Raw genomic sequence first — 57,671 nt, 5'->3', positions numbered from 1 at the left:
CGACCGGCTCGCCCTCACCCCCGAGCGGATCGCCGCGATCGCCTCCGACGTGCGGGACGTGGTGGCCCTGCCCGACCCGGTCGGCGAGGTGGTCCGCGGCTCCACGCTCCCCAACGGCCTGGAGCTGCGCCAGGTGCGGGTGCCGCTCGGGGTGGTCGGGATCATCTACGAGGCCCGGCCCAACGTCACCGTGGACGCCGCCGCCCTGTGCCTGAAGTCCGGCAACGCGGTGCTGCTGCGCGGCTCCTCCTCCGCCTACTCCTCCAACACCGCCCTGGTCGCCGTGGTGCGCGACGCGGTGGTCTCCGCCGGCCTGCCGGCCGACGCCGTCCAGCTCGTGCCCGGCGAGAGCCGCGACAGCGTCAAGGAGCTGATGCGCGCCCGCGGCCTGGTCGACGTGCTGATCCCGCGCGGCGGCGCCTCCCTGATCAGGACGGTGGTCGAGGAGTCCACCGTCCCGGTCATCGAGACCGGCACCGGAAACTGCCACGTCTACGTGGACGAGCGCGCCGACCTCGACATGGCCGTGGAGATCCTGGTCAACTCCAAGGCGCAGCGGCCCAGCGTCTGCAACGCCGCCGAGACCGTGCTGGTGCACGAGGGCATCGCCGCCGCGTTCCTGCCGCGCGCCCTGGCCGCCCTGGAGAAGGCCGGGGTGACGGTGCACGGCGACGAGGCGTGGGTCGAGGCCGGCGAGGCCGAGGGGGTGAAGGTGGTCCCCGCCACCGAGGAGGACTGGGAGACCGAGTACCTCTCGTACGACATCGCCGCGGCCGTCGTGCCCTCCCTGGACGCCGCCGTGGACCACATCCGCCGCTGGACCTCCGGCCACACCGAGGCCATCGTCACCGCCGACACCGCCGCGGCCCGCCGCTTCACCTCCCTGGTGGACTCCACCGCGGTCATGGTCAACGCCTCCACCCGCTTCACCGACGGCGGCCAGTTCGGCTTCGGCGCGGAGATCGGCATCTCCACGCAGAAGCTCCACGCCCGCGGTCCCATGGGCCTGCCGGAACTGACCTCGACGAAGTACGTGGTCACCGGCGACGGCCACGTGCGCGGCTGACCGGAACCGGCCCCACCGGTAACAGACGAATCGCCGTCGCCCTGCCCAAACCGCCCCGACCGGTCTACGCTGGTGCCGTGCCGGACGATGTGGGGGGCAGGCCGTCCCAGAACGGCGAGGAGCCCGACGACCGCGACCGCACGGAGGCGGACGACGCGTTCGCCTCCGTGGTCTTCGACGAGGAGTTCGTCCGCGCCGCCCTGATCCACGAGCCCAGCGCCGCCGAGCGCATACCCGCCGCCCAGTCCCCCTCCGAGACCGAGGCGGCTCTCGCGCGCGACGACCTGTACGGCCACGGGCGGTGGCAGGACCCGGAGGGCGCCGACCACCACGGCGACCCCGACGAGGACGACGACCTGTACGGCAGGTACCGGTACGGCCGGGTGGAGCACGCGGACCGCCTCGAGTACATCGAGTACGTCGAGGACGCGGAGTACCCGGAGGACGCCGGATACCTCGGCTACAACGAGGACACGGACACCCCGGGCGACCCGCGCGCCCCCGTCCTCCGCCCCTACCGCGGCCACGTGCGCTGGCAGCGGCCGGTCGCCTGGGTGCTCGCCGTGCTGATGGGCGTCGGGATCGTGGCGCTCGCCTTCGCCGCCGTCTACCGCGGCGCCGTGGGCCACCGGCAGCAGCCGCCCGGGCCCCCGCCCGCGACCACGGGCGTGGACGTCACGGTGGTCGGGCGGTCCTCCGGGGCGCTCCCGCCGCCGTCCGGCCGGCCCGCGGCGTCCTCCGCCCGTCTCGCCGCGCCGGGGACGCCGTCCGCCGAGGCCCGCTGAGCCCTCCGGCGGACCCCCGGTAGGCCGCTCGGAGGACTCCTCCCCGACTTTCGGAACTTCCGGACCATCGGGGCGTTTAGGGCGCCTTTCGCCGACCTACCCTGGCCATATGGCCCGGCCTGGAGACCTGCCGCCCGAGGGCGTCCCGGGCGGTGGCGACGACGAGTACCGATCGATCGTCTTCGACGAGTCGTTCGTCAGGGCTGCCCGCCTCCAGGAGTTCTCCGCCCGGGAGAGGCTGGCGGACCACGAGCACCCGGTGCGCCCCCTGCCTCACCGGCCGCTGCGCGGGATGCCGTGGCAGGGCGTCGCCCTGCTGCTCCTGCTGGTGCTCGCGTTCGGCGCCGCGGTCTACATGGGCCTGAGCGCTCCCTCCCCGTCCCCGAAGCCGCCGAGCCGGGAACCGCTGAGCAGTACGGTGGTCCCGCTCGCGCCGGAGGGGAAGGTGCCCGGCGGAGAGCCCGGGCGGCTGTTCGAGCGGAGCCCGGCCGCGGACTTCTACGTCGGCGCCGCCGGCGTGACCCTGCCTCCCGTGCGCAGCACCCCCCACTTCGCCGAGCCCCAGGTACTGGCCGCGGTGAGCACCGCCAAGGAATACCTCGTCGAGAGCTCCCTCAACCCGGAGGTGCTCGGCGGCGGCACCGTGCGTCCGGTCCGCATACTGCTCGACCCGGCCCAGCACCCGCAGTTCGACCGCAGTCTGGAGCGGCCCGCCGCCGACGGCCGGCACGCGGCGACCGGCTGGCTGGTGCGCTTCGACCCGGACGTCGCGGACCTGACCGGCGACGGGGTGCGGGTGCGCGGCACGATGGAGGTCCGGGAGGCCGACACCGACGTCCTGGAGATCCGCACCGACCACGTCTTCGTCTACGCCGTCCGCCCCGCCGGGAGCGACGCCGCCGCGTCGCTGTTCACGGTGCGGCGCGAGCTGGTGCTGACCTTCGACCGCGGCGACCTGCGCGACCAGCAGCTCACCGTGGAGCGGGCCACCGTACGGGCCGGCCCGATGTCCTGCGACGCCCGGTCCCACGACGCGCTGCGGCCCCTGACGGCCGGGCAGTCGGCCGACGGCCGTCCGGCCGCCACCGAGCTCTACGACCGGTACGGCGGGAGCGCCCCGCTGTGCGGGACGCTCTCCGCCGGATCCCAGCCGAAGCCGTGAGTCAGTTCCCGGCCGGGCCCGCCGCGGTGTCCGCGCCGCCGTCGGACCGGCCGCCCGGGCGCCCGGCGAAGCGGTCGCGCAGCTTCCCGCCCAGGTCGCCCGCGCCGTCCGTGAGGTCCCGGATGAGGCCCATGAGCGGGTCCTTGCTGGTGCGCACGCTCTCGGAGTAGTGGCTCGCGGACTGCCGGAACGACTCGTAGACCGAGGTCTCCTTGTCGTCCTCGCGCCGGTCGTAGTGCCCGTCCATGATCCGCTGGTAGTCGCGGCCCGACGCCCACTTGCGCAGCTCCGCGGCGCGCACGGTGGTGAAGGGGTGGCTGCGCGGCAGCACGTTGAGGATCTTCAGGACGGAGTCGCGCAGGTCGCCGCTCGCCTCGTACTCGTCCGCCTGCTTCAGGAACGCGTCCACGTTCATCTCGTGCAGGTGGTTGCCGCCCGCGATCTTCATCAGGCCGCGCATCGAGGCCCGGAGGTCCTGGCCCACCAGCAGCCCGGCCCGGTCCGCCGACAGCTCCGACTTGCGGAACCACTCGCGCAGCGCCGTCACGATCGCCATGACCGCCACGTTGCCCAGCGGGATCCACGCCACCTTGACCGCCAGGCTTGTCAGGAACAGCAGGACGGTGCGGTAGACCGCGTGCCCGGACAGGGCGTGACCGACCTCGTGGCCGATCACCGCCCGCATCTCCTCCTCGTCCAGCAGCTCGATCAGCCCGGTCGTCACCACGATGATCGGCTCGTCCAGGCCGATGCACATGGCGTTGGGCTTCGGGTCCTGCGTGACGTACATCGGCGGGACCTTCTCCAGGTCCAGGATGTAGCAGGCGTCCCGCAGCATGGCGTACAGGTGGGCGAACTGCTCGTCGTCCACCCGCACCGAGTCGGACAGGAACAGCAGGCGCATGCTGCGTTCCGGCAGCAGCCCGCTCAAGGCCTTGAAGACCGTGTCGAATCCGCTCAGCTTGCGCAGCGCCACCAGCGCCGAACGGTCCGCGGGGTGCTCGTACGCCCGCGAGGAGATCCCCGGGAAACGCCGTCTGTTGCGGCCGGGAAGGTGTTCTGTGCTGTGGTTGGCCTCGGTCATCGTCTGCCCCCTGCGGGTCTCGTGTGGGCCCGTCCCCCGTGTCGCCACCACCCTAGGCGGTGGGGGCCGCGAGTCACAGCCTCCCACCCCGCTTACGATGTGCCTCAAGTTTTCCGCTCCTACCCGGATAGGTCTGCCGACGATGACCCTGCCCGAGACCGTGCACACCCTCGCCCTTCTCGCCTCCTCCGGTGCGCAGGAAGGCGAGCACGGCACGTCCCCCAACCCGTACGTCACCGGCATCGGGGCCTTCCTGGCGCTGATGGCGCTGCTGTGGATCACGACCCGCTTCAACCGGGACCGCTGAGACCCGGCGGCGGATCCGGCATCGGACGGTTAAGGTCGGCACGCATGGGAGAGCACACAGTGCCCGGCGCCGGTAAGCGCAGACTGGGCGTGATGGGCGGGACGTTCGACCCGATCCACCACGGGCACCTGGTCGCGGCGAGCGAGGTGGCGGCCCGGTTCGACCTCGACGAGGTGATCTTCGTGCCGACCGGGCAGCCGTGGCAGAAGAGTCACCAGCGGGTCTCGCCGGCCGAGGACCGCTACCTGATGACGGTCATCGCCACCGCCTCCAACCCGCAGTTCTCGGTCAGCCGCATCGACATCGACCGCGGCGGCCGGACGTACACCATCGACACGCTGCGGGACCTGCGGGCACTGCACCCCGACGCCGATCTGTTCTTCATCACCGGCGCGGACGCGCTCGCCCAGATATTCACCTGGCGCGACGCCGGCGAGCTGTTCTCGCTCGCCCATTTCATCGGGGTCACCCGCCCGGGACACGTCCTGGCCGATCCGGGCCTGCCGGACGGCGGGGTGTCCCTGATCGAGGTTCCGGCGCTGGCGATCTCCTCCACGGACTGCCGGGCGCGCGTGGCCCAGGGCGATCCCGTCTGGTACCTGGTGCCGGACGGGGTGGTGCGTTACATCAACAAACGCCGGCTGTACCGGAACGGGTAGGCACAGAGGGGCTGGAGGGGCGGCAGTCGTGAACGACCGACAGGACCCGTACGGGTCGGGAGAACCGCCGCAGGCGAGCGGCCACACCTACGGTTACGACGAGTACGGTCGTCCGGTCCACTCCCCGGGGACGGGCGGTGTCCCGATCCCGCCGCAGCAGGGCCGCGACGCCCCGTACGCGGACCCGGGGGCGGGACAGCAGCCCGCGTACGGCGCGTACGCCTCCGGCGGCCACGCCCAGGACGCCTACGCCCCGGGCTCCTACGTCCAGGACCCCTACGCACAGGGCGCGTACGCCCCCGGCGCCTACACCCCCGCCGCTCCCGCCTCGGATCCCTACGCGCCGGGCTCCTACGCCCAGGACGCCTACGCCACGGACGCCTACGCCCCGGGCTCCGGTCACGGCGGATACGACGGCCAGGACCCGTACGCCCCCTCCTGGGACGCCTCCGCGACCGGCACGCAGCAGCCCGTGCGGGACGTCTGGATCCCGCAGCAGCCCCAGACGCCCTGGTACGAGGAGGGCGGGCACGAGGAGGGCGCCGCGCAAGGCGGCCGGGCCCCCCAGGACGGGCCGGGCCCGCAGGACCCCGCCGGACCGGCCCCCGCGGAGGAGCCGGGCGGCACGGACGGAAGGGGCCCGGACGGCACCGGCGACGCCGGCGGCGCCGACGGTGCCTACCGGACCGAGGAGTTCGCCTTCATCGAGGAGGAGAACGAGCAGTCCGAGGACGTCATCGACTGGCTGAAGTTCTCCGAGAGCCGCACCGAGCGGCGCGAGGAGGCCAAGCGCCGGGGCCGCAACCGCGCGATCGCCCTGGCCGTCGCGGCGGCCGTGGTCCTGGTGGGCGGCCTCGGCTGGCTGTGGTTCGCGGGCGTGCTGCCCGGGACGTCCGGCTCGGAGGGCACGGGCCAGGCGGCGGGAGGCGGCCAGAAGCGCACGGTGATAGTCGTCCACCTGCGCGAGGTCGACGGCGGCGAGACCTCCACGGTGCTGCTGGTCAACAACGAGACGGCGGGCAAGGGCACCACTCTGCTGCTGCCCAACTCCCTCGCGGTCTCCTCCGGCGGAACCGGTGCGGCGACCACGCTCGGCAAGGCGTTCCAGGCCGAGGGGGCCGCCGCCACGCGCGACGCGCTGGGCCTGCTGCTCGGCACCGAGATCAGGGGCACCTGGCGGCTGGACACCCCGTACCTGGAGAACTGGGTCGAGCTGGTCGGCGGCATCACCGTCGACGCCGACGCCACGGTGCCCGGCGCGGAGAAGGACGACGAGCCGCTGGTCGAGAAGGGCGCCGACCGCGACATGGACGGGCGGGCCGCCGTGGCCTACGCCACGTACCGGGCCGCCGGCGAGCCGCAGACGAAGCAGCTCGCCCGCTTCGGACAGGTGGTGCGGGCCACGCTCGCCAAGATGTCCGGCGACCCGCGCGCCGCCACCGAGACGGTCAGGTCGCTGGCCCAGATCCCCGACCCCTCCCTGACGGAGGCGCAGCTCGGCGCCAGCCTCGCCCCGCTCGCCGAGTACGCCAGGAAGGGCGACTACAGCACCGAGCTGCTGCCGGTGGAGGCGGACGGCACGCTGAGCGGCGAGGCCGGCGAGGAGCTGGTGAAGAACGTGCTCGGCGGCACGGTGAAGAACACCGACCCGGACGCCGCCCCGCGCGTGAGCCTGGAGGACGCCACCGGCGACGAGGCGGCCGCGACCACCGCCCGGGTGGCGCTGGTGAACGGCGGCTACACCGTCGTCGGCGCCGGCAGGGCCGACGCGCCGCAGGCCGCCAGCCGGGTGGTCTACACGGACGCGGAGGACAGGGGCAAGGCCGTGGAGGTCGCCAGGACGCTCGGCCTGCCGGAGAAGGCGGTCGCCAAGGGCAAGGGCGCGGCGAACGCCGACGTCACGGTGGTGCTCGGCGGGGACTACGAGGCCGGGGGTGCGGGAGGCTGACGGGAAGGCCGGAGGAAGGCGTGGAGCCGGTCCGCGGCGGGTCGTGAGACCCTGGAGGGGTTGTTGACCACCTGTGACCATCGACGGAAAGCATTGCCTGTGACCGCCACGGACCGCTCCATCGAGCTGATCAGCGCAGCCGCCCAGGCGGCTGCCGACAAGCTCGCCCACGACGTCGTCGCGTACGACGTCAGCGATGTGCTCTCCATCACCGACGCCTTCCTGCTGGCCTCCGCGCCCAACGACCGCCAGGTCAAGTCGATCGTCGACGAGATCGAGGAGCGCCTGCTCAAGGAGAAGGGCGTCAAGCCCGTGCGCCGCGAGGGCGAGCGCGAGGGCCGCTGGGTCCTGCTCGACTTCGTCGACATCGTGGTGCACGTCCAGCACAGCGAGGAGCGGGTCTTCTACGCGCTGGAGAGGCTGTGGAAGGACTGCCCGCAGATCGACCTGCCGGAGGACGCCAAGGCCACCCGGGGCAAGGGCGAGGCCGCCGGGCGCGAGGGCGGTGAGCCGAGCTGAACGGGCGTACGGCGGGCCGCGGCCGCCGGATCGTGCTGTGGCGGCACGGCCAGACCGCGTGGAACCTCGAACGCCGCTTCCAGGGCACCACGGACATCGAGCTGACCGAGGCGGGCGTCGCCCAGGCGCGGCGCGCGGCCCGGCAGCTCGCGGCGCTGGGCCCGGACGCGATCGTCGCCTCCGACCTGAAGAGGGCCGTCGACACGGCCGCCGAGCTGGCGGCGGTCACGGGCCTGGAGGTCACCTATGACGAGGGCCTGCGGGAGACCTACGCGGGCGTCTGGCAGGGGCTGACGCACGAGGAGATCGTCGAGCGCTACGGCGAGGAGTACGCCGCGTGGAAGCGCGGCGAGCCTGTGCGCCGCGGCGGCGGAGAGCTGGAGACGGAGGTCGCCGACCGAGCGGCTCCGGTCGTCGAGCGCAACGCCGAGAAGCTGCCCGACGGCGGGATCCTGGTCGTCGTCAGCCACGGCGGAACCATCCGCACCACCATCGGCCGCCTTCTCGGCCTGGAGCCGGGTTCCTGGGAGGCCCTGGGCGGGCTGAGCAACTGCTGCTGGTCCGTCCTGGGCGAGGGCGCCCGCGGCTGGCGGCTGCTGGAGCACAACGCCGGGACGCTCCCCGAACCGGTCCTCGGCGACGACGTCTGACCGCCGACCGGCCGGGGTCCGGAGGCGGATTTCGCATTCGGGCAGGTCACCGGTTAAGCTTCTTCCCGTTCACGGCACCGCGGTGAGAACGGCGGAGCCGCGAGCGCTGGGGCTATAGCTCAGTTGGTAGAGCGCTTGCATGGCATGCAAGAGGTCAGGAGTTCGATTCTCCTTAGCTCCACAGGACCACAGCGGCGGTCCCGCCTCCTCCGGGAGGCGGGACCGCCGCTTTTCGTCCCCCCTCCCGCGCACGGGAGGGGGGAGGGGCCCCGTCCTCCCGGGGCACTTCTGCCGGGGCCGGCCCCGGACATGGCAGAATCGGGGCGCAGGACGAGGCGGCAGCCCCACCGGAGGACCGGTGGGGGGTTCCGGGGAGAGGACGCCGCGATGCCGGGGGTTCCGCGACTCCACGGTCTCCGGCCCCCGGTGCGGCGCCGCCGGAGTGTTCGAGGGAGCCGGGGCGGCGAAGGGGTTCCCTGTACGCGTACGCCCACGGCCACGGCTGGAGTTGACTGACGGACATGGGTGCACACAGCAGGAAGTGCGACTGGTGCGGCAGCGGTACTCCGATCGTCCGCGACATGGAGCCGGTCAACGAGGCTTACCAGTACTGGTGCGTCGAGTGCGCGCGGGCTCTGATCATCAAGGGCGACCCGATCGAGACCTACCGGGAACTGGAGGGCGAGCCGATCTACGGCCGGCTGCTCGACGAGCACTGCACCCTCAAACGCTTCTACTCCTTCGTGGCGGCCTGAGCGCGCACCGGGGGGACCGGTGACCGCCGCCGGGGCACGGCGGCGGTTGCGGTGGTTCCCGGCGCGGCCGGCGGGCGCGGTACGGGCCGGCGCAGGGCCCGCACGGACAGCACCGCGGTGAGCAGCAGGACGGCCGTCCCCGCCACCGGGTAGACGGCGGACAGGACCATCTCGGCGCCGCTCTGCCGCAGTTCGAACCGCCCCGACGGGCCGTGCGGCACCCACCACAGCGCGTACGAGCAGAACAGCAGTGCCGTCAGCGCCGTGCCCGTCCACCACAGGGCGCTCGCCCGGCGCAGCGCCTCCGAGCCGAGCAGCAGCACCGCCGGCACGCACCACACCCAGTGGTGCGACCAGGAGACGGGGCTGACGAGCAGGGCCGTCGAGGCGCAGGCGACGACGGCCCAGGCCTGCGCGGAGGGCAGCCGGCGGGGGCCGGCGAGATCGGCGGCCACGGCCGTGGCGAGCCCCGCCAGGGCCACCGCGGCGGCCAGCAGCAGCCAGCCGGAACCGGGGTCGCCGGTGTGCAGCAGCCGGGCCAGGACGCCCCGCAGCGACTGGTTGGCGGTGTCCTCCACCCTGCCCACCCGTTCCGGTGAGAAGACCGCCTCGGTCCAGAAGCGCCAGGAGTCGCGCGGCAGCACCGCTGCCGCCAGCAGAACCGTTCCGGCGAAGGTTCCGGCGGCCACGGCGGCCTGGCGCAGCCAGGGGTTCCAGATGCCGTCGGACCGGCCGGTCCCGCGCAGCCGCCGCCACGCCCGGACCAGGCCGCACAGCGCCAGGAACACCGCGAACAGTGCGGGGGTCAGCTTGATCCCGGCGGCGATCCCGATGCCGGCCCCGGCCCAGCGGTGGCCGGGGCGCCGGGACAGGTCCCACAGGACCAGCACGGCGAGCAGCAGGTTGATCTGCCCGTACCGCAGGGTCGTCCACACCGGCTCGCACCAGACGGCGGCCGCCGCCAGGCCCAGGGCGGCGGCCGGGCGCGGAATCCGCAGCGGCCGTCCGACGAGCCGCAGCGACAGGTGGACCAGGGCGACCAGCAGGGCGAGGTTGACCCCGGTGGCCAGGACGCGCATCTCGGGAACGCCGACCAGGGTGAGCGGAACGAACAGCAGCGCGGCGAACGGCGGGTAGGTCATCGGCAGTTCGGCGTGGGTGGCGCGCATCGCGTACAGGTCGCCGCCGGTGCGGGCCGTCCAGCCCTCGGCCCGGTAGACCATCAGGTCGATCATGGAGACGTCGGCCGCGCGCTGCGCCACCAGGAAGACCGCGAAGGACAGCGCGCACAGCAGGGCGGCGGTCCGCACGGGCCGCCCCGGCCGGGACGCGCCCGCCGCGGGGATTCGGCGGTCGGCGGTCGGCTGCGGCGTGCTCACGGGCGGCTCCGGTATCCGGTGGGGTTCCTGGCGGAACGGCGTTGCGGGACGAACGCGGAGACGACAGTACCCGCACCGCCGTGACCCACCCGTTATGGGATTTGGCAAAGGGCGGTGGAGTCCGTGTAGAGTAGGCGACGCCGCCGCGGGGAACCGCGAGCGGACCAGACAAGGGGCTATAGCTCAGTTGGTAGAGCGCTTGCATGGCATGCAAGAGGTCAGGAGTTCAATTCTCCTTAGCTCCACGGTGAGGAAGCGGGTCGCTCGCAAGGGCGGCCCGCTTCTCGCGTTGTGCGGGCCGTCCGAGCCGTGGACGGGGACGGGCGCCGACGGGGTCCTGCGGTACCCTGATCCCATGCGTGCCGTACGCCTTCTGCTTAGCGGGCCGCGCTGAACCACCGCCGATCCCCGGTCCGGTTCCGGTGGAGTCGGAATCAGCGCGGCGTCCCCTCCTGTGCGAGGGGTCTTTTGTTTTGCGGGCCACTGTGTTCCGGAACCCTTCCGCAGTGTTCCCGCGGCCTTCCCGCAGGCAGACGACGACCGATGGAGCTTAGAGGACGATGAGCGAGACCACCGCCGCCGCGGAGACCGCGGCCCCCCATCGCTACACGGCCGCGCTGGCCGCCGAGATCGAGGCGCGCTGGCAGGACTTCTGGGACGAGCACGGCACGTACGAGGCCCCCAACCCCAAGGGGGACCTGGCCGGGGATCCCGGGGCGGTCGCCCGGCCCGAGCGTTTCATCATGGACATGTTCCCGTACCCCTCGGGCGCGGGCCTGCACGTCGGACACCCGCTGGGCTACATCGCCACCGACGTCACCGCGCGCTACCTGCGGATGACCGGCCACAACGTCCTGCACACCCTGGGCTTCGACGCCTTCGGCCTGCCCGCCGAACAGTACGCCGTGCAGACCGGCACCCACCCGCGGGTGTCGACCGAGGCCAACATCGAGAACATGAAGGCCCAGCTGCGGCGGCTGGGCCTGGGGCACGACCGGCGCCGCTCCTTCGCCACGATCGACCCGGACTACTACCGCTGGACCCAGTGGATCTTCCTGCAGATCTTCAACTCCTGGTACGACGAGGAGGCGCGCAGGGCCCGGCCGATCGCCGAACTGGTCGAGCAGTTCGAGAACGGCACGCGCCCCACCCCCGACGGGCGGCCCTGGAGCGAGCTGAGCGAGGTCGAGCGGGCCGAGGTGCTGGGCGGGTACCGCCTGGCGTACGCCTCGGACGCGCCGGTCAACTGGTGCCCCGGCCTGGGCACCGTCCTGGCCAACGAGGAGGTCACCGCCGAGGGCCGCTCCGAGCGGGGCAACTACCCGGTCTTCAAGGCCAAGCTGCGCCAGTGGAACATGCGCATCACCGCCTACGCCGAGCGGCTGCTGGAGGACCTGGACGCGCTGGACTGGCCCGAGGCCATCAAACTGCAGCAGCGCAACTGGATCGGCCGCAGCGAGGGCGCCCGCATCGACTTCCCCGTCGACGGGGCGGACGGCGAGCGGATCACCGTCTTCACCACCCGGCAGGACACCCTGTTCGGCGCCACCTACATGGTGCTGGCGCCCGAGCACGACCTGGTGGACCGGATCGTCCCCGGAGCCTGGCCCGAGGGCACCCGCGAGGCGTGGACCGGCGGTCACCCCACCCCGGCCGAGGCGGTCTCGGCGTACCGCAAGCAGGCCGCCGCCAAGTCCGACGTCGAGCGGCAGGCCGAGGCCAAGGAGAAGACCGGCGTCTTCACCGGCGCCTACGCCGTCAACCCGGCCAGCGGCGAGCGGATCCCGGTGTTCATCGCCGACTACGTGCTGATGGGCTACGGCACCGGCGCGATCATGGCCGTTCCCGCGCACGACACCCGCGACTTCGCCTTCGCCCGCGCCTTCGACCTGCCGATGCGCTGCGTGGTCGAGCCGACGGACGGCCGCGGCACCGATCCGGCGGCCTGGGACGACGCCTTCGCCTCGTACGAGGCGCGCATCATCGACTCCGCCGGCGAGGGCGTCACGCTGGACGGCCTGGGCGTCACCGAGGCCAAGGCCCGGATGACCGAGTGGCTGACCGAGCGCGGTATCGGCGAGGGCACCGTCAACTACCGGCTGCGTGACTGGCTGTTCAGCCGGCAGCGCTACTGGGGCGAGCCCTTCCCGATCGTCTACGACGAGGACGGCGTCGCCCACGCGCTGCCCGAGTCGATGCTGCCGCTGGAGCTGCCCGAGGTCGAGGACTACTCCCCGCGCACCTTCGACCCCGACGACGCCGACACCCAGCCCGAGACCCCGCTGTCCCGGAACGAGGAGTGGGTCAACGTCACCCTGGACCTGGGCGACGGACGCGGGCCGCGCAGGTTCCGCCGCGAGACCAACACCATGCCCAACTGGGCGGGTTCGTGCTGGTACGAGCTGCGCTACCTGGATCCGCACAACGACGAGAAGCTGGTCGACCCCGAGATCGAGCGGTACTGGATGGGCCCGCGGGAGGGGAAGCCGACCGGCGGCGTCGACCTGTACGTCGGCGGCGCCGAACACGCCGTGCTGCACCTGCTGTACGCCCGCTTCTGGTCCAAGGTGCTGTACGACCTGGGCCACATCTCCTCGGCCGAGCCGTTCCACAAGCTGTTCAACCAGGGGATGATCCAGGCGTACGTCTACCGCGACTCCCGCGGCATCGCCGTCCCCGCCGCCGAGGTCGAGGAGCGCGACGGGGAGTACTGGTACAACGGCGAGAAGGTCAGCCGGGCGCTGGGCAAGATGGGCAAGTCCCTGAAGAACGCCGTCACCCCGGACGAGATCTGCGCCGAGTACGGCGCGGACACGCTGCGGCTGTACGAGATGGCGATGGGCCCGCTGGACGTCTCGCGGCCGTGGGACACCCGCGCGGTCGTCGGCCAGTACCGGCTGCTGCAGCGGCTGTGGCGCAACGTCGTCGACGAGACGACGGGCGAGGTCGCGGTCGTCGACGCCGAGCCGGACGAGGAGACGCTGCGCGCGGTCCACAAGGCGGTCGACGGTGTGCGCAACGACATGGAGAACCTGCGCTTCAACACCGCCATCGCCAAGATCACCGAGCTGAACAACCACCTGACCAAGGTGCGCGAGGTGCCGCGCTGGGCCGCCGAGCGGCTGGTGCTGCTGATCGCGCCCCTGGCCCCGCACGTCGCCGAGGAGCTGTGGCACCGGCTGGGCCACGACACCAGCGTCGTCCACGAGGACTTCCCCGTCGCCGACCCGCGGTACGTGGCGGACGAGACCGTCACCTGCGTCGTGCAGGTCAGGGGCAAGGTCAAGGCCCGCCTGGAGGTCGCGCCGGACATCTCCGAGGCGGACCTGGAGGCCAGGGCGCTGGCCGAGCCGGCGGTCGTGAACGCGCTGGGCGGCGCGGACGTCCGCAAGGTCATCGTCCGGGCGCCGAAGCTGGTGAACGTCGTCCCGGCCTGATCCGGTCCGGTTCGCTCCGGCGGGGGCGGGAGGCCGCGCGGCCTCCCGCCCCCGCGCGTTCCCGCGCACCATCGCGCGGCACCGGGACGCGTCCGCTCCCCGCGGCGCCCGGAGTGTCCGAACTCCCCGGTCTCCACGCGGCCGTCGGCGTCGGGGCGGTCGTGGCCGCCGGCGGAGGGACCGGCACGGAGGCCGCCGGGGGAGAGGGGATGCCGGGTACGGCTGACGGGGGGCCTCCCCTCCTGCAGTCCCCCGCCGCTCCCGGCGTTCCCCTCGCGGAGTCCGGACGCCCCTGCGGGCGGGACGCGGGGCGAGTCCGGGCCCGTGCGGAACCCCGGACCGGCCCCCGCGCGTTTACCCTGGGAACACGACGGCACCGGCGAACGAGGGAGCGACTGTGGAGTTCGTCATCGGCCTGCTGGCCCTGCTCTTCGTGCTCTTCACGGTTCTCGGTGCGATCGCCGTGGTGAAGACCACACGGGCGGTCAAGCGGGGTGTGGAGCGGGCCGGGGGCCAGGTGCGCCGGACGGTGGAGGATACCGCGCTGCGCGCCCGCGGGGCCCAGCCCGGTCCCGTGGGAGAACTGGCCCGGGTACGGCTGGAACTGCGCGCGTCCCTCGACGGCACCCGCCGCGCGCTGGAGGCCGGAGTCCGGCACGACCCCTCGCTGAGCGAGGCCGCCGCCCTGTTCGACCGGCTCCAGGAGCACGCCCGTCAACTCGACGGGGAACTGAGCCTGCTGATGGAACGCGAACCGGACCGGGCCCGGATCGCCACCCGGCTGCCCGAGGCGCGGGAGCGGGCCGAGCGCATCAAGGCCTCCGCGGACTCGCTCCGGTTCGCCGCACAGGACCGCGCCCGGCGCCACAGCGAGGACGAGCTGGCGGCGCTGAGCGAGCAGATCGAGCTGGAGGCGGGCGCGCTGCGGCACTGGATCACCCCCGGCGCGGAATCCTCCGGCGCGGAGCTTCCCGGCGGCCCCGACGCGTCCGGCGCTCCCGGCATCGAGGGCCGGACGGGGACGGCCGCGCGGCAGGGGAAGGAGTCCGCCCCCGGCCCGGAGGCGGACTTCGGCACCGATCTCCGCAAGGGCCGTCCGCAGAGCGCGTCGTGAACCGCACCGGCGGGTTCGCGTCGCTTGCGCCGCGAAGGGCGGGGTAATCTCCGCCCCATGTCCCGGCATGTCGCGATCGTCACTGATTCCACGGCCTACCTGCCGCAGGCGGCACTGGAGCGGCACCGCATCACCGCGGTGCCGCTGACCGTGGTGCTGGGCGACCGCGCGCTGGAGGAGGGGACCGAGATCTCCGCCCGTTCCCTGGCCGAGGCGCTCCGGAAACGGCGGTCCGTGACCACCTCCCGTCCGGCTCCGGAGGTGTTCGCCGACGCCTACCGCGCCATCGCGAAGACGGGGGTGGAGGGCATCGTCTCCCTCCACCTGTCGGCGGAGTTCTCCGGCACCTACGACGCGGCCGTGCTCGCCGCCCGGGAGGCGCCTGTTCCGGTACGGGTGGTGGACACCGGCATGGTGGCGATGGCGCTGGGCTTCTGCGCCCTGGCGGCGGCGGAGACCGCCGAGGCGGGCGGCACGCCGGACGAGACGGTCGCCGCGGCCAGGAAGCGCGCCGAGGGGACGTCCGCGTACTTCTACGTGGACACCCTGGAGTACCTGCGGCGCGGAGGGCGCATCGGCGCGGCCCAGGCCCTGCTGGGCTCGGCGCTGGCGGTCAAGCCGCTGCTGGAGCTGGCGGACGGCCGCATCGGCATGCTGGAGAAGGTCCGCACCGCATCCCGGGCCATCGCCCGTCTGGAGGAGGTCGCGGTGGAGCGGGCGGGCAGTGCCGCCGTGGACATCGCCGTGCACCACCTGGCGGCGCCGGACCGCGCCGAACAGCTCGCCGAGCGGCTGCGCGCCCGTGTGCCGGCGCTGGGCGAGCTGCATGTGAGCGAGGTGGGCGCGGTCATCGGCGCGCACACCGGGCCGGGACTGCTGGGCGTGGTGGTGTCACTCAGGCAGGTGACGGAGTTGTCCACAACCGGCGGGTAGTCCACGGAAAACTTCCATGATCACCGGGGAGGCGCGGCCCGGCCTACCGTCGACCGGCATGGACACCCGATCGCTCCCCACCGCGCACTTCCCGTCGCTCCCCCGGCCGCACGCGCGGCCGTCCCTCCGGCCACGGCGCTCGCGGCCGCTTGCGGACCGCCGGCCGGCGGCCGGTCCGGGACGGCACCGTCAACCGGGCGGTCCGGGCCGCCGGGCACGGCGGCGGGCAGCCGCCGCGGCGCCACTGCGCGAACGTGCGAGCACGCTGCTCACAACCGGACCGGAACCGCGCGGGCCGGCCGCCGCCGTCTCCGCCGGTCCGCCCGCCGTCTCGCCTGCCGTCTCCGCCGGTCCGCCGCCGCTGTCGCGGGAGGAGGCCGTGGCCGCCGCTCGTGAGGCGGTCCGCCTGGCACGGGCCCACCGGTCGGCGGAGAAGAAGGATCCCCTCCCGCGCGGAGCCGCCCGCGACGGCGGGGACGGTCCGGCCACACGCGGCCGGACGCCGCACGAGCCGGTGCGGTCGCGGGCGGGAGAGCGGACCGGCCCGGACGCCGGGCGCGTGCCGTCGGCGCCCGACCCGGAACCCTCCCGGCGCGCACGGCTGTCGGAGGCCGTACGGGACCGGCTGCCGCTGTGGGCGCGCACGCGGTGCGGCGTGGAACCGCGCGCACTGACCGCGCTCGTCCTGGTGCTGGCCGTCGCCCTGGGCTTCGCCGTGCACCACTTCTGGACCGGACGCCCGCAGACCGTCCAGGCGCCCCCGGTGGAGTCGGCGTCCGGCCCGCGTCCGGCCGTCTCCCCGCCCCCGCGGTCCCCCGAACCCTTCGCGCCCTCCGCGCCGGCGCCCGGAGGGCGGCAACTGCTGGTGGACGTGTCGGGCAAGGTCCGCAACCCGGGGGTGCACAGGCTGCCCGCGGGGGCCCGTGTCGCCGACGCCCTGCGGGCCGCCGGCGGCGTCCGGCCGGGCACGGACCTCAGGGGACTCAACCGCGCCCGGCCGGTGGCCGACGGCGAGCAGATCGTCGTGGGGGAACCGGCCGCGGCGGCCGCCGCCCCAGCCCCTCCGGCGGGAGGCGGGCCGCCGGCGGGAGGCGCCCTCCCGGCGGGCGTGCCGGTCAGCCTCAACTCCGCCACGGTCGACCAGCTCGACGCCCTCCCCGGCATCGGCCCCGTCACGGCCCAGCGCATCGTCGACTACCGCACCGAGCACGGCGGCTTCACCTCCGTCGAGCAGCTCCGGGAGGTCAGCGGCATCGGCGAGCCCACTGGCACACTGTAACCCGTAGGGAGGAAACGGGACAGTGACACCAAAAGCCGCAATCTTGCTCGTGCGCATCTCCGATGATGACGAAGGCGACCAGAAGGGCGTCCGCCGCCAAGAGGCCGATGGCCGGGCGCTGGCCGACCGGCTCGGCTGGACCATCGCCGAGGTCATCACCGAGAACGACACCTCAGCCTTCAAGCGCCGGAAGGTGAAACTGCCGGACGGCACGACGGCCCTGCGCACCGTCCGCCCCGGCTTCCGCGCCGCGCTGGACAAGCTCGCGTCCGGCGCTCGCGACGGACTGCTCGCCTACGACCTGGACCGAACCGCCCGCGACCCGCGCGATCTGGAGGACCTGATCGACGTGGTCGAGGCACGGACGCCGCGCATCCCCGTCGAGTCCGTCACCGGCTCCCTGCGCCTTGCGAACGACGCCGACGTGACCATGGCCCGGGTCATGGTCGCGGTGGCCAACAAGGCCTCCCGGGACACCTCCCGCAGGGTGGCACGCAAGCACCAGGAGCTGGCCGCCGAAGGCAAGCCCGGCGGGGGAGGCTTCCGGGGATACGGCTACACCCGCGACGGCCTGGAGATCGTTCCGGCGGAGGCCGCCGTCGTCGCCCAGGTCGCCGACTGGATCGTGGACGAGGACCGCAGCCTGAACTGGATCGCGGCCGAGCTGAACCGGCGGGGCGTTCCCACCGTCACCGGGGTCCCCTGGAACAGCCGGGCGGTGCGGTCCATCGTCACCAAGCCGCGTGTGGCCTCCCTGCGCACCCACCAGGGCGAGGTCGTCGGCCCGGCCGTCTGGCCGCCCATCCTCGCCCACGAGCGGTGGGAGGCCGTCTGCACGCGTCTCGCCCAGCGGGCACGGCATGCGGACCGGAGCCTGAAGCGCTGGCTGACCGGCGTGCTGCGCTGCGGCCGTCCCGAGTGCGGACGGCCGTTGCTCGGCTGGCAGGGCATCAACGGACCGCGCTACTGGTGCGCCACGCCGCGCGGCGGCTGCGGGAGGATCGCGATCACGGCCAGGCTGGCCGAGGCCGAGGTCGAGCGGCAGGTGCTCGACCTGCTGACCGATCCCGGCATCCTCGCGCGGATGCACGCCCTGGCCACCGCCGAGGGGACGGAGGACGCCCGCGCCGAGCTGGCCGAGGACGAGGCCCAGCTGAAGCAGCTCGCCGGGGCCTGGGCGCGGAAGGAGATCACCTTCCCGGAGTACACCGAGGCCCGGAAGATCATCGAGGCGCGGATCAGGGAGTCCCGGGCGCTGCTCGTCTCGACCGCCCCCCGGGCCCTGCGGACCCTGCTCGCCGGGGACGTGGTGGACGGCTGGCGGCACCTGACGCCCGCCGACAAGCGCGAGATCGTGCTCACCCTCCTGCCGGACGGCTACGAGGTGCTGCCGTCCGATCCGATGAAGCCCCGCCGGTTCGACCCCGAGCGGCTGCACCCGGTGACGGCTGCGTAGAAGGCGGTGAGTTCTGGCTGAACTCCTCTGACGATGACCTTCTCCATCAACGGTTCAGGAGGTGGTGAACATCATCGGCCACTCGCACGGTATCCGCAGATCAGAGCGGCATTCCCGCAGGTCGGAGGCGGTACGGCAGCACTGCCGGGGCCGTCACCGCCGAGATCGCGGCCGGACCGCAGAACAGGCCCGGATTCCCTTTCCCAGCAAGGGAGTTCGGGCCTCACGCATGTCCGGGAGCGATGCGGCGGTGCGGTTTCGGGCCCACGGATGCCACGGAGTCTGGGAGCACATCGACTCCGACCTCCAGAGGGGACACCTCCCATGGACTTCTCTCCCACCGCGCTCCGCACCCTCCGCAAGGAGCGCGGTCTCACCCGCACGACCCTGGCCGTCCGGATCGGCGTCTCGCACGACTCCGTGAAGGCGTTCGAACGCGGCAAGATCCGCCCGTCCCTGCGGACGCTGGCCCGCCTCGCCGAGGTACTCGACGTCCCCATGGACGCCTTCTTCACGGACCGGAGCCATGCCGCCGCGTAACCCGCTCCGCGACGCCCTAGGTGACGGCCCCCGCGACGCCCAGCTCCGCCGCGTGGTGGCGCTGCTGGGCCTGCGCAGCCGCCCGGCCGCCCGGACGCCGCAGAAGGAGAAGGCCGCATGAGCGAGAACAGCGACGGCTTCGTCTGCGGCCGGTGCGGGAGCCGCGAGTCCTACCTCAACGGGATCGGCAAGGGCCTCCGCTGTGCCCCGTGCAAGCGCGAGTACGCCCGCAGGCGCTACTGGGCGCAGGCGGAGGCCGAGAAGGCCCGCTGCCGCAAGTGGTGGGCCGCCAACCGGGCCAAGAACCGCAACGAGAAGGAGAAGCCGTGAAGTTCGACCTGTCCGTGACCGTGATCAACGGCCAGAAGGCGCTGATCGTCCAACCGGCCATCCCCGATGATGCGCCCCAGGAGGTCAAGAACGCCCTGGCGACCCGGCGCGAGGCCAACGCGACCGGCGTCTGCCCGGCATGCGGCGCGGTCTGGACGCGCCCCAGCCGTGCCGAACGCCGGGAGGCCGCGCGGCGCGGAGATCCGGTCCACCTGCGCATGGAGCACGAAGACGACTGCTCCGCGCTCCGCGTGGCCTGACATGGCGGCGGCCGCCGGGAAGTCCGACGGCCGTCTCACTCACTCACCCACTGACCCGCAGGAAAGTGAATATGATCACCAATGTCAAGTATAACCCTCAACGGTGACAACGACGAGCTGGACGAGGCCTGCCGGACGGAGGCCGACGACCTGGATCCCGAGGTCGTCCAGCGGATCGAGGCGTACCGGGCCGAGCTGCGGGACAGGCAGGTGTCCGGTGTCGGCCCGCCGTCCGCCAACCTGCCCGACGACTTCTGGGCGGCGCACACCGTACTGGAACAGATCCGCGCCGCCGCCCGGGACCGCATGGTCAGCCCCGACACGGTGCTGGGCGTCCTGCTGGCGCGGACGGCGGGCTTTCTCACCCCCGAGCGCCTGCGCGTCGACACCGGCGTAGACGACCGGACCAGCCTCAACCTCATCGTGGCGTCCATCGGCCCGCCCGGTGTGTCCAAGTCGCAGTCCGCGACCCTGGGCCACCGTCTGCTCCCGGCCGTCGAGTTCCCGCACGCCAGGCTCGGCAACATCGGCTCCGGTGAAGGCATCGCCGAGGCGTTCATGGGCGTACGGGAGGTCGGGACCGGCGAGGAGGCCAAGAACCACCGGCCGGTCACCGAACGCGGGCAGGTGCGGACCAGCGCCTTCCTGGAGGCCGACGAAGGCGAGCTGCTGACGAAACTGGGCGAGAGGTCCGGCTCGACGCTGGGCACCACCCTGCGGTCCGCCTTCTCCGGCGCTCCGCTGGGCCAGCTCAACGCGACCAAGGAACGGCAGCGGGACGTGCGGGACTACGCGCTGGGCCTGGCGATCTCCTTCCAGCCGGAGACCGCCCGGCCGCTGTTCAAGGAGGCCGCCCAGGGCACTCCGCAGCGGCTGCTGTACTTCTCGGCGATCGACCCGCTGATGCCGCCGCCGCCGCCCGTCCAGGAGGCCGCCTTCGGGGAGTCGGCGTCCGCCCCGACCCCGTCGTGCGACGCCCTGGCCGCGCGGCTGGTGGCCAACGTGAGGAAGGCGGTGACGGCTCCGGCGATGGAGCCGACGCAGACGACGATCATCGCCTTCCCTCCGGGTGTGGCGCACGAGGTCCGGATCCGGCGGCACCACGCCCACACCGGGGCCCTGGCCGGGGAGAACCCGCTCGACGGGCACTGCATGCTGCTGCGGCTGAAGGTCGCGGCGCTGTTGGCGATCCTGCTGGGCGAGATCCGACCCGGACGGAACGTGATCTCGGAGCGGATGTGGCACCTGGCCGGGCAGCTGGTGGACACCTCGTGCGCGGTGCGGGACGACCTCGTACGGCAGGCCAGGGAGGCCGAGCGCAAGTGCAGGGAGGACGCCAAGGAGCTGCACGCCGACCGCGAGGTGCACGCCGACGCCGCCAGGCACGCGGCGAAGGTCGAACGGATGGCGAAGCGCGTCCGCAAGTACACCGCAGCCGCCGGGGCTGAGGGACTGCTACTCCGGGGGCGGGGCGGCCTGATCCAACGGTTCGACGGCCGGGAGCGAGGCCTTCTCGACGAGGCCATCGACCACGCGGCGGACGCGGGGTGGATCCGGATCGACCAGGAGGAGGGGCGGGTCTATGCCGGGATGTAGGAGGAGGCGGCTCTGTGTAGGAGAAGTAGGAGTCTCCTACAGGACCCCCCTGTTGCTCTATACGCGAGTGAAATATCTATTTCTATTTTTCCTGGTCAGAGCTTGATCACGATTTTCAGGATCTCTGAATCCCGCAAAACACACCCCCCAGAGTTCTCCAACCTCCCACTTCTCCTACATCTCGAAGAAGATCAGCAAGGAAAATCCAAGAGTGATGGGCGTAGAGGATTCCAGCTCCTGCGCCGCACCTGTTGACAGCGCATTCCCAGCGCCGCAACATCCACCCAACCGAAAGCATGAAAGGACGGTCAGCCATGGACGGCTCGCAAGATCAGCACAGGCCCCCGCACGACGACGATTACGACGAGCTGACCGCTCCCGAGCCAGTTCGCCCACCCCGTACACCGCTGAGCCCACCTGAGTCGCTCTGCACGATGCCTGGTGACCGTCACGATCGGACCTGCCTTTTCCGCCGGAGGTCGCCGTGACCATTGGTCGCAGCATCAGTGTTATCTCAGTCCACGCACAGTTCAAGCAACAAGACAAGAACTGAAGTAACAGAACAAGATGTTCGATGGTTCGATGCGCAGTTGGTTCGCATGTATGGCAAGAGACAGACTTTGCACTGCCCAGATGTACGTGCACGCATGGATGGCTTGCGTCGCCCGTTGTCTTGGCCCGCCTCACCTGGCTGTACTCCGCGCTGAACTTCGGAAGTGAAGCACCGCCGCAATGCAGCACGCGATCGTGAAGGATTGCAGCGCCGAATACACTGCCTGCAGTGCAATGCGGCAGCTCCTGTCTCCATCGCGGACGTGCGTCATTTCCACCGCGCGGCATCACGTCCTTGCACCGGTCGGCATTGGCCGCACTGCTGGAGACAGGGGGGTACCCCATGGCGGGCTCGCACGCACGCGGAAGACCCTGCGCCCCTGGCCGTTTCCCTCCCCGATGTAATCCTGCGAATGTGAGGTAGAGAGTGAATTTCCGACCGTGCATTGAGTGCGGTGCCGAGTTGCCGGAGCAGTTCCGAGGACGCCCGCGTAAGTGGTGTGATGACTGCCAGCGGGCCGCCAGGGCCAAGTACGCCCGTGAGAGGTACGCACGGGATCGCGCCGTTGGCCTTCCCGGACACAGCAGGAAGCCCGACACGCCCTGCGCGGGGTGCGGGAAGCTGCTCTACAGCGGCACGGGGTCGCGCCCCGCAGGTGAACGGCGCTGCCGCGCCTGCGGCTGGGCCGCGCCAGGCTCCCGCAGGGCGCGATCGCGTCCTCCCCGTCCGGGTGACGGCGACGCTCAGTGAGTTCATTCAGCATGGGCGGGGTGCGCCCGATGGAAGGCGGCGCGGCTCCGTTCCACTGACTGCCGAGGGGCCCGGGAGCGGGGAGGGCGCACAGAACCACTGGCCTGGCATTCGGGGAGATCGGACGCGCCGATGACGTGATCGAGGCGTCCGACCACAAGATGTAGGTGAATGGACGCCGGGCTGGCCCTGGTTTCATGCGACAGGCGGCCAAGGCTGCTGGGCGAGGTGGCGTTGCAGGTCGATGTGCCTGAACTGGTACACGGCCCCGACCTGCCGCAGAACGCCGCGCTGATGCGCGTCTTGGAGGAACGTCATCAGATCCCATGGTGTTTTATGACATGCCGCTAGATATGCTCGGACAAGAACAAAACCCAACCATACTGTAGCGAAACCACCGACTCCGAGTCCAATCACGAGTCCCATCAGAACCCCCTTCACGAATCCGGTTGCGAATCCACCCGAGAATCCCTCTGCGAGACTTTTTAGATCACCTTTGAGAGGATCGGGAGACTGACCTATGAACTCGCTTAGGAGTCCGAATGAAACTCCGATTGCGAGTGTGATGGAAATCCCCAAAGCGAGGAATGATCGACGGTCTCGCGCTAGCAGTGTGAGTGGTCCGACTGGTGTGGTTGGATCTGCTTCTTCCGTGTCAATCCCGGTTATGGCCGTTGCCGCAATGCCGAAGGACAGTGCAAACGCAAGACCAAGCTTGAATCCAGTCGAGAGATCAGACATAAAGCTGAAGTAGATGCCCATCGCAATCCACACCAGGATCCCGAATTTAATCCCTCGAACGATTGCGCGGGGTGACCATCGCGTACGCACTACCGGAGCGAAAACAGGTCCTCTGGGCTGATTTACCAGAACTCCGGCAGCAGCTCCGGAAAGGACTCCAATGGGAATTTCTGAGGACTCTTCTAGGTACCCTGTCAATATTCCTGCAATGAGCCCGAAAAGAAGTCCGTTCAAGAGGAAATGGGCTCTCCGGGGGATATCGGAAGGGATTTCCCACCAGACCAAGTCAGGGCTTCCATCATGCTTAGTTTCCAGGTTCCGAGCAAGGAAAGCCAGGGTGCGGTGTGCTTGTCCGGTCGACCATTTGGACGGGGCGGGGCTGTGCGGGGAGTACGACGCTGGGATGAACGCGTTGAACAGGTGTCGGTCCACAGCGGACCGGTTGGGAAAGGTGGTCGTGTCGCACAACTCGTCTGGGTGTGAAACCGGTACTGAGTGCGAGACAACCTGGGGGCGCGGATTGTAAATGGTGCGGGCCAGAAACAGCCCGAGCGGGGTGCCAAGAGCTTGTCCGACCGGGGTGTCGGTGCCCAGGCGAGCGATGACGGCGTCCCACCGCTGGGCGGCAGGCGTGTGTGATCCGCCCGCATCTCGGCGCAGGTAGTCGGCAGCTTGTTCCCGGGTGACGGACAGCAGGTGGATGCCCGCCGCGCCGTTGAGCCGCACCACGGCGTCCGGGCGGGTCACCACTGCCCGGTACTCGGCGGCTCGGGCAGCCAGGACCAAGGGCTGTTTCGCGGGCAGAGTCCGGTTGATCGCGCCCAGCGCGACGGCATGCAGGGCCGGGGGCAGTTCGTCGAAACCGTCCAACAACGGCAGGATCAGGCGGGCGTCCAGCAGTTCCTGGGCCAGGTCGTGGGCATTGGGTTGGGTAGTGGCGGCGGCGGCCGGGGCAGAGGCCGGGGCGCGGAGGCCGGGGTGGGCACGCCGCAGTTGCTCGGCCATCCACTCTTGTAGCCGCTGGCTGTTCGGATCCCAGGAGGCCAAGGAGAACAGCACCGGCACCGGCCCGCCCGCAGGCCGTCGTGCGATGAGGTCTTGAAGCAGATGGATCAGCAGCACGCTCTTGCCCGCTCCGGGCTCGCCCAACACGACCAGGCGGCGTGTGGGCACTCGCTCGCTGAACACCTCGCCGATCTGCGCGTCACCACCTGCCAACCCATTTGCGCTCGCCGGCCAGCGGGCCGGGTCACCCGGAGGCCCGCCGGGCCAGGCACGGGCCAGGTCGGTCAGCAGTTCCCAGGACTCGACCAGGTCCGGGTCGGCGGCCCGCCAGGCGACCGGCAGCGGGTAGGGGTCGTTGACCCGGCGGACCTCGGCCTCGGCCTCCCACTGTGCGCGCACCGCGTCCGCCAGCCGATCGGCCACCGCCGTCAGATCCACAGCAGCGGCATCGACGCGGTCGTGCTTGAACGCCTTCCACGTGATGTAGAGCGGCCCTGCGGCGAGCAGTGCCGTGGCCGCGGTCTCGGCCACCTTCGAATCGAAACGCCAGGCCAGGAACAGCGCTCCGGCCGTCGTCAGCCCGACCAGCAGCAGGGACCGTACGCCCACGCGCTTCAGTACTTGACTCTGTCCCCCATGTTTCACAGCAGGCCATCCTGCCGTGCCACGCCTCGGCCGGGGAGCCGTTTGCGTCAAGGTTGGCTGGGTTACTGGCGATACGGGGAGTCAGCGTGGAGCACGGCGAGGAGTCTGCCCGCCGGCTCTGCTGAACCTCCGTGTGGTTCTGCGATGGGGTAGGACCCCGCGGCCTTGCTGCTCCAGCGAGACTGGATAGAGCTTTCTGCGCATTCCAGCGTGATGCGGAGCTTGTCCCCTCTAGCAGATACCGAGTCGGGAGGGGTGGTTTCCGGTGGATCCGGCCAAATGTTCATGGTCGTGCGCTACGGAACCCCGAAGTTCCCTGCGGGAACCCGCGAAAAGGATGCTTATGACCCTGTTCGTACGATTCGGTTTTCGCACAGCGTATCGCTAGGGTCACGGATAGACGCGCGCAGGACTTCATACGGTCGGCAAACCTCACACGAAGTCCTGCGCGCGCTCTTCAACATCCGAAGGACATCAGGAGGCTTGTAATGCCACGATCCCCCCGGAGCCGACGAGTCAAACCGCCTCGCGGCCGTTCGTCTCGTGACATGGAGACTAACAGGCGTGACGAAACTCCTTCCGTCGTGAACCAATCTGGCACGCATGGATGGATGTGGTTCGTGTCGCTGCCGGTCCTGCCCATCGTGCTGATCTCCGGCGTGCAGTTGCAGATCGAGTTGCAGCCCGCGGCGCTCTATGCGGCTCTGGCTACGGCGGTCGGCGCCGCAGGTGGCTACCACTTCACCCGCCGCCGACACCGATAACAGGACCGGGGCTGGCCAGCGCCTCTGCTGGCCAGCCCCCGGCTTCCCGATCGCAAGCGGCGCTTGGCAAAACGTCGCCGCCCTGGTGTCCCACACCCGGGCGAGGCGACGAAACGGATGGTGTTTTCCAACCGTTTCGGCGGTGCCGCTCCCCCGACGGAACCCTTTTCGTGACACGAGGACATACCCCGTAATGATCTGCCAGCACTGCGGCGCCCCTCTGGTGCCATCCCAGGGCCCCCGAGTGGGGCGCCCGCAGAAGTACTGCACCACCGCCTGCCGACAGGCCGCCCATCGGGCGCGCAAGAACTCCTCCACCACGCCCGGTCACCCAGCGCCCACACCATCCAACGAGGCAGCCCACGCCTCGCGTTCCCAGCGCCCCCCGAACCCTCCTGGTACAACCTCGCCGGCGGTCGTACCCAGCTACGGCGACGAGACACTGATGGAGATCGTCAAAGACATCCAGGAGGAGACCCGCCAGATCCTCAAACTGCTGGGCTCCGGCGATGCCGGCGAGCCGCTGCGCCGAATCGTGCAGATGCGCGCTCAACTGGACGGGCTGACCGCCGGTCTGGTCGGCCGCGCCCGTCACCACCGCCTGACCTGGAGCCGCATCGGCCACCTGCTCAGCATCAGCGAGGACACCGCCCGCCACCGCTACACCGACGCCTACATCCTGCGCCGCCTAGGCCAGCTCATTCCCCTGCGTCCCGATCCGACCTCGCTGGGCACCCTGTACGGTCAGACCTCCCGGGCGGCGGAAGGGTCGACACCTCCGACGCCCGAAGAGGACCCTCCACCCCAACCGCGTACCCCCAACCGCGCCGCCTACAACCGCCTCGCCCCCGTGTTGTCCATGCTGGCCCGCGCCTCCCAGATGTCGATCCAGGACCTCAGCAGCCGCTCGGGCTGCTCCGCCTCGTACCTCTCCCGTATCCTCAGCGGTGAACGCGTCCCCAGCTGGAGGCTGACCGAACGCTTCGCCCACGCCTGCGGCGCCGATGCAGGCGTCCTGCGCAAGGTATGGGAAACCGAACGGCTTCGTGACAAAACTCCTCGCGCCGTATCCGAGGACATCTCCAGCGGCTACGTTCCGAACGGCACACCTCAGGGGGGCTTCGAGCGCCTGCTGACCGCGCTGCGCACCCTGCACATCCGCGCTGGGCAACCCACCGCCTACGACATCGCTGTCGCCACCAAGTGGCGCCTGACCCCCAACAAGATCACAGCGATCCTGGACGGCACCCATCTGCCCAGCTGGGAAGAGCTGCTCAGCCTTCTGCACGTTCTGGGCGGCCCCTGCGAGTACTTCCGTCCGCTCTGGAAAGCCGCTGCCGACCAGTCGGCCGCTCCCTCACCCAAACCCGACCTCAGATCACAGCCATCTCCCTCCCTTGGATCGAAGAGCCGCGATACCACCACAGGAAAGCAGGAACTCGGCGGCGCTCTGACCAACCGTCTCCACAAGAGGCGCCCGCAGCACGAACGCTTCAGGGTGCGCCTGGCGGAACGAGGTCTCATCTCCTCCCCTTGGAAGAGCAGCCTGCACGGAACGACACCATCCCACCCTCCTGCGCCACCGGACATTGTTTGACCCTCGGAATAGTCCAAGCGCACGGCGACGCCTGGGAGAAGGCACAACACAGTGATGCCTTCTCCCAGGCGTCATTGGTGGTCGACTCCACAGTCGTACTGCGGTTGCCGCTGCCGACAAGCGGCCCTTCCCCGAGGAGGGCCATCGACACGACAGTGGCTCGGTGATGTGGTGCAGACGAGGCTGTTCGCCGCATCGGGTGAGAATGGGCCATGCGGTACGAGTGGAGACGATCCCTGCTGCCCGTGGCTGCTGACGGTGCGGACACGCGCGGGCGGCTCGAACGCGGAGCACGGAACACTTCTTGGGCACCAGGACTGGACGCTGTGCGGGACGTACCGGTCGTGACAGTGCTGGGGGAGCGAGGCTGCGGCAAGTCCGTGGCACTGGAGCAGGAACACGCACAGCTCATGGACGCTGGCCTGCCCGCCACCTTGCTGCACCTGGGCAGAGAGGTCTTCGACGCGGCCTCCGCAAGTGCTCGACTGAGTGAGGAACTGCGCGCCGATACGGGTGCCACCGTGCGATTCGTGCTGCTGGACGGTCTGGACGAGGGTCTGAGCGACATCCCTGGCCTCGGCAAAGTCCTCCTGCACCACTTGAAGGGTCTGACTCCCGAGGAGCGCCACGGGCTGCGGTTGAGAATCGCCTGTCGTACCACACGCTGGCCGGAGACCGTGGAGGCGGAACTGCGCGCTTTGTGGCCGGCGGATGGTGAGGTGGCGGTGGTGACACTGGCACCCCTGAGCCGCTCGGATATGCGGGCCGCGGCCGAACAGCACGGTTTGGACGGTGCGGCGTTCGTGGAACGTCTGGTGGACCGAAGCCTGGAAGCCCTGGCACAGCAGCCGGTCACCCTGGTGTCGCTGCTTGAGTCACAAGCCCGTGGCGAACAGTTGCCGACCACGGTGGTGGAAGCCTACGAGCAAGCCTGTCGCATGCTGTGCACCGAGACCTGGGATGAAGACTTTTCCCGCCGTCAGGAACGGCCCGCAGTGGAGCACCTTTTGGCAATAGCCCGCTGGGTTGCAGCCGCTCTGCAGTTCGCCCGCTGTGCCGCCTTGGTCGACGGTCCTCACGTAGGCGAAGGCGAGCTACATCTGGACATGCTGGCTACACAGGGCGTTCCCGGGCTTTTCCCTACTTTGGATTGCCGGAGACACGAACTGCTGCACCTGACGGAGTCGGGACTGCTGGCTCCGGTGGGACAACGCCGCTGGGTTTTCGCGCACCGCAGCTACCAGGAGCACCTGGCCGCCGAGTTCCTCAAGAGCAGCGGCATGGCTCCCGCAGCGCAGGCGGAGCTTCTGTGGGTGGGCAGTGGCCGGGCGCGTCACATCGTGCCGGAGCACGAAGAGGTCGCCGCCCGGTTGGCGGTAAGCGACGATCGGTTGTTCGAGGACCTGCTGGCGCATGATCCGCGCGTGCTGCTTCTTGCCGACCTGCGGGCCTTGCCTGTGCAGCACCGTGCGCGCGTGACGCGGGCGCTGCTCGACAATGCCCCGAATGAGGGCTTCGAACGCATCGACTGGGGTCAGCTGGAGCGTTTGGACCATTCAGGTCTGGCCGAGCAACTGGAGCCGTTCCTCCAGCCGGGTGCCGATCGAGACCAGCAGTATCTGGCCTTGTGGATCGCTGCTGCGTGCCAGCCAGCAGGTCTGGGTTCGGCGCTGCTCGATGTTGCAGAGGATCGGACCGAGCCTGCCTACATTCGTTCCTTTGCTCTACAAGCGTTGGCCGAGGTGGATGACCAAGCGGCCGAACGCCTGCGCCGCCTGGCAACCGATCCGGCGTCCAGCGTCGCCGAAGCAGCAGTGACGCATCTGTGGTCGCAACACCTGTCGCTCATCGAGTACCTGGACCTGCTGCCCGATCCCGATCACTGGTCCATCAGCCGTTCGCTGGAGAAGTTCACAGAACTGGCCACACCCGAGCGGCTGGACGATCTCCTCAGCTGGTCCACCAGGATCTTGGAACGGCAGAGCCCCAAGGTGGCTGTGGCGGTGACCCTGCTGACTCAGTGCGTTGAAATCCTGGGCCGCCACCCCAAAGGCAACAACCAAGCACGGTTCGAGGAACAGGCCGGCCGAGCACTGATCGCACTGGCCTCTCACCACGTGTTTCTCAGCGACAACGACGCCCACGATGCAATCGAGCGGCTCAGAATCGCTCTGAACGGTGCCGTCGGTCTGCGGCGCCGGTTGGCCGGCTACGTGCTGCACCACGGCACCCAGGACGATGTCCTGTCGCTCCTCTTCGCCCATCCGGACCCGGGCCTGTTCCCGGCCGAGGACCTACCGCACTGGGCGACGGCCTGGCCCGACCTGCGGCCAGAAGAGCGGCATGCGGCGCTGCCCCTCTTCAGTCGCCGACCCCGTCCCGACGATCCGCTGCTGCTCCAGGCCATCGACCATGCTCGGGAGATAGACAGTGAGCTTCGGAAAGCCACAGAGTGGTGGGACGCTCCTGAGTCGGAGCAGGAACAAAAGCGGCGCGAGCGCAGGGAGGAGGAGCAGCGCCGCCGCACATTCGACAAGGAGCGATTTGCTGCCGCTCTGCGTGCCGTGGCCGTAGCCGAACCACAGACGGTACGCACGGCATGGCGCATGGTGATAGGCCACCTGTACCGAACGGCCGATGGTGCCCCCGCCAAGGAGCAGGCCTTCCTAAGGGCCGTCGTCGAAGCCCCGTCGTATCCAGCCGTGGCGAGTGACCTATGCCAAGAGCTGCTCATGGCGGCTGCCCGGGTTCTGGTCACGGTCCCTGTGTGGACCGGCGAGGAATCCGAGCCCTGGGGGGCTGGCTACAGGGACGTACCGGAGCTGATCGCCCTGGGTTTTGTACCGGCAGCAGTGGCGGAAGCCGCGGTGAGCGAGACGGACACTGCCCGATGGGCGGGCTGGGCTCTTGCCCTGGCCACTCTGAGGGCTTGGCCCCAGGAGAAAGCGGTTCATCACGAGTTGCTGTCGCGCTGCGCACACAAGGCCGGGACCGAACTGGAGCGAGTGCTGGAGAGGTGTCTTGGTCGGCTCGATCACCACACCCTCGCCGTGGTCGTCCACAACCTGCAGGCAGCCTCGCTGGAAGCCGGCCTCGACATCATGCGGCGCTGGGCGACCGCACCCGGACGCGCAGTCGAGTCGTGGGCCGGTGTGTTGGGCACGCTAGCCCAGCTGGGCCATGTCGCCGCTCAGGCACATCTCAGGGAGGTGGTGGTGGCCGGCCCACAAGGCGACACGGACCGCAGGGAGCGCTGGCTCAGGGCCGTGCGGATCCTGATGGACTGCGACAATCTGACCGCGGTCTGGCCCGCGGTCCGCCGCCAGTTCGACGATCCCGGCCTGTGCACGGAAGTGATCGACCGCGTCGTCGCCTACCCCGGGGCACACCGCTGGCCCAAGGGCGTAGCCGGGCTCGGCGCATCCGATCTCGCCGATCTCTACATTCGGCTGTGTGCGCGTGCGGAGTTGCAGCAACCCCGCCCCGAACACGAGCCGGGTGTTGCGTACACCATCACTCGGGCCGAGACCCTCCACGATCTCGCCGACTCCCTGCCTGGCATCATCGCGGACAAGACCACGGCAGAAGCCGCCGAGGAACTTTCTCGCCTGGCCGAGCTGACTCCGCGCGATCCTCGGCTTCTGCGGCGTCTGGCTCGACGTGCTGCATGCCAGGCTGCCGAACAGTACGTCCAACCGCTGCAGCCGCGCCAACTGGAGCAACTGGTCGCCGATCACCACCTGCGCGTGGTCTCCGACGAGACCCAGTTGCTCGATGTCGTCATGGAGACCCTTGAAGCGGTGCAGGGGGCGTTGTCCGGTCCGAATGGCCTGGCCACCCTGCTGTGGAACCGCAGCGCGGCGGCACCCAGCAGCTCTTGGTGGCCGATGTGGGAGGAAGACTTCAGCGACCTCGTGGCGGGGCTGCTCAAGCTCCACCTAGAACAGCGGCGCGTCGTCATCAACCGCGAAGTGCAGGTCAACCGTCCGGGTGTGGCCGGAGGGGGGCGTACCGACATCCACATCCAAGCGGCCACCGCCCGAGACGACCCCGCGCCGTTCACCGTGGTCATCGAGTGCAAGGGCTGCTGGAACTCCGGCCTGTCCACTGCCCTGACAGATCAGTTGGTCGCCCGCTACCTGCGTCACCCCCGCACCGCTGGCATATTGCTGGTGGGTTTCTTCGACTGCGACCTCTGGGACCCGGCCAAACGCACACGCTGCTCTCCCAGTCACAGCCCCGAGCAACTTGAGCAGGAGCAACACGAGCAGGCCACCCGCCACGATGTCCCGGTCCGAGCCAAGGTGCTGGACTGCCGGCCGCCGGGAGCGCAAGCGGGCTGAGCCTCGGTGGAGGTCCGCCGTCCTCGTCGGGACGGGACTCCTGCGTTGCGGTGAAGAGGCGCCAGCTACCACGCAGCTAGCCCCGGTCGAATCCGTCAGTACCAACTGCACGGAACTCCACCATTAATAGGAACGTAAGTTCGATTACGGATGTGCGGAAAGGGGCAAGAAGAGCTTGGAGCTGATGGTTGGATGACGGGTGTCCGCGTCCGCTGCGGTTCGTTAGGCACACTGCATCAGGCCGCAGCGGTCGGGTGTGGCCCGATGGCAGGAGGTAGCCGGTGAGCGATCGAAGTGCGATCGAGTGGACCGAGGCGACCTGGAATCCCACCACCGGCTGCGATCGCGTCTCCTCCGGCTGCGACCACTGCTACGCCCTGACCCTGGCCAAGCGGCTGAAGGCGATGGGCGCAGCCAAGTACCAGAACGACGGCGATCCCCGCACGTCAGGGCCGGGTTTCGGCCTGACCCTTCACCCGGACGCCCTGGACGCTCCGTACGGCTGGAAGAGCCCGCGGACGGTCTTCGTGAACTCCATGTCGGACCTCTTCCACGCTCGGGTTCCGCTCGACTTCGTCCGCCAGGTCTTCGAGGTGATCGCGGATACGCCGCAGCATACCTACCAGGTGCTAACCAAAAGGGCCCGCCGTCTCAGGCAGATCGCCGACCGACTGGAGTGGCCGCCGAATCTATGGTTGGGCGTCTCCGTGGAGACCGCGAAGGAGTTGCCACGTGTGGACGATCTGAGGCAGGTGCCGGCCGCGGTGAGGTTCCTGTCCTGTGAACCGCTGCTGGGGCCACTGGACGGCTTGAATCTGGACGGCATCCACTGGGTGATCGCCGGTGGCGAATCCGGACCGCGACACCGACCACTGGACGAAGCATGGGTGACGCAGATCCGCGACAAGTGCCTGGAGGCCCAAGTGGCGTTCTTCTTCAAGCAGTGGGGCGGCCGCACGCCCAAGACGGGCGGCCGCTCCCTCCACGGACGGACCTGGGATCAGATGCCGCTACGCGCCGCTGTTTGAGCCGTCACCCAAGGGCCGGGGGCTCCACGACCAGCTCGCGCGTCCTTTTGCCCACGCCGGTACTGGGAGTCTTGCCTTCGGCATGTAGGTGCTTGACGGCTTTGCGGGCGACCGGCTCGGTGACCTGTCCGTAGTAGTCGCCGAATACCTCCAGGGTGTGGTCGACCAGTGTGAAGGCCCTGCCCTGCCGCCGGAGGATCCTCTCCAGGTTGGCGGCCATGGCGGGTATCGCCGCGTCGACGACCTTCTGAGGATCCGGCCGGATGATCGATGTGGTCGAGAAGAGCGCATCGGGATCTTCCGTCTCCTCCTTCACCTCCAGTTTCTCCCACCAGACGTTTCGGGCTCGGGCCAGGGCATCGCCGAAGACCCACAGGCCGTGCTGGCGACGGGTGCCGAAAACCAGGTGGTACACGGGCTTGTGCCCAGGAGCCTTGGCCACGGGAACCGAACGCACGTACATGCCGGTCTTCGAAGCGAGCCGACGGGCGTATTCCGCCGCCACCGCCTCGTCCGCGTCCGCGGCGATGGGCTTGTCGGGCCGGAAGTACTCACGCCACCACGTGCCGCCGCAGACCTCGTCGAAGCGTTCGGAGGAACGCTCTACGCCCTTGGTGGATCGGGCGTTCCCGCCCAGGCGCCGTACGGCGACCATGCTGAAGTTCAGCAGAAACTCGGTCGGCGGCCACCGGTTGGGCGAACGACGCCGTTCCATGGCCTCAACCAGTCGCCCGAAGGGCAGTCCCAGGCCACAGGGGTCGAGGAAGAGGAACAGCGGCAGCCCGTTTGCGGTCTGCAAGACGCTGTCCAGAACTCCGTCGACATCACCATGATGGACGCGCGCATCCACGCCCTGCGCACGGTAGGTGTCGGCCACCTTCTCCAGCCGCGCCACGGATTCAGGCTTCCGTTCGACGAAGAAGCAACTCCAACGAAGATTGTTTTTCATCAGGTGACTGGAAGCCACCCTCATGGCGATCTCCGCCGAACCGGGCTCCCCGCTTTCGTAGCGCCCCTCGCCCGCGTATCCATCCAGGTAGACCACTCTGCCGTCGCGTGATCCGGTCATCCCGCCGAACTGCGGTATGTAGTGCCCCAGCAGCTTGTGCTTCAACACGCTCGGCAGAGCCTGCGACGCCCAGTAGTCCTTGTCCGTACCGACCGACATACCGGTTCTCCCCCCTTACGCATTTTCCCCAAGGGGATGGTGAGTCAAGGGCAGGGCGCGGTAAAGAGCGCGTAGAGGCACGACACCGTAGGTCACGCCATCGTTGATCCTGCTCACGACAGCCTGGCTAGTGTCCGATGTGCTGTTGCACCCGGAGTCATGTGAGGTCAGGGCTTCAAGTGAAGAAGACCTGGCATCTTTCGCGTACGTGGAGAGACCTCCTGGGCCATTCTCGAACATTGACCTGAAAGCTGTTCCTCCAGGAGGCCTGGCGCGGTCAACGCTTCACCCGGCTACGGACGGCAAGGACCGCCAAGCCGAGAAGGACAGGCTCGGTCAGGCGGGAGGTCATCTCGGTGTAGGTGCCGACGGTGGTCAGGTCCTGGCCGGAGGAGCGGAAGATCACCGAGTTGATCACCACCCGAAGGGCCTTCTCGAACCGCTCGCTCGTCACTCGGCTGGTCAACGGGCCGGTGAGGTTGGCCGGGTCGGGGGTGTCAGTGATTAGGGTGACTTTCTGTCCGGCGGCGACCTGGCGACCGGTGATGGTCGGCTTCGGCGCCTCGGCGGGCAGACCCCACAGCACCATCACCGCAAGCGTGGCGGTCATTGCGGCCCCCAGCCAGGCCAGGGCCCGGGAGGCGCGCAGCCCGTACCCGGACAGCGCCCAGTAGCCAGTCAGCAGGGCCCGCTCACCCCAGGGCCGGGTAGTGTCGTGACGGCGCATCTCGCACTCGCCGTAGTAGAAGTCGGCAGCGTCCGGCTCGTTCTTGCCGTCCTCCAACGACTTGCGCAGTTGCCGGTACAGTGCGGCCACCGCGGTCGGCCGCAGCTTGGGGGCATCCTCCGGCGGGGTGGCCCAGCCGCGGGCCAGGGCGGGATGGCGGGCGGCGCGCACCCGCCAGTGATGCTCCTCGACCAAGGTGTTGCGCCGACTCCACCGCCAGGGGAAGCGCCAACCCCAGTCGGTGGGGGTGGTGGCGAAGGTGCACCAACCGTCCACGCGGAGCTGGTCGAGGTGGACGGCGCCAGCGAACCGGCATCCGCTCAGGTCGACGTCGTGCAGTGCCAGGTGCGCGGCATCGACCCCACCCACCGATGTCGCGCGTACGCCGGGATCGCGACCGGACAGTAGCGGCTCCGGCAGTGGGTCACCCGATCCAGGCATGGGGAACGGGGTGGGGCGGGCGGCAACCACCACCGGGTATTCGAAGACCGCGTCGCGCAGGTCCAGCTCGGCATAGCGCAGCTGCAGCGTGGCGGTCGAGACCCACCGCGTCCGTGCACAGCTCACCTGACGGGCGGCGATCTCCACCGTCACCGGTTGCTGGAACACCGCACCGTCGAACACCACCCGCCCGCCACAGACCAGCGGCCCCAGGTGCGACGCCAGCTCGAACCGCGCCCCGCTGAACCGGGCGTCGTTGATGAAGGTCGTCCCGCGGAACCGGGCGGCGCCGGTGAAAGACGCCCCTCGAACCAGGCGTCGTTGGTGAAGGACGTCCTGTCGAACCGGGCGAAGCCGGTGAAAGACGCCCCGCCGAACCGGGCGGTGTGGGTGAAAGACGCCCCGCGGAACACGGCGGAGCCGGTGAAGGTCGTCCTGTCGAACCAGGCGGCGCCGGTGAAAGACGCCCCCTCGAACCAGGCGGTGTGGGTGAAAGACGCCCCGCGGAACACGGCGAAGCCGGTGAAAGACGCCCCGCCGAACCGGGCGGTGTGGGTGAAAGACGCCCCGCGGAACACGGCGGAGCCGGTGAAGGTCGTCCTGTCGAACCGGGCGGCGCCGGTGAAAGACGCCCCCTCGAACCGGGCGTCGTTGGTGAAGGTCACCCCATCGAATACGGCGATGTGGGTGAAAGTCGCTCTGTCGAACACGGCGGAGCCGGTGAAGGTCGCCCCACCGAACACGGCGGTGCCAGTGAAAGTCGCCCCGCCGAACCGGGCGGCGCCAAGGTGCGGTCGGCCAGTGGCGGGGTCGCGCAGGGCATCGAGTAACCGGCGCAGCAGTCTGGTGGTGAAGGTGGTGTCGCGGTGGTCGACGTCAGCGCCGGGGGCAAGGGTTGCCAGGTAGGCGGCACGGTCGGTCTCATCCAGGTGGGCCAAGCATGCGGTGTAGCCAGTGACGTGGATGCCGCAGCAGCCGACCGGATCGTCTGCGGTGGCACCGTGGCCGCAGTACGGCCGGTCTGGCGGGGGCGTGGATGGATCGGGGCTCGCAGACGTCATACCGCCAACGACGATCCAGTGTGCTGGACGGTTGCCGTAGCCGCGCTGCCATCTGAGCAGATGCCTGGGTGGTGAGGTGCGCAGGCCCCGCTCCGGTCGTCGACCCGGCCATAGGGAAGCCGCGTATGGACCGACTCGGGGAGATCTGACAATCGAACGCCGTCACGACGTCGTTGGTCCGGCCTGTGCAGGCGATGGGCGATTGTGAAGCCGGGGGCAGTAGCCCGGCTAAGTCTTTCGACAACCCCGGACACAAGCCGCGCCTCTGAGGGCTTCCCATTCCCAACGCGTGCGAACGGCCAGAGCACAGTGGTTTCTGCAGTAGCGGACCTGCCTCGTGGAAAGTGGCGCGACCTAGGTCGGCTCACCGCTACTGACCAGTTGCCGTGCGGACTAGACGCAGGGACCCAACTCGGGATCGCCGATACCTGTGGACGCAGGCACCACGAAGTTGGTTTCCATAGGATGGCCTGATGTCCGTCACGCCGTCTGGTCGTACTCCCGCAGCGCGGTAACCAAATCCTGGACTTCCCTGGCGCCGCGGCGCAGCAGCACGGCCGCAGTGGTGTGCAGTTCGTTCCATGCATGGGACGGCCAGCGGCAGCGGCGTCCGGGACGGTGGCCAGCGCCACCGACAGCGCCGCCGGGCTCTCCCCCGCTCCGGCCAGGGCGTGGGCCAGGCAAATCCGGTACCAGGTCCTGTCGCGGCGGTAGTCGTCCGGCAGCGCGTCCAGCCCGGCCGTGAGCCGGTCGATGGCCGTCTGCCACTGGTGCAGGTGGAGCTCGGCCATGCCGCGTTGCAGGGGGAACCAGGTCGCGTCGTAGAAGTACATCCACGGCGACTCGTCCTCGGGGCGCTCGGCCGCGCGGCCGATGAGGTCCTGCGCCTCGTCCAGCAGCCGGCGGGCGTTGTCGGCGTCCGCGTTCAGGGCGTGGCCGCGGGCGGCCATCTGGGCGGCCATGCCCCGGCCCCCGAGGGAGGCGTCCGGGGGTGGACCAGCGTGCCGCCTCGGCCAGCCGCACGCATCGCGTTCCCTGCCCTGCGGACCACGCCATGTGAGCCTTCATGCTGAGCGTGGTGGCGGCCATGTCGGCGTCCCCGGCCTCCAGCGCCCAGTCGTGGGAGCGGTCGTACCAGGCCAGTGCGGCGGCCGTCCGGCCCTGGTCCTGGGCCATCCAGGCGAGGAACTGGGCGTGCTCGGACGCGAGCCGCACCACGCGGTCGGTCAGGTCGCCCCGGGCGCCGGAGTGCAGCGCCACCACCTTCCGCCTGTTGCCGGAGCAGAGCGGGACGGCAGGCGAGATCGAATCGGGCGGATCAACCCGCTGACAGCCTGCGAGCCCCGGAGGCCGCCAGGCGTGCCGCCCGGCGGCCTCTCGGGCGTTCAGAGCAACCCGATCGCCGTGCAGACGGCCAGGCACAAGAGCATGGAGGCGGTGAAAGTGCCGCCCCCACGGAGGAATGCCGGAGCCTTGGGCGTGCCGGGGGCGTGGCTCAGGAGGCCAGCGACGATGGCCACGATGATCGAGGACAAGGCGCAGATTATGACCAGCAGCACCTTGACGCCGAAGGAGGTGTTCAACGGTCCGAGTACCTTTCCGGTGATCGGACCTTGGTGTACAGACCTCAGCCCGACCACCACGACAACTGCGTGTTGGTCTTGCTGAGGCCCTCCCGACGAAAGGTCTCTAACGGGTGCCTTGGCCAGGGCCGCTAGTTGCCGCTGAACTCCCGTCTGGTCTGGAACGCTGCGCATTGCTGCCGGGGCCGCCCCGAGCGCCTGGGAGGTCGGGGCCAGGCTCGCTCACGTCTGTTTATACGAAACGCTTCAACTATAGCGACTGACAAGCCAGTTGGCGGTCGCGAGACGCGAGGCCGCCGGAGGTGTCTCCGGGACCCTCTCGCGCCCGGCCCGGTACTGAGTGCCCGGGGCCGCCCCTCGTGGCCTCCCGTACCCCACGGGAGGCCACAACGACACCACGTGGGCTACGCGGCGGCGGACGGCTCGTTGTCGTCCTCGCGGTCGAGGTCCGGCTCGCCCTCCTGGCGGGGGAGAGGCGGCGGGGCGTCGCCCTGCTTGAACCGCCTCCAGGCGTCGCGGATCTTCTTGATCGACGCGATCACGTCCGGAACCTGGTCGAGCAGGCCCTTCACGACGAAGATCAGCACTGAGGCCACGCCAGCGACGGCGAGAATGGTGATGGTGGCGTCGTCCACCGATCCTTACCTTCCCTGTCATGGGCCGGATCGGGGTGCGCAGGCAGCCTCGATCCGAACCCTACGGTTCGGACCGAGACACCCGCGCTGACGCGACGCGCAAATGTTCTCGGGGTGGGCTGGTGTTCCCAGCCCGGTCTTGCTGGTCTTGCAAAGCTATGGCGGTGGTTTGAACCCACTAGGCCGCCGACTTGCGTCGTGGGGTGCCTTGGCGGACACATCCCCGTCAGCGGTCCTGGTGGTCCTGACTTCCTTGCATCTTTCACAAGTGCGCTCAGGTACGCGCGGACCGCTACTCGGTCCGTTGCCGCTGATAGTACCGCAAGATCGGATGTGTGGGGACACAACAGCACCCTGTCACCTGTGAGTTGGGCAGCGGGGCGTGGTCAGGTGGTCGGCCGGGGAGCCGCTCGTAGCAAGGAAGAGGCGTTTCTGCTGGCCGTGCCCGACTTCGACTGATCGCCGGAGCGTTGTCGTATGGTCGCTCTACGCTGCTCCGCGTGGGAGGAATCGACTGGGGGGACGCCCCGACGCGGCTGGGAGCCGTCTTTGCCGCGCTGGCCGCAGCGGCAGCGGCATGGACGTTGAAGTCTCAGCGGGAGCAGATCGACGAGCAGCGGGATTTCATCCGCCAGCAGTCTCTGAACCTCGAACTGGAACGTGCCGAACTGCGGGCTGCGGCCGAGGACCGGAAGGCAGCCCAGGCTCGGCAGATCGAACCGCCGACGGCTCATTTCATGGGACCGAGGCCCAGGAGGAGGACAGGGAGGTCCAGAGAGACGACAGAGGAGTTGCCGGAGAAGGGATACCTGGCGACAAACGTCAGGAACACCATCAATGCCCCAATTCGTGCCGTGCAGGTCTACTTCGGTGACCTGGCGGCCGAGCCAAGAGCGAGGGTGTCCGATACGCGCACCGGAGCCACGGAGGGTGAGGAGGAGACGCCCGTCCGATTGATCGGGGTGGACAAGGCGTACCGGTACACCTCCTCACTCATGACCGAGCGGGAGGCCCGCATAAAGCCAGTCTCCATACGCTTCACGGACGACGACGGTGTTCGGTGGGTTCTGCACGGCACGGGCAAGCTCGAAGAGGTCGGGGAGGACCAGCCGGGGGAGTAGGCCCCCACCCGGGAGGCCGGGCAGGGGCACGGCGGTGTTCAGACCTGCTCGTCGAAGCAGATGTCCACGAGATCGGCCAGCAGCTGAAGGCCGGGGTCGTGGGTGTCGTCGAACAGCTCGTCCAGCGCGATGGCCATCCGAGCGAGGTTCGCCGGGTCGAGATGTTCGATCTCGTCGGCGACGGTGATCATCTCTTCCGGGGTCATTGGTGGTCACTTTTCGGGTGCGGGGTGATATCCGGCGTGGGCTCTGTAGGTTGCCCCTTCCCTTTGGGCGAGCGCCGCTTCGCCGATCTGCGCCCCCTGGTCGGGCCGTGACCGCTCGCGGGGCCGCCCGGGCGGCGGCGCACGCCGCGGCCGGGCACCGGCTGGGGGCGTCCGAACCGCGCCAGGAGGGCCCCGCCGACCTCCGGCTGGTCCCGCCCGCGCTGGCGGCCTGGGGAGCGGCGGCCCTGGCCCTGGGCGTTCCGGGCCGTGCGGTGGTCACGGGTGCGGCGGCCTGCTGCCTGGGAGCGGTGGTGTGCCTGCTCCTGGCACGGGGCCGGGCCGGGGGGTGGACGGCCGCCGCCATGGCGCTGGTGTGCGCCGCGGCGGGAGGCGGAGTGGCCGCGGCACACGCCGCCGACGTGCACCGGGGTCCGCTGCCCGAGCTGGCCCGGCGGTACGCCCACGTCACCGCCGAGGTGACCGTCAACACCGACCCGCGTGTGGTGCGGCCCCGCGTCCACGGGTCCGAGCAGTTGCCCGGGGCGGTGATGCTGCGGGCCGAGGCCGTTCGCGTCACCGCAGCGGACGGCACGGTGACCGCCACCCGGTCACCGGTGCTCCTCCTGGTGCGGCGGAACGGCACGGACGGAGGGCCGTCCGCATGGCTCGACCTGCTGCCCAGCACCCGGCTGCGGGTCCGGGCCCGTCTCGTGCCGCCGCAGGAGGACGCGGCGGGCGGCCGGGACGTCGCCGCCGTCCTGCGGGTGCGGGAGACGGGCCCGCCCGCGGTGACCGGTGCGCCGACCACGGCCCAGCGCACCGCCGGGAAGCTGCGCGCCGGACTGAGGGAGGCCAGTGCCGACCTGCCGCCCGACGCCCGCGCGCTGCTGCCCGGACTGGTGGTCGGGGACACCTCGCGCATCCCGCCCGACCTCGACGAGGCCTTCCGCTCGGCGGACATGCTCCACCTGCTGGCGGTGAGCGGAGCCAACCTGGCGATCCTGCTGGTGCTGCTCATCGGGCCGCCGGGAGCGGCCTCCCGCGCCGAACGCGGCGGGCTGGCACCCCGGCTGGGGATGTCGCTGCGCGCCACCGCCGTCACCGGCGCGCTGCTCACCCTGGTCTTCGTGGTGGTCTGCCGCCCGGAGCCCAGTGTGCTGAGGGCGGCCGCCTGCGGGCTGATCACCATCGTGGCGATCGGCACCGGACGACGACGCTCCCTGCTGCCCGCGCTGGCCGCCGCCGTCCTGCTGCTCGTCCTGTACGACCCCTGGCTCGCCCGAGACTTCGGCTTCCTCCTCTCGGTCCTGGCCACGGGTTCGCTGCTGACCGTCGCACCGCGCTGGAGCGCGGCCCTGCGGAGCCGGGGGGTGCCCGGGCGGCTCGCGGAGGCCCTGGCCGCGGCCGCCGCGGCGCAGGCGGTGTGCGCGCCCGTGGTCGCGGTCCTGGCCGCCCATGTCAGCCTGGTGGCGATCCCGTGCAACCTGCTGGCCGAGTTCCTGGTGGCGCCCGCCACCGTGCTCGGCTTCGCCGCCCTGGCGGCGGCGCCGCTCGCACCGCCTCTGGCCGAGGCGCTGGCCTGGCTGGCGGGCTGGCCCACCGGAGCCATCGCCGCCATCGCCCGGGCGGGCGCCGCCCTGCCCGGGGCCGAGATCGACTGGCCCGGCACCTGGGCCGGCGCCCTGCTGCTGGCCGCGCTCACCGTACTGGTGGTGTCGGCCGCCCGAGGGCTGCTGCGGCGCCCCTGGCTCTGCGCCGCCTGCGCGGTGCTGCTCGTGCTGGCGGTCCTGCGGCCCGCTCCGCTGATCCGCCCCCTCACCGGCTGGCCGCCGCCCGGCTGGCGGCTCGCCGTCTGCGATGTCGGACAGGGGGACGCGCTGGCGCTGGCGGCCGGGGAGGGCGCCGCCGTCGTGGTCGACACCGGCCCCGATCCCGGGGCCGTGGACCGGTGCCTGCGCACCCTCGGGATCACCGCCGTGCCGCTGCTGGTGCTCACCCACTTCCACGCCGACCATGTCGCCGGACTGTCCGGGGTCCTGCGCGGGCGGGCGGTCGGCGCGATCCAGACCACCGCCCTGGGCGAGCCGTCCGGGCAGGCGGCGGCCGTACGGCGCACGGCGGCCCGGACGGGGGTCCCGGTGGTCCGGGCGGAGCCGGGGGAGCGGCGCCGGATCGGCGACCTGTCCTGGGAAGTGCTCTGGCCCCAGGCGCCTCCGCCGCCCGGACCGCCGTCGCCGTCGGGGGAGGACGCCAACGACGCCAGCGTCACCCTCCTCGTCCGCGCGGCCGGCCTGACGGTCTTCCTCCCCGGCGACCTGGAGCCCCCGGCGCAGCGGGAGCTGCTGACGGCGCGTCCCGACCTGCCCCCGGTGGACGTCCTCAAAGTGGCCCACCACGGCTCGGCCTACCAGGACCCCGAACTGATGGAACGGCTGCGTCCGCGCGTCGCCCTCGTCTCCTGCGGAGAGGACAACCCCTATGGCCATCCCTCCCCGAGGGTCCTCTCCGGGCTGCGCGACTCGGGCTCCGCCGTCCTGCGCACCGACACCCACGGCTCCCTGGCCGTCACGGCCGACGGCAGGGTGGTCGCGGCGGGGTGAGAGGGCCGGTGCGGCGCCGCGGGCCGCACGGCGGGCCCGCCGGAAACCGGAGGACGGGGCCGCGGCCGGTCACTAAGGTCGTCGCGTGATCCTTCGCCATGTGACCATCGACTGCGTCGAACCGTACGAACTGGCCCGATTTTGGAGCGAATTGACCGGATGGCCGATCTCCGACGAGGACGAACCGGGTGACGACGAGGTGCTTGTCGAGGCTCCCCGACCCGTGCCCGCCCTGCTGTTCATCCGGGTGCCGGAGGGCAAGACGGTGAAGAACCGGGTCCACTTCGACTGGATGCCGACCGACCGGACGCGCGACGAGGAGGTGGAGCGCGCCACCGTCCTCGGCGCGAGGGTGCACGAGGACCACCGGGTCCCCGACGGACGCGGCTGGGTCACGCTGCTCGACCCGGAGGGCAACGAGTTCTGCGTCGAGCGGAGCGAGGCCGAGCGGGCCGGTCGGACGCCAGGGACGGCACCGGGCGTCACCGGCGCCTGAACGGCCCCGCTCCGGTTGTGGGCGCGGCCGGTCGCGGGCCACGACGGCGACCGTCACGACGGCGCCGAGGACGGCCCCGGTGGACGGCCGCCGCGGCGGCGTCGCGTCCGCGCCGCTCCCCGCCGCGCGGGGTCGGTTCGTCGATCGCCTCGCGACGCCGGCCGGGCGGTGTCCTTCGGCACACCGGGACGTCGGCGTGGGGTCGTCCCGCGCCGCACCGATGCCTACTCGCTCTCCAGCCAGCCGTCGTACTTGGCGGCGAGGGCGTCCAGGTCGGCCGGGTCGTACGCGCCCGCCGGGTCGTCGAGGACGACCAGCCACTGGGCGTCCTCCGCGTCGTCCTCGCCTGCCAGCGCCTCGCGGATCGGGCGTGGTTCCTCCGGCAGGCCGAGACGCCCGGCGACCTCCTCGGCCACCTCCTCGGCGGCGTCACGGTCGGGCAGCACCAGGATGTGTCGAACGTGGCTCACCGGACCATTCTGCGGCAGGGGCCGGAACGGTCACGGGGACGGGTGGCTGTCGGCGGCTCGTGGGATGCTGGTCGGCGATGGCCACCAGAACCAGGAAGTCCCCGACCGACGATCCCCTCGCTCCCGTCACGCTCGCCGTGGGCCAGGAGGATCTGCTGCTCGACCGCGCCGTGCGCGAGGTGGTCGCCGCCGCCAAGGCGGCCGACGCGGACACCGACGTGCGCGAACTCGCCTCCGCCGACCTGCGGCCCGGCACGCTCGCCGAACTGACCAGCCCGTCCCTGTTCGCCGAGCGGAAGGTCGTGGTCGTACGGGACGCGCAGGACCTGGCGGCGGACACCGTCAAGGACGTCAAGGAGTACCTGAAGGCACCGGCCGAGGAGATCACCCTGGTGCTGGTGCACGCGGGCGGCGCCAAGGGCAAGGGTCTGCTGGACGCCGCGCGCAAGGCGGGCGCCCGCGAGGTGGCCTGCCCGAAGATGACCAAGCCCGCCGACCGGCAGGCGTTCGTGAGGGCCGAGTTCCGGACCGCGGGACGTTCCGCCACCCCCGAGGCGTGCCAGGCGCTGGTCGACGCGCTCGGCAGCGACCTGCGCGAACTGGCCAGTGCCTGCTCCCAGCTCATGGCCGATGTCGAGGGCACCATCGACGAGGCCGTCGTCGCCCGCTACTACAGCGGCCGTGCGGAGGCGTCCAGCTTCACCATCGCCGACCGTGCCGTGGAGGGCCGGCTGCCCGAGGCGCTGGAGGCGTTGCGCTGGTCCCTGGCCACGGGCGTCGCCCCGGTGATGGTCACCAGCGCCCTGGCCCAGGGGGTGCGGGGCATCGGCAGGCTGCTGTCGGCCCCGCGGGGCATGCGTCCGGGGGACCTGGCCCGTGAGCTGGGCATGCCGCCGTGGAAGATCGACCGGGTCCGCCAGCAGATGCGCGGCTGGTCGGCGGACGGAGTGGCCGTGGCGCTGCGGGCGGTGGCGGAGGCCGACGCGGCGGTGAAGGGCGGCGGGGACGACCCGGAGTACGCCCTGGAGAAGGCCGTCATGGCCATCGCCCGGGCGGCGCGTTCACGCTGAGCGGCCCGCGGACGGCGCACCGCCCGTGGCGGGGGCCCGGGCCGAGGACGTGCCCCGGAGGCCGGGCGGACAGCCCAAAGGCCCCGTACGCGCTCTGGGGAGGAGCGCCCACGGGGCCGCTGGCTCTTGATCGGCCGGGGTGGCGGTGTGCTTCCGTGCCACCACCGGTGCGTCACACCCGCGTGGCGAACGCAGGCCGCGTGTGACGCGGTGGTGCCGTCGCGGAGCGGTGAGAGGGTCCGCTGCGGCCCGCTCCGGCACCGGGTGGGCCGCCGGGGGCGGCCCGAGGGGGATCAGCCCTGGAGAGCGGAGACCTTGCGAGCGATCGCCGACTTCTTGTTGGCGGCCTGGTTCTTGTGGATGACGCCCTTGCTGACGGCCTTGTCGAGCTTCTTGGCGGCCAGACGCGCGGCCTCGGCGGCCTTCGCGGCGTCGCCGGCCTCGATCGCCTCACGGGTGCGGCGGATCGCGGTCTTCAGCTCGGACTTGACCGCCTTGTTGCGCAGGCGGGCCTTCTCGTTGGTCTTGATCCGCTTGATCTGGGACTTGATGTTCGCCACGAAAGAGCCTTCTCGGGTGTGATGAGGTGTGTTTCCGTGTCCGCCGGGCTCCTCCGGCCCCGCGTTTCCTTCACGACGGGGCCCTGTGAGGGGGCAAGACACACAGTCGGTCAGGGTACCAGCAGGCCCGATGCCCTCCCAAACCGGACCGGGGGCGCCGCTCATGGGACCATGGGGGGAGACGTATCGAACCCGAGCCATGACCCGACAGGACCCTGCGTTGCCCGCGACCCCTTCGAACGTGCCGGAGCCGAGCCGTACCGACCCGGCGCTGATCCGCAATTTCTGCATCATCGCGCACATCGACCACGGCAAGTCGACTCTCGCCGACCGGATGCTTCAGCTCACCGGTGTCGTCGAGCAGCGCCAGATGCGCGCCCAGTACCTCGACCGCATGGACATCGAGCGTGAGCGCGGCATCACGATCAAGTCCCAGGCGGTCCGCCTCCCCTGGGCGCCCACCGAGGGCGAGGACAAGGGGACGACCCACATCCTCAACATGATCGACACCCCGGGGCACGTCGACTTCACCTACGAGGTCTCCCGCTCCCTCGCCGCCTGCGAGGGGTGCATCCTCCTGGTCGACGCCGCCCAGGGCATCGAGGCCCAGACCCTCGCCAACCTCTACCTGGCGATGGAGCACGACCTCACGATCATCCCGGTCCTCAACAAGATCGACCTGCCGGCGGCCCAGCCGGAGAAGTTCGCCGCCGAGCTGGCCCACCTCATCGGCTGCGACCCGTCGGACGTCCTGAAGGTCTCCGCCAAGACCGGCGAGGGCGTCGAGGCGCTGCTGGACGAGGTCGTCCGGCAGGTCCCGGCCCCGGTCGGCGACGCGGACGCCCCCGCCCGCGCGATGATCTTCGACTCGGTCTACGACGCCTACCGCGGCGTGGTGACGTACGTGAAGGTCGTCGACGGCAAGCTCTCCAAGCGCGAGCGCATCAAGATGATGTCCACCGGCGCCGCCCACGAGCTGCTGGAGATCGGCACCAACAGCCCGGAGATGCTGCCGGCCGACGGACTGTCCGTCGGCGAGGTCGGTTACCTGATCACCGGGGTGAAGGACGTCCGCCAGTCCAAGGTCGGCGACACCATCACCCAGTTCACCCGGGGTGCCACCGAGCCGCTGGGCGGCTACAAGGATCCCAAGCCGATGGTGTACTCCGGGCTCTATCCGCTGGACGGCTCGGACTACCCCGAGCTGCGCGACGCCCTGGACAAGCTCCAGCTCAACGACGCCGCGCTGGTCTACGAGCCGGAGACCTCCGCCGCGCTGGGCTTCGGCTTCCGCGTCGGCTTCCTGGGGCTGCTGCACCTGGAGGTGATCCGCGAGCGCCTGGAGCGCGAGTTCGGGCTCGACCTGATCGCCACCGCGCCCAACGTGATCTACCGGGTGGACATGGAGGACGGCAGCGAGCACGTCGTCACCAACCCCAGCGAGTACCCCACGGGCAAGGTCGCCCAGGTGCACGAGCCGGTGGTCCGCGCCACCATCCTCACGCCCAACGACTTCGTCGGCGCGGTGATGGAGCTGTGCCAGTCCCGGCGCGGCAACCTCCAGGGCATGGACTACCTCTCCGAGGACCGCGTCGAGCTGCGCTACACCCTGCCGCTCGCCGAGATCGTCTTCGACTTCTTCGACGCGCTGAAGTCCAAGACCCGCGGCTACGCGTCGCTCGACTACGAGCCGACCGGTGAGCAGAGCGCCGACCTGGTGAAGGTCGACATCCTGCTGCACGGCGACAAGGTGGACGCCTTCTCCGCCATCGTCCACAAGGACAAGGCCTACGCCTACGGCGTCAAGATGGCCTCCAAGCTGCGCGAGCTCATCCCGCGGCAGCAGTTCGAGGTGCCCATCCAGGCGGCCATCGGCTCGCGCGTCATCGCCCGCGAGACGGTCCGGGCCATCCGCAAGGACGTGCTCGCCAAGTGCTACGGCGGTGACATCTCCCGGAAGCGGAAGCTGCTGGAGAAGCAGAAGGAGGGCAAGAAGCGCATGAAGATGGTGGGCCGCGTGGAGGTCCCGCAGGAGGCCTTCATCGCCGCGCTCTCCTCCGACTCCGACAGCGGAGGCGCTGCGGAGAAGGGCAAGAAGTAGGAACGGCGCTCATGGGGGGGGCGTCCGCCGGACGGCGGGCGCCCCCCCCATGCCGTTCCCGCCCCGGGGCGGCGGATCCGGCAGACCGCTCGGTATGTCGGGTAGGTATCGCGGAGGTCACGGCTTCGGGAGGCCGGGTGCGACCTCTTTCACACCGCAGCCTTCCGCCCTAGTCTGATCACCCACTCGGTTGTTACTCGTGGGTTACGCAGTACACACAGGAAAACACGCACAGAACAGATTCCGAGCACCTCTTCACCACTGCCCACCGCTCCCGGTACACCGAGTCTTGGAGCCACCCCCTGCACCGTCGCGGGCCCCGGAGGATGTCGTGAGCGACCCACAGACCCTGATCGAGAACCGTCCGCCCTCGGTGGCGAACCTCTTCCTGGAGCGCGTCGAGGCCACACCGGACGGGGAGGCGTACCGCTATCCCGTGTCTCCCGCCTCGGGCCAGGGCCCCGACGACTGGCGCTCCTACACCTGGGGGGAGGCCGCGCGGAAGGTCTTCGCGACCGCCGCCGGCCTGATGGACCTGGGCGTGAGGCCGGAGGAGCGGGTCGCCATCGCCTCCAACACCCGGGTCGAGTGGATCCTGTGCGACCTCGGTGTGCTGTGCGCCGGGGCGGCCACCACCACCGTCTACCCCAGCACCAACGCGGGGGAGACCGCCTACATCCTCTCCGACTCCGAGAGCAGGGTGCTGATCGCGGAGGACGCCCAGCAGCTCGCCAAGGCGCGCGAGCGCCGCGCCGAGCTGCCCGACCTCGCCCATGTGGTCGTCATCGAGCCCGGCGACGCGGTGCCCGCCGAGGGCGACCCGGAGGGCTGGGTGCTCTCGCTGGACGAGCTGCGGCGGCGTGGCGAGGCGTACCTGGAGCAGCACCCCGAGGCCGTCAAGGAGACGGTCTCCTCCCTCCGCCCCGACCAGCTCGCCACGCTGATCTACACCTCCGGCACCACCGGCCGCCCCAAGGGCGTGCGGCTGCCGCACGACGCCTGGTCCTACATGGGCAAGGCCATCGCCGCGACCGGGCTGGTCCGGCCCGACGACGTGCAGTACCTGTGGCTGCCGCTGGCGCACGTCTTCGGCAAGGTCCTCACCGCGGGCCAGATCGAGGCCGGCCACGTCACCGCCGTGGACGGCCGGGTCGACAAGATCATCGAGAACCTCCCGGTGGTGAAGCCCACCTACATGGCCGCCGTGCCCCGGATCTTCGAGAAGGTCTACAACGGGGTCGCCGCCAAGGCGCGGGCGGGCGGCGCCGCGAAGTACCGGATCTTCCGGTGGGCGGCCGGGGTGGCCCGCGAGTACGCCAAGACCACCCAGGACAACTTCCGCCGCACCGGGACGGCGTCCGCGCCCGCCGGGCTGAAGCTCAAGCACGCCGTCGCCGACAGGCTCGTCTACGCCAAGATCCGCGAGGCCTTCGGCGGCAGACTGCGCGCCTGCGTCTCCGGCTCGGCGGCCCTCGCCCCGGAGATCGGCTTCTTCTTCGCCGGCGCCGGCGTCCACGTCCTGGAGGGCTACGGCCTCACCGAGTCCAGCGCCGCCAGCTTCGTCAACCCCGGCGAGGCCTACCGCACCGGCACCGTCGGCAAGCCCCTGCCGGGCACCGAGGTGCGCATCGCCGAGGACGGCGAGATCCTGCTGCGCGGCCCCGGCATCATGCAGGGCTACCACAAGCTGCCCGAGAAGACCGCCGAGGTCCTGGAGTCCGACGGCTGGTTCCACACCGGCGACATCGGCGAGCTGTCCGACGACGGCTACCTGCGGATCACCGACCGCAAGAAGGACCTGATCAAGACCTCCGGCGGCAAGTACATCGCCCCGGCCGAGGTCGAGGGCCAGTTCAAGGCCATCTGCCCGTACGTCTCCAACATCCTGGTGCACGGCGCCGACCGCAACTACTGCACCGCGCTCATCGCGCTCGACGAGCCCGCCATCACGGGCTGGGCGCGGGAGCACGGCCTCGGCGGCAGGGGCTACGCGGAGATCGTCTCCTCCGACGAGGTGCGCGAGCTGATCGACGGCTACGTCCAGCGGCTCAACGCCGGCCTCCAGCGCTGGCAGACGATCAAGAAGTTCCGGATCCTGCCGCGCGACCTGGACGTCGAGCACGGCGACCTCACCCCGAGCCTGAAGCTCAAGCGGCCCGTGGTGGAGAAGGAGTTCGGCCACCTCATCGAGGAGATGTACGAGGGCGCCCGCGAGCACTGAGGACCGGGCGCGGAGGCCGCCCGCCGCACGGGCGGCCTCCGCACCTCCCCTGTTCTCAGGGCTTGCGCCCCACCCCGCAGAAGGCGTCCACGTCCTCCTCGGCGGCCTTCCCGGGCCCGCCGCCCGGAGCGGGGTCGGGCCGCCACCGGTTGCACGGCACCACACCGGGCTCGACCAGTTCCAGGCCGTCGAAGAAGGCGGCGATCCGCTCGGGGCTGCGCAGGACCAGCGGGGCGTTGCCGGAGGCGTTCCACACCTCCACGATCCTGTCCGACCGCTCGCCGTGGATGACGTTGGTGCCGTCGTACAGCACCAGGTGGCTGCCGGAGGGCAGGGCGTCCGTCAGCCGGCGCACGATGCCGTACGCCTCCTCGTCGTCCGTGACGAACTCCATGATCCCCATCAGCAGCAGGGCGACGGGCCGGGTGAGGTCCAGGGTCTCCGCCGCCCCGGCCAGGATGGTCCCGGGGTCGCGCAGATCGGCGTGGAGGTACTCGGTGGCGCCCTCGGGGGTGGAGGTGAGCAGGGCGCGGGCGTGCGCCAGCACCAGCGGATCGTGGTCGACGTAGACGATCCGCGACTCGGGGGCCAGCCGCTGGGCGATCTCGTGGGTGTTCTCCACGGTGGGCAGCCCGGTGCCGACGTCCAGGAACTGCCGGACGCCCGCCTCGGTCACCAGGTACCGCACGGCGCGGCCGAGTAAGGCCCGGGAGGCGCGGGCCAGGCGGGGCACGTCGGGGAGGATCGCGGTGATCCTGTCGCCCACCTCGCGGTCCACCTCGTAGTTGTCCTTCCCGCCCAGCCAGTAGTTCCAGATCCGGGCCACGTGCGACACCGTGGTGTCGATCGCGGGCGGTGCCTGCGGTCCGGGAGCGGCCGGTCCTTCTCTCACGGGGAGCCTCCTGTCACGCGGTGCGCGGTCGGTGATCGCCGCCCAACGTAACCCGAACGCCCGTGGGAGAGCGCGGAACCGGAGCCGGCCTTCTCCCCGCCCGTGCTCCCGCGAATCTCCCCGTCGCCGGTGCGCGGCGCGGAACCACCTGTGAGGATGCGCCGGTGACCCGTCTCGTCAGCGCGTTGATCTCGGCCTTCGGAGTCCTGGCCGCTCTGCTGCTCCTCGCCGTCGCCGCCGGCGACCACCGGGCCGGGGCGTCGCCGCTGTGGGTGGTGGCCGGGGCCGTCCTCCTCCTCGGCGCCCTCTTCGCGCTCGTACGGGACGTCCGGGCCCTCCGCCGGGCGCCCGGCGGGCGGGGGAGGGACTGAGGCGGCTCAGTCCACCAGGTCGCGGACGACCGCGTCGGCCAGCAGCCGGCCGCGGAGGGTGAGGGCCGCGCGGCCCCGCCCGTACGCCTCCGGGCGCAGCAGGCCGTCGGCCAGCGCCCGCTCGGCGGCCCGCGCCCCGGCGGGGGCCAGCACGTCCAGCGGCACGCCGTCCACCAGGCGCAGCTCCAGCAGGATCCGCTCCACACGGCGGTCCTCGCCGGTCAGCACCTCGCGGCCCGCGCCCGGCGAGCGTCCCTCGGCGAGCGCCTGGGCGTACGCGCCGGGGTGCTTGACGTTCCACCAGCGGACGCCCCCGACGTGGCTGTGCGCCCCGGGGCCGGCGCCCCACCAGTCGGCGCCGGTCCAGTACAGCTCGTTGTGGCGGCAGCGGGCGTCCCGCGAGGTGGCCCAGTTGGAGACCTCGTACCAGCCGAAGCCGGCCTCCGCCAGCTTCTCCTCGGCGATCAGGTAGCGGTCGGCGTGCACGTCGTCGTCGGTCATGGGGATCTCGCCGCGCCGGATGCGGCGGGCCAGCCGCGTGCCCTCCTCGACGATCAGGGCGTACGCCGAGACGTGGTCCGGCCCGGCGCCGATCGCGGCGTCCAGCGAGGCCCGCCAGTCGTCGTCGCTCTCGCCCGGGGTGCCGTAGATCAGGTCCAGGTTGACGTGCTCGAAGCCCGCCGCCCGGGCCTCGGCCACGCACGCCTCGGGACGGCCGGGGGTGTGGGTGCGGTCCAGGACGGCCAGCACGTGCCGCCGGGCGCTCTGCATCCCGAACGAGACCCGGTTGAAGCCCGCCTCGCGCAGCCGCGCCAGGTACGCCGGGTCGACGGACTCCGGGTTGGCCTCCGTGGTGACCTCCGCGCCGTCCGCCAGCCCGAACTCCTCGCGGATCGCGGCGAGCATCCGCCCCAGGTCGGCGGCGGGCAGCAGGGTCGGGGTGCCGCCGCCGACGAAGACCGTCTCCACCGGCCGGGGGTCGTCGCCGAGCGCCTTGCGGGCCAGCCGGACCTCCTCGACCAGGATGTCCGCGTAGTTCTCCCGCGAGGCGAGCACCCCGCCCGAGCCGCGCAGCTCGCTCGCGGTGTAGGTGTTGAAGTCGCAGTAGCCGCAGCGCGTGGCGCAGTACGGAACGTGCAGGTAGAAGCCGAGGGGGCGGTCCGCCGCGCCCGCCAGGGCGTGTGCGGGCAGCGCTCCGTCGGCGGGGACGGGCTCGCCGTCGGGCAGTGCGGAAGGCATGGGACCCATTGTCCGCCATCCGGGCCGTTACCCGGCGGCCGCGGGCTCACGGCCCGGCCGGGCCGCCCACGGTGACGTGGTCGATCAGCCGCTCGACCGGCCCGAGGAGGCCCGGCTCCAGGTCCCGGTAGTCGCGCACGCAGCCCAGGATCCGCTGCCACGCCGCGCCGGTGTTCCCGGGCCAGCCCAGGGCCCGGCACACCCCGGTCTTCCAGTCCTGGCCGCGGGGGACGTCCGGCCAGGCGCCGATGCCCAGCGCGGACGGCTTCACCGCCTGCCAGACGTCGACGTACGGGTGCCCGACCACCAGCACGTTCTCGTCGGTGACCCGCTCCGCGATCCGGGACTCCTTCGAGCCGGGCACCAGGTGGTCCACCAGCACCCCCAGCCGGGCCTCGGGGGTGGGGCCGAAGGCCTCCACGACCGCGGGGAGGTCGTCGACGCCCTCCAGGTACTCCACGACGACGCCCTCGATCCGCAGGTCGTCGCCCCAGACCTTCTCCACCAGCTCCGCGTCGTGGCGCCCCTCCACGTAGATGCGCCCCGCCCGCGCCACCCGCGCGCGGGCGCCCGGCACGGCGATCGACCCCGAGGCCGTGCGCCGGGGAGCGGCGGGGGCGGGCGGCGCGACCGCCCGCGGCCGCACCAGGGTCACGGCCCTCCCCTCCAGCAGGAAGCCGCGCGGCTCCATCGGGAAGACGCGGTGCCTCCCGAAGCGGTCCTCCAGGGTGACGGTGAACCCCTGCGCGGTCTTCTCGCAGCGGACCACGGCCCCGCAGAACCCGGTCGTGACCTCCTCCACCACCAGGCCGGGCTCGGCGGGCACCTCGGGTACGGGCCGGGTCCGCTTCCACGGCGGGGTCAGGTCGGGGTCGTACCGTCTGCTGCGCATGCGCTCATTGTGATACGCGGGAGCCGCCGCGAAACGCCCCTCGCGGAACGCCGGTCACGGAACGCCGAAGCGGTGTGCCAGGGCGTCGCGCTGGGCGCGGACGAAGGCGGCGTCCACCACCGCGCCGTGGCCGGGCACGTACAGGGCGTCCTCGCCGCCCAGGGCGAGCAGGCGGTCGACGGCGGCCGGCCAGTGGACGGGATGGGCGTCCGGGCCGGCCTGCGGCTCGCCGGACTCCTCCACCAGGTCGCCGCAGAAGACGACGTCCCGTCCCCCCGAGACGCCCGGCACCAGGACGGCCAGGTCGTAGGCGGTGTGCGCGGGGCCGACGTTGACCAGGGTCACCTCCCGGTCGCCCAGCGGGACCGTCAGCTCGCCGACCACCCGGTGGTGCGGGTGGACGAGCACGTCCACGGCCTGGGCCGCCTCCTCGCGGTCCGCCCCGTGCCGCATGGCGTCCGCCAGCAGCTCGTCCTTCGACCGCGCCATCCACTCGTCGGCCCCCACGGCCGCGTACACCTCCACCCCGGAGAAGGCGGACGTGCCCAGGACGTGGTCGAAGTGCGGATGGGTGAGCGCCACGTGGGTGATGCGGCGGCCGAAGCGCTCGCACAGCTGCCGCCGCAGGCGCGCGCCCTCCCGCAGCGAGGCCCCCGTGTCGACCACGAGCACGCCCGCCGTGCCGCCGACGGCCCCGACCGTCTCGTCCCAGCCGGGCATACGGTGACGAACGACTCCCGGTGCCAGCTCTTCCCATCCGGCCTCCATAGGGCGACGCTAACGCCAAAGCGCGGGCGATGCCCGCCGGGCGGCAGAGGCCGGTCGCCACCGCTTCCCGGCCGCCCTTGCCCTGGCCGTGGTCACCGGCCGTACACTGGCACAGGGAAACTGGCACTCGCCTGCCGAGAGTGCCAGGGCAGGAACGGAAGACACGGCCGGACGGGAGGTGCGCCGAAGTGCTCAGCGAACGCAGACTCGAGGTCTTGCGCGCCATCGTCCAGGACTACGTCGGCACGCAGGAGCCGGTGGGCTCCAAGGCCCTGACCGAGCGGCACAACCTCAAGGTCTCCCCGGCCACCGTGCGCAACGACATGGCGGCGCTGGAGGAGGAGGGCTACATCGCCCAGCCGCACACCAGCGCGGGCCGCATCCCGACGGACAAGGGATACCGCCTGTTCGTGGACCGGCTGGCGGGCGTCAAGCCGCTGTCCAAGCCCGAGCGGCGGGCGATCCAGAACTTCCTGGCGGGGGCCGTCGACCTCGACGACGTCGTCAGCCGCACCGTGCGGCTGCTGGCCCAGCTCACCCGGCAGGTCGCCATCGTCCAGTACCCGTCGCTGACCCGTTCGACCGTGCGCCACGTCGAGCTCCTGCTGCTCGCGCCCACGCGCCTGATGCTCGTGCTGATCACGGACACCGGGCGGGTCGAGCAGCGCGTGGTGGACTGCCCTGCCCCCCTCACCGAGACGACGCTGGCGGACCTGCGGGCCCGCCTCAACAGCCGGGTGGTGGGCGAGCGCTTCTCCGAGGTGCCCAGGCTGGTGCAGGATCTCCCGGAGTCCTTCGACCAGGACGACCGCGGCACGATCTCCACCGTGCTGGCGACCCTGCTGGAGACGCTGGTGGAGGAGCCCGAGGAGCGGCTGATGATCGGCGGCACCGCCAATCTCACCCGCTTCGTGCACGACTTCCCCCTGACGATCCGCCCGGTGCTGGAGGCGCTGGAGGAGCAGGTCGTGCTCCTCAAGCTGCTGGGGGAGGCCAAGGACTCCGGCATGACCGTGCGCATCGGTCACGAGAACGCCCACGAGGGGCTGAACTCCACGTCGGTCGTCTCGGTCGGTTACGGTTCGGGCAACGAGGCGGTGGCCAAGCTCGGTGTGGTCGGACCGACCCGCATGGACTACCCCGGAACGATGGGAGCGGTACGCGCAGTGGCACGTTACGTCGGACAGATCCTCGCGGAGTCGTAAGTGGCGACGGACTACTACGCGATCCTGGGCGTGCAGCGCGATGCCTCACAGGACGAGATCAAGAAGGCCTTCCGGCGGCTCGCGCGCGAGCTGCACCCGGACGTCAACCCGGACCCGAAGACGCAGGAGCGGTTCAAGGAGATCAACACCGCCTACGAGGTGCTCTCCGACCCGCAGAAGAAGCAGATGTACGACCTCGGCGGCGACCCGATGGGCGGCGCGGGCCGGGGCGGCGGCTTCGGCGCGGGGTTCGGGAACTTCTCCGACATCATGGACGCCTTCTTCGGCACCGCCTCGCAGCGCGGGCCGAGGTCCCGTACGAGGCGCGGCCAGGACGCGATGATCCGGCTCGACATCGAGCTGGACGAGGCCGCCTTCGGCACCACGAAGGACATCCAGGTCGACACGGCCGTCGTCTGCACGACGTGCAACGGCGAGGGCGCCGCCCCGGGCACGTCGGTGCAGACCTGCGACATGTGCCGCGGCCGCGGCGAGGTCTCGCAGGTCACCCGGTCCTTCCTGGGCCAGGTCATGACCTCGCGGCCGTGCCCGCAGTGCCACGGGTTCGGCACGATCGTGCCCAACCCCTGCCCGGAGTGCGCCGGCGACGGCCGCGTGCGGGCGCGGCGCAGCCTGACGGTGAAGATCCCGGCGGGCGTGGACAGCGGCACCCGCATCCAGCTCGCCGGCGAGGGCGAGGTCGGCCCGGGCGGCGGCCCGGCCGGCGACCTGTACGTGGAGATCCACGAGGTCCCGCACCCGGTCTTCCAGCGCCGCGGCGACGACCTGCACTGCACGGTCACCATCCCCATGACGGCGGCGGCGCTGGGCACGAAGGTCCCGCTGGAGACGCTGGACGGCATGGAGGAGGTCGACATCCGGCCCGGCACCCAGTCCGGCCAGTCCATCCCGCTCCACCAGCGCGGTGTGACGCACCTGCGCGGCGGCGGCCGGGGCGACCTGGTCGTCCACGTCGAGGTGCAGACCCCGACCAAGCTGGACGCCGAGCAGGAGGAGCTGCTGCGCCGACTGGCCAAGCTGCGGGGCGAGGAGCGGCCGATGGGCCAGTTCCAGCCGGGGCAGCAGGGACTGTTCTCCCGGCTGAAGGACGCGTTCAACGGGCGGTGAGCGGCCGTCCGGCCGGGGGCCGCTGCCCCGGGGGTGCCGCCGGCCGGGAGCGTCCTGACGTGCCCGCCCGGCGCCGGCGGCCTTGGGGCCGGGCGCGGCGTCCCGCCCGGACGGGGACGTGGCAGGATGCCGCCATGTCCTCCCCGCCGACCACGCCCTTCTCCAGGATCCGGTCCCGGATCGAGCATCCCGTCGTCCAGGCCCCCATGGCCGGGGGCGCGTCCCGCCCCGAGCTGGCCGCAGCCGTCGGCGAGGCGGGCGGGCTCGGCTTCCTCGCCGCCGGGTACAAGAGCCCGGAGGCGATGCGCGGGGAGATCCGGCGGCTGCGGACGCTGACCGACCGCCCCTTCGGCGTCAACCTCTTCATGCCCCACACCGTCGGCGCCGGTCCGCGCGCCGCCGTGGCGGCCTACCGCGAACGGCTCGCGGGCGAGTTCGCCCGCTACGGCGCCGAGCCGGGCGGGCACGGGGACGACGGGGACGACGACGCGTACGGCGCCAAGCTGGAGATCCTCCTGGAGGAGCCCGTTCCGCTGGTCTCCTTCACCTTCGGCTGCCCGTCGCGCCGGGTCCTGGAGGACCTGGCGGAGGCGGGCACCGCCACCGTGGTGACCGTCACCTCGGTCGCCGAGGCCCGGGCCGCCGAGGAGGCGGGCGCCGACGCGCTGTGCGTCCAGGGCGTCGAGGCGGGAGGCCACCGGGGCACGCACCGCGACGACCCCGCCTCGGACCCCGCGCCGGACGGCGCCGGACTCGGCCTGCTCGCGCTGCTGGGCCGGGTGCGGGAGGCCGTGACGCTCCCGCTGATCGCGGCGGGCGGGCTGATGCGCGGCGGGCAGATCGCCGCCGTGCTGGCCGCCGGCGCGGTCGCCGCGCAGTTCGGCACGGCCTTCCTGCCCTGCCCCGAGTCGGGCGCCCACGAACTGCACAAGCGGGCGCTGACCGACCCCGCGTTCCCCCGCACCGAGCTGACCCGCGCCTTCTCCGGCCGCCCCGCGCGCGCCCTGGTCAACCGCTTCTCGGCCGAGCACGGCCCCCACGCTCCCGCCGCGTACCCCCGGGTGCACCACCTCACCGCCCCGCTGCGCAGGGCCGCCGCGGAGGCCGGCGACCCGCAGGCCATGGCGCTGTGGGCCGGGCAGGGGCACCGGCTGGCACGCGCCCTGCCCGCCGCCGAGCTGGTCGGGGTGCTGGCCGGCGAGCTCGCGGCGGCCCGCGACGCGCTCACGGGACGGAGGGCCGCGTGACCGCCCCCGTCTTCGTCGCGGACTCCCTCGCCGGGGCCGCCCCCGGCGCCACGCTCACCCTGGACGGCCCCGAGGGCCGGCACGCCGTCGCGGTGCGGCGGCTGCGGGTGGGGGAGGAGATCGTCCTCACCGACGGCGCGGGCACCGGGGCCTTCGGCACCGTCGCGGCCGTCGAGGGCAGGGAGCGGCTGGAGGTCGCCGTCGCGGAGGTCCGCGTCGAGCCGGAGCCCGAGCCGAGGATCACCGTCGTCCAGGCCCTGCCCAAGGGCGACCGCGGGGAGCTGGCCGTGGAAACGATGACCGAGACGGGCGTGGACGCGATCGTGCCCTGGTCGGCCGCGCGCTGCGTGACGCAGTGGCGGGGCGAGCGCGGGGCGAAGGCGCTCCGCAAGTGGCGGACGACGGCGCGCGAGGCGGGCAAGCAGTCCCGCAGGCTGCGCTTCCCGGAGGTCGCCGAGCCGGCCTCCACCCGGCAGCTCCTGCCGCTGCTGGCCTCGGCGTCCTTCGCCGCGGTCCTCCACGAGGAGGGTTCGCGGCCGCTGGCCGCGGCCGAGCTGCCCGAGCGAGGCGAGCTGGTGATCGTCGTCGGCCCGGAGGGCGGGATCGCCCCGGAGGAGCTGGAGGTCTTCGCCGGGGCCGGGGCGCGGCCGTACCGGCTGGGTCCGAGCGTGCTGCGCACCTCCACCGCGGGGACGGCCGCGGCGGCGCTGCTGCTGGGACGCACCGGCCGCTGGTCCTGAGCGGCGCCCTCCGTCCGGGGGGCCGCCGGGCCGTGCCCCCCGGG

General features: G+C 71.3%; 48 protein-coding genes, 2 tRNA genes and 3 pseudogenes (1 of these 53 cut by a window edge). 36 read left to right on the top strand and 17 right to left on the bottom strand.

Annotation, left to right across the window (positions count from 1 at the left end; translation table 11 throughout):
- From ABD358_RS05530 to ABD358_RS05520, 3 genes are all read left to right on the top strand, one after another.
- Window positions 1-1,066 carry the 3' portion of a glutamate-5-semialdehyde dehydrogenase gene (locus tag ABD358_RS05530; protein ID WP_344629700.1) on the top strand. 212 nt of this gene lie to the left of the window's left edge, so the window shows 1,066 of its 1,278 coding nt (coding positions 213-1,278); the start codon falls outside the window, past its left edge; it ends in the stop codon at window positions 1,064-1,066.
- Between the two features lie 77 nt (window positions 1,067-1,143).
- On the top strand, window positions 1,144-1,851 hold the full coding sequence (locus tag ABD358_RS05525) for an SCO2584 family spore wall biosynthesis protein (protein ID WP_344629699.1): 708 nt from the start codon (window positions 1,144-1,146) through the stop codon (window positions 1,849-1,851).
- A gap of 109 nt (window positions 1,852-1,960) precedes the next feature.
- Window positions 1,961-3,013, top strand: coding sequence for an SCO2583 family membrane protein (locus tag ABD358_RS05520; protein ID WP_344629698.1), 1,053 nt, complete (start codon window positions 1,961-1,963; stop codon window positions 3,011-3,013).
- A gap of 1 nt (window position 3,014) precedes the next feature.
- On the opposite strand, the gene ABD358_RS05515 is transcribed toward ABD358_RS05520, so the two are convergent.
- A complete protein-coding gene (locus ABD358_RS05515) occupies window positions 3,015-4,097 on the bottom strand; it encodes a M48 family metallopeptidase (RefSeq protein ID WP_344629697.1) in 1,083 nt (360 codons plus the stop codon).
- A gap of 142 nt (window positions 4,098-4,239) precedes the next feature.
- Here ABD358_RS05515 and ABD358_RS05510 point away from each other — a divergent pair, with 142 nt between their 5' ends.
- From ABD358_RS05510 to ABD358_RS05480, 7 genes are all read left to right on the top strand, one after another.
- Window positions 4,240-4,404: a hypothetical protein gene (locus ABD358_RS05510; protein ID WP_344629696.1), complete on the top strand. Its 165-nt coding sequence runs from the start codon at window positions 4,240-4,242 to the stop codon at window positions 4,402-4,404.
- A 44-nt stretch (window positions 4,405-4,448) separates the two neighbouring features.
- Complete coding sequence (nadD, locus tag ABD358_RS05505) at window positions 4,449-5,063, top strand: nicotinate-nucleotide adenylyltransferase (protein ID WP_344629695.1); 615 nt, start codon at window positions 4,449-4,451, stop codon at window positions 5,061-5,063.
- A gap of 28 nt (window positions 5,064-5,091) precedes the next feature.
- On the top strand, window positions 5,092-7,011 hold the full coding sequence (locus ABD358_RS05500; protein WP_344629694.1) for an LCP family protein: 1,920 nt from the start codon (window positions 5,092-5,094) through the stop codon (window positions 7,009-7,011).
- Between the two features lie 99 nt (window positions 7,012-7,110).
- On the top strand, window positions 7,111-7,530 hold the full coding sequence (rsfS, locus tag ABD358_RS05495) for a ribosome silencing factor (protein WP_344629693.1): 420 nt from the start codon (window positions 7,111-7,113) through the stop codon (window positions 7,528-7,530).
- Window positions 7,527-8,180, top strand: a complete 654-nt coding sequence (locus ABD358_RS05490) for a histidine phosphatase family protein (protein ID WP_344629799.1) — start codon at window positions 7,527-7,529, stop codon at window positions 8,178-8,180. The genes rsfS and ABD358_RS05490 overlap by 4 nt, the downstream gene beginning before the upstream one ends.
- A gap of 108 nt (window positions 8,181-8,288) precedes the next feature.
- Window positions 8,289-8,361, top strand: a tRNA-Ala gene (locus ABD358_RS05485).
- Between the two features lie 340 nt (window positions 8,362-8,701).
- Window positions 8,702-8,935: a hypothetical protein gene (locus ABD358_RS05480; RefSeq protein WP_344629692.1), complete on the top strand. Its 234-nt coding sequence runs from the start codon at window positions 8,702-8,704 to the stop codon at window positions 8,933-8,935.
- On the opposite strand, the gene ABD358_RS05475 is transcribed toward ABD358_RS05480, so the two are convergent.
- Window positions 8,914-10,314 (bottom strand): glycosyltransferase 87 family protein, encoded by a 1,401-nt coding sequence (locus ABD358_RS05475; protein ID WP_425576249.1) that lies wholly within the window; start codon window positions 10,312-10,314, stop codon window positions 8,914-8,916. The two genes, ABD358_RS05480 and ABD358_RS05475, sit on opposite strands and share 22 nt — an antisense overlap.
- A 172-nt stretch (window positions 10,315-10,486) precedes the next feature.
- Between ABD358_RS05475 and ABD358_RS05470 the strand changes: the two genes are divergently transcribed.
- From ABD358_RS05470 to ABD358_RS05420, 11 genes are all read left to right on the top strand, one after another.
- Window positions 10,487-10,559 (top strand) — tRNA-Ala (locus tag ABD358_RS05470).
- Window positions 10,560-10,874: 315 nt separating this feature from the next.
- Window positions 10,875-13,751: a leucine--tRNA ligase gene (leuS, locus tag ABD358_RS05465; RefSeq protein WP_344629691.1), complete on the top strand. Its 2,877-nt coding sequence runs from the start codon at window positions 10,875-10,877 to the stop codon at window positions 13,749-13,751.
- 397 nt (window positions 13,752-14,148) lie between these two features.
- On the top strand, window positions 14,149-14,865 hold the full coding sequence (locus tag ABD358_RS05460; RefSeq protein ID WP_344629690.1) for a hypothetical protein: 717 nt from the start codon (window positions 14,149-14,151) through the stop codon (window positions 14,863-14,865).
- Window positions 14,866-14,922: 57 nt separating this feature from the next.
- The gene (locus ABD358_RS05455) at window positions 14,923-15,798 is read left to right on the top strand and encodes a DegV family protein (protein ID WP_344629689.1); all 876 of its coding nucleotides are present in this window, start codon (window positions 14,923-14,925) and stop codon (window positions 15,796-15,798) included.
- A gap of 379 nt (window positions 15,799-16,177) precedes the next feature.
- Complete coding sequence (locus ABD358_RS05450; RefSeq protein ID WP_344629688.1) at window positions 16,178-17,077, top strand: ComEA family DNA-binding protein; 900 nt, start codon at window positions 16,178-16,180, stop codon at window positions 17,075-17,077.
- A gap of 49 nt (window positions 17,078-17,126) precedes the next feature.
- On the top strand, window positions 17,127-18,533 hold the full coding sequence (locus ABD358_RS05445; protein ID WP_344629687.1) for a recombinase family protein: 1,407 nt from the start codon (window positions 17,127-17,129) through the stop codon (window positions 18,531-18,533).
- Between the two features lie 324 nt (window positions 18,534-18,857).
- A complete protein-coding gene (locus ABD358_RS05440; RefSeq protein ID WP_344629686.1) occupies window positions 18,858-19,073 on the top strand; it encodes a helix-turn-helix domain-containing protein in 216 nt (71 codons plus the stop codon).
- Complete coding sequence (locus tag ABD358_RS05435; protein WP_344629685.1) at window positions 19,060-19,194, top strand: hypothetical protein; 135 nt, start codon at window positions 19,060-19,062, stop codon at window positions 19,192-19,194. The genes ABD358_RS05440 and ABD358_RS05435 overlap by 14 nt, the downstream gene beginning before the upstream one ends.
- Entirely contained in the window at window positions 19,191-19,403 is a 213-nt protein-coding gene (locus ABD358_RS05430) for a hypothetical protein (RefSeq protein ID WP_344629684.1), read from the top strand. Before ABD358_RS05435 ends, ABD358_RS05430 begins: the two co-directional genes overlap by 4 nt.
- Window positions 19,400-19,663, top strand: a complete 264-nt coding sequence (locus tag ABD358_RS05425) for a hypothetical protein (RefSeq protein WP_344629683.1) — start codon at window positions 19,400-19,402, stop codon at window positions 19,661-19,663. The genes ABD358_RS05430 and ABD358_RS05425 overlap by 4 nt, the downstream gene beginning before the upstream one ends.
- 81 nt (window positions 19,664-19,744) lie before the next feature.
- Complete coding sequence (locus ABD358_RS05420) at window positions 19,745-21,259, top strand: DUF3987 domain-containing protein (protein ID WP_344629682.1); 1,515 nt, start codon at window positions 19,745-19,747, stop codon at window positions 21,257-21,259.
- A 1,498-nt stretch (window positions 21,260-22,757) separates the two neighbouring features.
- Here the strand turns inward: ABD358_RS05420 and ABD358_RS05415 are convergent.
- On the bottom strand, window positions 22,758-24,917 hold the full coding sequence (locus ABD358_RS05415; RefSeq protein WP_344629681.1) for an NACHT domain-containing protein: 2,160 nt from the start codon (window positions 24,915-24,917) through the stop codon (window positions 22,758-22,760).
- A 656-nt stretch (window positions 24,918-25,573) separates the two neighbouring features.
- Here ABD358_RS05415 and ABD358_RS05410 point away from each other — a divergent pair.
- From ABD358_RS05410 to ABD358_RS05395, 4 genes are all read left to right on the top strand, one after another.
- A complete protein-coding gene (locus tag ABD358_RS05410) occupies window positions 25,574-25,717 on the top strand; it encodes a hypothetical protein (protein ID WP_344629680.1) in 144 nt (47 codons plus the stop codon).
- A 445-nt stretch (window positions 25,718-26,162) separates the two neighbouring features.
- Entirely contained in the window at window positions 26,163-27,314 is a 1,152-nt protein-coding gene (locus ABD358_RS05405; protein WP_344629679.1) for a helix-turn-helix domain-containing protein, read from the top strand.
- Between the two features lie 380 nt (window positions 27,315-27,694).
- A complete protein-coding gene (locus ABD358_RS05400) occupies window positions 27,695-31,657 on the top strand; it encodes an NACHT domain-containing protein (protein WP_344629678.1) in 3,963 nt (1,320 codons plus the stop codon).
- Window positions 31,658-31,938: 281 nt separating this feature from the next.
- The gene (locus ABD358_RS05395) at window positions 31,939-32,685 is read left to right on the top strand and encodes a DUF5131 family protein (protein WP_344629677.1); all 747 of its coding nucleotides are present in this window, start codon (window positions 31,939-31,941) and stop codon (window positions 32,683-32,685) included.
- A 4-nt stretch (window positions 32,686-32,689) separates the two neighbouring features.
- On the opposite strand, the gene tcmP is transcribed toward ABD358_RS05395, so the two are convergent.
- From tcmP to ABD358_RS05360, 7 genes and pseudogenes are all read right to left on the bottom strand, one after another.
- The gene (gene tcmP, locus ABD358_RS05390; protein ID WP_344629676.1) at window positions 32,690-33,853 is read right to left on the bottom strand and encodes a three-Cys-motif partner protein TcmP; all 1,164 of its coding nucleotides are present in this window, start codon (window positions 33,851-33,853) and stop codon (window positions 32,690-32,692) included.
- A gap of 277 nt (window positions 33,854-34,130) precedes the next feature.
- On the bottom strand, window positions 34,131-35,207 hold the full coding sequence (locus ABD358_RS05385; protein WP_344629675.1) for a pentapeptide repeat-containing protein: 1,077 nt from the start codon (window positions 35,205-35,207) through the stop codon (window positions 34,131-34,133).
- A 75-nt stretch (window positions 35,208-35,282) separates the two neighbouring features.
- Window positions 35,283-35,336: pseudogene (locus tag ABD358_RS05380) on the bottom strand (hypothetical protein); the annotation flags it as partial.
- Between the two features lie 47 nt (window positions 35,337-35,383).
- A pseudogene (locus ABD358_RS05375) lies at window positions 35,384-36,082 on the bottom strand (pentapeptide repeat-containing protein); the annotation flags it as partial.
- 480 nt (window positions 36,083-36,562) lie between these two features.
- A pseudogene (locus ABD358_RS05370) lies at window positions 36,563-37,345 on the bottom strand (NsdA family TPR-like regulatory protein); the annotation flags it as partial.
- A 122-nt stretch (window positions 37,346-37,467) separates the two neighbouring features.
- Window positions 37,468-37,665, bottom strand: a complete 198-nt coding sequence (locus ABD358_RS05365) for a hypothetical protein (protein ID WP_344629674.1) — start codon at window positions 37,663-37,665, stop codon at window positions 37,468-37,470.
- Between the two features lie 404 nt (window positions 37,666-38,069).
- Window positions 38,070-38,300: a hypothetical protein gene (locus ABD358_RS05360; RefSeq protein ID WP_344629673.1), complete on the bottom strand. Its 231-nt coding sequence runs from the start codon at window positions 38,298-38,300 to the stop codon at window positions 38,070-38,072.
- A 500-nt stretch (window positions 38,301-38,800) separates the two neighbouring features.
- On the opposite strand from ABD358_RS05360, the gene ABD358_RS05355 reads away from it, so the two are divergent.
- Complete coding sequence (locus ABD358_RS05355; protein WP_344629672.1) at window positions 38,801-39,421, top strand: hypothetical protein; 621 nt, start codon at window positions 38,801-38,803, stop codon at window positions 39,419-39,421.
- Between the two features lie 38 nt (window positions 39,422-39,459).
- Here ABD358_RS05355 and ABD358_RS05350 read toward each other — a convergent pair whose 3' ends face one another.
- Window positions 39,460-39,627, bottom strand: coding sequence for a hypothetical protein (locus ABD358_RS05350; protein WP_344629671.1), 168 nt, complete (start codon window positions 39,625-39,627; stop codon window positions 39,460-39,462).
- 107 nt (window positions 39,628-39,734) lie between these two features.
- Between ABD358_RS05350 and ABD358_RS05345 the strand changes: the two genes are divergently transcribed.
- Both ABD358_RS05345 and ABD358_RS05340 read left to right on the top strand, forming a co-directional pair.
- Window positions 39,735-42,227, top strand: coding sequence for a ComEC/Rec2 family competence protein (locus tag ABD358_RS05345; RefSeq protein ID WP_344629670.1), 2,493 nt, complete (start codon window positions 39,735-39,737; stop codon window positions 42,225-42,227).
- 85 nt (window positions 42,228-42,312) lie between these two features.
- Entirely contained in the window at window positions 42,313-42,723 is a 411-nt protein-coding gene (locus ABD358_RS05340) for a VOC family protein (RefSeq protein WP_344629669.1), read from the top strand.
- Between the two features lie 224 nt (window positions 42,724-42,947).
- On the opposite strand, the gene ABD358_RS05335 is transcribed toward ABD358_RS05340, so the two are convergent.
- Window positions 42,948-43,193, bottom strand: coding sequence for a hypothetical protein (locus tag ABD358_RS05335; protein WP_344629668.1), 246 nt, complete (start codon window positions 43,191-43,193; stop codon window positions 42,948-42,950).
- 77 nt (window positions 43,194-43,270) lie between these two features.
- Here ABD358_RS05335 and holA point away from each other — a divergent pair, with 77 nt between their 5' ends.
- The gene (holA, locus tag ABD358_RS05330) at window positions 43,271-44,263 is read left to right on the top strand and encodes a DNA polymerase III subunit delta (RefSeq protein ID WP_344629667.1); all 993 of its coding nucleotides are present in this window, start codon (window positions 43,271-43,273) and stop codon (window positions 44,261-44,263) included.
- Window positions 44,264-44,556: 293 nt separating this feature from the next.
- Here holA and rpsT read toward each other — a convergent pair whose 3' ends face one another.
- Window positions 44,557-44,823 (bottom strand): 30S ribosomal protein S20, encoded by a 267-nt coding sequence (gene rpsT / locus ABD358_RS05325; protein WP_344629666.1) that lies wholly within the window; start codon window positions 44,821-44,823, stop codon window positions 44,557-44,559.
- A 220-nt stretch (window positions 44,824-45,043) separates the two neighbouring features.
- Here rpsT and lepA point away from each other — a divergent pair, with 220 nt between their 5' ends.
- Together lepA and ABD358_RS05315 are read left to right on the top strand one after the other, a co-directional pair.
- The gene (gene lepA / locus ABD358_RS05320) at window positions 45,044-46,924 is read left to right on the top strand and encodes a translation elongation factor 4 (protein ID WP_344629665.1); all 1,881 of its coding nucleotides are present in this window, start codon (window positions 45,044-45,046) and stop codon (window positions 46,922-46,924) included.
- Between the two features lie 331 nt (window positions 46,925-47,255).
- Window positions 47,256-49,145 carry an AMP-dependent synthetase/ligase gene (locus tag ABD358_RS05315; protein ID WP_344629664.1) on the top strand — a complete coding sequence of 630 codons (1,890 nt, stop codon included), beginning with the start codon at window positions 47,256-47,258 and terminating at the stop codon, window positions 49,143-49,145.
- Window positions 49,146-49,200: 55 nt separating this feature from the next.
- On the opposite strand, the gene ABD358_RS05310 is transcribed toward ABD358_RS05315, so the two are convergent.
- A complete protein-coding gene (locus ABD358_RS05310; protein WP_344629663.1) occupies window positions 49,201-50,037 on the bottom strand; it encodes an SAM-dependent methyltransferase in 837 nt (278 codons plus the stop codon).
- A gap of 164 nt (window positions 50,038-50,201) precedes the next feature.
- On the opposite strand from ABD358_RS05310, the gene ABD358_RS05305 reads away from it, so the two are divergent.
- Window positions 50,202-50,408: a hypothetical protein gene (locus tag ABD358_RS05305; RefSeq protein WP_344629662.1), complete on the top strand. Its 207-nt coding sequence runs from the start codon at window positions 50,202-50,204 to the stop codon at window positions 50,406-50,408.
- Window positions 50,409-50,414: 6 nt separating this feature from the next.
- Here the strand turns inward: ABD358_RS05305 and hemW are convergent, their stop codons facing one another.
- Genes hemW through ABD358_RS05290 form a run of 3 tightly spaced genes read right to left on the bottom strand, consistent with a single transcriptional unit; the run spans window position 50,415 to window position 53,259 of the window.
- Entirely contained in the window at window positions 50,415-51,647 is a 1,233-nt protein-coding gene (gene hemW, locus ABD358_RS05300) for a radical SAM family heme chaperone HemW (RefSeq protein ID WP_344629661.1), read from the bottom strand.
- A gap of 46 nt (window positions 51,648-51,693) precedes the next feature.
- Window positions 51,694-52,539 carry a DUF3097 domain-containing protein gene (locus ABD358_RS05295; RefSeq protein ID WP_344629660.1) on the bottom strand — a complete coding sequence of 282 codons (846 nt, stop codon included), beginning with the start codon at window positions 52,537-52,539 and terminating at the stop codon, window positions 51,694-51,696.
- A 54-nt stretch (window positions 52,540-52,593) separates the two neighbouring features.
- Window positions 52,594-53,259, bottom strand: coding sequence for an MBL fold metallo-hydrolase (locus ABD358_RS05290; protein ID WP_344629659.1), 666 nt, complete (start codon window positions 53,257-53,259; stop codon window positions 52,594-52,596).
- Between the two features lie 236 nt (window positions 53,260-53,495).
- On the opposite strand from ABD358_RS05290, the gene hrcA reads away from it, so the two are divergent.
- The 4 genes from hrcA (at window position 53,496) to ABD358_RS05270 (ending at window position 57,627) form a co-directional block, all read left to right on the top strand.
- A complete protein-coding gene (hrcA, locus tag ABD358_RS05285) occupies window positions 53,496-54,512 on the top strand; it encodes a heat-inducible transcriptional repressor HrcA (RefSeq protein ID WP_344629658.1) in 1,017 nt (338 codons plus the stop codon).
- Entirely contained in the window at window positions 54,513-55,640 is a 1,128-nt protein-coding gene (dnaJ, locus tag ABD358_RS05280) for a molecular chaperone DnaJ (protein ID WP_344629657.1), read from the top strand.
- A gap of 134 nt (window positions 55,641-55,774) precedes the next feature.
- Entirely contained in the window at window positions 55,775-56,887 is a 1,113-nt protein-coding gene (locus ABD358_RS05275; RefSeq protein WP_344629656.1) for a nitronate monooxygenase, read from the top strand.
- Window positions 56,884-57,627 (top strand): 16S rRNA (uracil(1498)-N(3))-methyltransferase, encoded by a 744-nt coding sequence (locus ABD358_RS05270; protein ID WP_344629655.1) that lies wholly within the window; start codon window positions 56,884-56,886, stop codon window positions 57,625-57,627. The genes ABD358_RS05275 and ABD358_RS05270 overlap by 4 nt, the downstream gene beginning before the upstream one ends.
- Window positions 57,628-57,671: the final 44 nt, after the last annotated feature.

Origin of the sequence: Streptomyces glaucosporus (genome assembly GCF_039533345.1) — a bacterium.
Taxonomy (GTDB): domain Bacteria; phylum Actinomycetota; class Actinomycetes; order Streptomycetales; family Streptomycetaceae; genus Streptomyces; species Streptomyces glaucosporus.
This window is presented reverse-complemented; position numbering and strand designations above follow the sequence as displayed.

Bases quoted from the DNA above. Each gene is read 5' to 3' on its own strand.
- ABD358_RS05520 (WP_344629698.1), top strand. From the start codon at position 1,961: ATGGCCCGGCCTGGAGACCTGCCGCCCGAGGGCGTCCCGGGCGGTGGC.
- ABD358_RS05515 (WP_344629697.1), bottom strand. From the start codon at position 4,097: ATGACCGAGGCCAACCACAGCACAGAACACCTTCCCGGCCGCAACAGA.
- ABD358_RS05510 (WP_344629696.1), top strand. From the start codon at position 4,240: ATGACCCTGCCCGAGACCGTGCACACCCTCGCCCTTCTCGCCTCCTCC.
- nadD (WP_344629695.1), top strand. From the start codon at position 4,449: ATGGGAGAGCACACAGTGCCCGGCGCCGGTAAGCGCAGACTGGGCGTG.
- ABD358_RS05480 (WP_344629692.1), top strand. From the start codon at position 8,702: ATGGGTGCACACAGCAGGAAGTGCGACTGGTGCGGCAGCGGTACTCCG.
- leuS (WP_344629691.1), top strand. From the start codon at position 10,875: ATGAGCGAGACCACCGCCGCCGCGGAGACCGCGGCCCCCCATCGCTAC.
- ABD358_RS05455 (WP_344629689.1), top strand. From the start codon at position 14,923: ATGTCCCGGCATGTCGCGATCGTCACTGATTCCACGGCCTACCTGCCG.
- ABD358_RS05440 (WP_344629686.1), top strand. From the start codon at position 18,858: ATGGACTTCTCTCCCACCGCGCTCCGCACCCTCCGCAAGGAGCGCGGT.
- ABD358_RS05435 (WP_344629685.1), top strand. From the start codon at position 19,060: ATGCCGCCGCGTAACCCGCTCCGCGACGCCCTAGGTGACGGCCCCCGC.
- ABD358_RS05430 (WP_344629684.1), top strand. From the start codon at position 19,191: ATGAGCGAGAACAGCGACGGCTTCGTCTGCGGCCGGTGCGGGAGCCGC.
- ABD358_RS05420 (WP_344629682.1), top strand. From the start codon at position 19,745: ATGTCAAGTATAACCCTCAACGGTGACAACGACGAGCTGGACGAGGCC.
- ABD358_RS05405 (WP_344629679.1), top strand. From the start codon at position 26,163: ATGGAGATCGTCAAAGACATCCAGGAGGAGACCCGCCAGATCCTCAAA.
- tcmP (WP_344629676.1), bottom strand. From the start codon at position 33,853: ATGTCGGTCGGTACGGACAAGGACTACTGGGCGTCGCAGGCTCTGCCG.
- ABD358_RS05350 (WP_344629671.1), bottom strand. From the start codon at position 39,627: ATGACCCCGGAAGAGATGATCACCGTCGCCGACGAGATCGAACATCTC.
- holA (WP_344629667.1), top strand. From the start codon at position 43,271: ATGGCCACCAGAACCAGGAAGTCCCCGACCGACGATCCCCTCGCTCCC.
- hemW (WP_344629661.1), bottom strand. From the start codon at position 51,647: ATGCCTTCCGCACTGCCCGACGGCGAGCCCGTCCCCGCCGACGGAGCG.
- ABD358_RS05295 (WP_344629660.1), bottom strand. From the start codon at position 52,539: ATGCGCAGCAGACGGTACGACCCCGACCTGACCCCGCCGTGGAAGCGG.
- ABD358_RS05290 (WP_344629659.1), bottom strand. From the start codon at position 53,259: ATGCCCGGCTGGGACGAGACGGTCGGGGCCGTCGGCGGCACGGCGGGC.
- ABD358_RS05275 (WP_344629656.1), top strand. From the start codon at position 55,775: ATGTCCTCCCCGCCGACCACGCCCTTCTCCAGGATCCGGTCCCGGATC.